Below are 44,835 nucleotides of genomic sequence, written 5' to 3'. Positions count from 1 at the left end.
CCGTAGGCCTCTTGGCCCTGGTCCGGGTGGCTGTAGCCCTCGCGGTCTGCGGCCTCGCGGCCCCCGTAGACCTCTTGGTCCGGGGCGGTCTGGTCGTAGTGGTCGTGGTTCGCCGCGTCGCGGCCGCCGTAGGCCTCTTGGCCTGGGGCGGTCTGGTCGTAGTGGTCGTGGTTCGCCGCGTCGCGGCCGCCGTAGACCTCCTGGCCCTGGTCGGGCTGGCTGAAGCCCGCCGGTTCGCGCCCATCGGCGCCCACGGCCTCGTGGCCCGCGTCGCGGCGACCCCCGCCGAAGGTCTCCTGGTCCGGCGCGTCCGCGAACGCGGGCTGCTCAGCCTCGAACTGACCGCCCGCCGCGGGCCCGCGACCCGGTGCGCCCTCGGGGTCCTCGTACCGCTCGCCCGCGAACGCCTGGCGGTCCGCGGCGGGGTCGTGCTCGTCGTGGACGTTGTCGAACTGCCCCGCCCGGTGGTCCTGGGCGGGGGTGAACAGCGGCCCGTCCTCCTCGTCGTCGTCCACGTGGACGGCGTGCGTGGCGGGCTCGCCGACGTCGGCGGGCTCGGGGGCGGGGGAGAGCAGGACCTTGCCGACCAGGAACGCGCCCGCGTCGGCGGGGTCGGTGAAGACGGCGGGGACGGCGAAGCCACCGTCGAACCAGCCGACCTGCCAGCCCTCGTCGGTCTGGGTCACGGCCCAACCCGGGTGCGCCGGGACGCCGATGGTGTAGTGCTCGGCGGGCACGCCCAGGTCGGTCAGCCGATCGCGGACCAGGCCGAACACCTCCGGCTCGGTCTGCTCCGGCTCGACCGACTCCACCGTCGGCGAGGGCTGGTCGGGGTGGGTGAACAGCTCGACCGACTCCTCGGCGGGCGGCTGCGTGAAGCCCGAGTAGGCCTCCTCGGCCGCCGGGGCGGTGTGGTCCGCCTCCCGGTGGAAGTCGTCTGCCTGGCGGAACGGGTCCGCTGGACCGGCCGAGAAGGCCTCCTCGGCGGGCTCGTCGAACCGCTCCCGCTCGGTGTGCTGCTCGCCTGCGGCGGCGTCCGGGTCCTCGACTGGGCCCGCGGGCTCGAAGTGCTCGTCGGCCGCGGCGTAGCGGTCGTCCGCGCGCTCCGGCTCCTCCTCGCGCAGCGCGCGGCGCCCCGACTCGGGGGCGCCCGGCTCGAACAGGCCGTTGGGGGCCCACTCGCCCTCGGCCGCGCCCGGCAGGCCGCCCGGGGTCGGGCGGCCGGGGCGCACGGCGGCGTCGGCCGAGCCGGGCAGGCCCTCCGACCAGGTCGCGGGTGCGCTCTCGACCTCCTCGGCCAGCGGGCGGTCCCACGGCGCGGGGGCGTCGTCGGCGGACCGCACGGCGAACGCGTCGAACTTCTCCTGCGGCGCGGGCGGCTCCGGCCGCTCGTCGACCACCCGCGCCGCGGCGGGCGCCTCCTCCTGCTCCGGCTCGGGCTGCTCCTGGGCGGGCTGCTCGCGGTCCGCCTGCTCCACCGGGGCGGCGACGGGCTGCTCGGCCCCCTGCGGCGGTCCGGGCGGGCCCGGCCGCCGCGCCTGGCCCCGGCTCAGGAACGCCCCAGCGGCGCCCAGCGCCTGCTCGGGCACCTCGGGCACGGTGAACTCGGCGCGGCGGATGTGCTCGACCAGGTCGGGCTCGGGCGGCACGCCGTGCGTGCGCAGGTAGTAGTTGACCGCCGCCGCCCAGATCCACACGCCGTCGGTGTGGAAGGCGACCGGGACGGCCTGGCGGCGCTCCTCGTCGAGCAGGTCGGTGTCGAGGCCCCGGGCGGGCAGCGGCAGCGGCGCGGAGTCCAGGTAGCGCAGCACGGCCTCGCGGTCGGCGTCGTCGACCGGCGGGCGGTTGACCGTGGGGCGGCCGTCCGGGCCGGGCGCGTCGAACAGCCTGGCCACCCGGAACGGCGGCTTGAGCGCGGCCATCCGCCTGGTCAGCCACTCCGGCACGTTCTCCTCGTCGCGGGGGAACGTGCGCAGGTCGTCGGCGTAGGCGGGTGGGGGCGGGGGTTGCAGCCACTGCGGCTCGTCGCGGTCGTACTCGAGGTTGTACGCGGAGGGCTGGTCGAGCTGGTAGCGGGCGTTGTACCAGGTCCCGCGCCCCTCCCGGTACATCCCGGCGCGCAGGCGGCCGAACAGGCCCGCGGTTTCCGGGGAGATCTGGATCGGCTCGGTGTTCTCGTCGGCGAACGCCACCCGGCCGACGACCTCGGTGTACCGGCCCAGCGCCCGGTACTCGACCTGGATGGTCTGCCAGTTCTCGGGCGCGGAGCGCAGCAACGCGAGCCCGATCTGCTTGACCAGGGCGTCCTGTTCGGTCGGGTTCAGTTGCGTCGGTTGTGCCACGGTGACATCTTCTCCTGCCGGTGTGCGCTCGGCACACGGTGTTCCTGGCCTGAGCTGCCTGCCTGCGCCGATGACACAGGGTCAGCACAGCCGCCCTGGTCACAGGTCGGTTACGGTGCTGACGGTATCTCGAAACCCGGGTCGCTCGCTTCCCCCGCCCTCCGGCGCCACCCACCTGTGACGATCACCGCACGTCTCTCACCCGACCGGACGGCACCCTTCGCGGATTGTGCCGGTGGCACAGGTGTGCCAACCTTCGGCCCGTGTCCGACGGCGACCTCACGCCCCACCTGGCCAAGCTCGGCCTGCCCGCCGACCAGATCGGCGTCTACCGCTTCCTGCTGCGCACCGGCCCGAGCACGGTGGAGCAGATCGCCGAGGGGTGCGGCAGCGCGGTCATTCGCACGAAAGAGTGTGTTCGAGGACTCCTCAACGCGGGCCTGGTCGGCGCGGACGGCCCGGACGGCTCCGCGATCACCCCCGTCCCGCCCGGCTCCGGCCTCCAGATCCTCAGCCGCAGGCGGGAGTCGGAGCTGGAGCAGGCCAGGGTGGCCACGCTCAACGCCTACGACACCTTCCGCCGGGCGATCTCCCCGCAGCGCACCGACGACCTGATCGAGGTGGTCACCGGCACCGCGATCGCCCAGCGCATCCAGCAGATGGAGCTGAGCGCGCGCACCGAGGTCCGCAGGCTGGACTCGCCGCCGTACTTCACCGCGGGCCACGTCAACAACGCCGAGCTCGAGCAGCTCGGCCGCGGCGAGGTCGCCTACCGGGTCGTCTACGCCCGCGCCTCGATCGAGGACCCCGGCCGCTACGCGCAGAACATCCAGCCGTGCGTGGCGGCGGGGGAGCAGGCGCGGGTGCTGCCCGAGGTGCCGGTGAAGCTGACCATCGTCGACCAGCAGTTCGCCACCGTGTCGCTGCCGGTCGCCGAAGCCGACGTCAACCGGCAGTTGCTCGTCGTGCGCCCGAGCAGCCTGCTCAGCGCCCTGGTCGGCCTGTTCGAGGCGTCCTGGCGGCTGGCCGTGCCGCTGACCGCGGGCGCGCAGGCCACCAGCCCGGTCCAGCCCATCGAGCAGCGCCTGCTCGGACTGCTCGCCGCGGGCGCCAACGACGACTCCATCGCCCGCCAGCTCGGCGTCAGCCGCCGCACGGTGTTCCGCCACCTGCAACGCCTCATGGACCACGCGGGCGCCACCTCGCGCTTCCAGCTAGCCGCCCATGCCGTACGTCACCGCTGGATCTAGGAATCCACGGACCACCCCTGTGGTTCAGACCAGCGTGAAGACCCCATCACCAGCGCTGTACGGCGTGGTCGCCGCCCTGCTCGGCGGCGTCGCCCTGGCCGTGCAGAGCAGGCTCAACGGCGAGCTCGGCCGCCAGCTCGGCGACGGCGTCGCCGCCGCCCTCATCTCCTTCGGCGGCGGGCTGGTCGTGCTGCTGACGGCCACCTTCGCGACGCGGACCGGGCGTGCCTCGGCCGCGCGGTTCCGGGACGCGGTGCGCGGCAGGCGGCTCAAGGCCTGGCAGTGCGTCGGCGGCGTGCTCGGCGCGTTCTTCGTCCTCTCGCAGGGGTTGGCCGCCGCGGCGCTGGGCGTCGCCCTGTTCACCGTCGCCGGGGTCGCGGGCCAGGTGGTCAGCGGGCTGCTGGTCGACCGGGCCGGCTTCGGGCCGGGCGACCCGCGGCCGGTCACGACCCCGCGCGCGGTCGGCGCCCTGCTGACCGTCGCCGCCGTCGGCGTCGCCGTCGCCGACCGGCTCGGCGCGCCGGGGCACCTGTGGCTGATCCTGCTGCCGCTGCTGGCCGGGGCGGGCCTGGGCGTGCAGCAGGGGCTCAACGGGCACGTCGGCAAGCACTCCGGCGGCGTCCTGTTCGCCACGACCCTGAACTTCGGCGTCGGCACGGTCGCGCTGGTGGTCGCCGAGGTCGTCGTCGTCGCCGTGCGCGGCCTGCCCAACCCGCCGCCGTCGGACTGGCGCCTCTACGTCGGCGGGCTGCTCGGCATCGTCGCCATCTCCTCGACGGTCTACGCCGTGCGCGTCATCGGGGTGCTCATGCTCGGCCTGTCCGCGGTGGCGGGCCAGTTGATCGGGGCCGTGTTCCTGGACCTGACCTCCGGGCAGCTCGCCACCGGGACCGTCATCGGCGTCGCGCTCACCCTGGTGGCCGCGGCCGTGGCGGGCGTCCCCCGCCGCCCGGCCCCGACCGGGTGAGAGGATGCCCGCTGTGACCGGAGCCCCACAGCGCGGCGGGAAGCACCCCGCCCTGGTGCACCTGCCCTTCGGCCTGGTGATGGCCGTGGTGGTCGTCGGGCTGGTGCGGATCATCATGTACTCCTGGCGCGAGGGCACCGTCTGGATCGGACTCGCGCTCCTGCTCGCCGCGGGCCTGCGCGCCCTGCTGCGCGACGAGCAGGCGGGGCTGATCGCCGTGCGCAGCAGGGTCGTCGACGGGTTCCTCTACAGCGGCTTCGGGCTCATGGTGATCGCCGTGGCCATCACCATCGAGGGCGGCCCGCTCAGCCGCTGAGCCCGGCGATCGCCTTCTCGATCAGCGCCGCCGACGCCCGCTCGTCCAGCGCCGCGCTGAGCAGCTCCACCACCGCCCGGTCGTAGTGCTTGACCTCCCCCGGGTCCTCCAGGTAGACGGCGGCCGCCCGGCTCTCCAGCAGCACCACCGCCCGGCCCCGGTCGAACTGCATCCGCTGGAACGGCCCGTCGAGCGCCGGGTGCCCGTGCTCCAGGCCGGACACCACCCGGATCGTCACGTTCGGCCGCGCCCCCGCCTCCAGCAGGTAGCGGAGCTGCCCGCGCATCACCTGCTGCCCGCCCACGACCGAGCTCAGCGCCGCCTCGGTGAGGATGGCGAAGAACCGCGGCGGCTCCTCGCGGCGCAGCACGGCCTGCCGGTGGATGCGGCCAGCGGTGTAGTCCTCCACCTTGGGCTCGTCGAGCAGGTAGACCTCCCGCATCACCGCCTGCGCGTAGGGCACCGTCTGCAGCAGCGCGGGCACCAGCGCGGGCGCGACGTCGACCAGCATCGCGGCCTTGGCCTCCAGCACCCGCAGCGCGGCGAACCGGCCCGCGACCTGCTCCGGGCGCACCGGGGCCGCCGCCGCGCCCCTGGCCAGCGCCAGCAGCTCGTCGCGCCGCCCGCCGGGCACCCGGTAGGCGCCCAGCAGCGCCATGAGGTCATCGATCCGCTGGGGCCTGCGCCCGTTCTCCATCCGGCTCAGCTTCGACGTGCTGATGCCCACCAGTTCGGTCACCCCGGCCAGGCTCAGGCCCGCCCGCTCCCGGTGCGTCCGCAGTTCCTCGCCCAGCAGCTCCAGCCGGACGGTCGAGTCCGGTTCCCGCAACCCCATCGGCCCCCGCCCGTATCGATCACCCCTCGACCGCTGATGATCAGGGCAGCGGGGAGCCGGTCGGCGCAGGTCGGGGGTCTGTCGGAGCAGAATCACCCGAAGGAGCGGCCGAGCGCGCCGCCGAGACCCTGCTCACCGGGTGGGTCCGCGACCGCGTCGCCTTGGTAGCCTCGCCGCTGCCGGGCGACGCCGCCGTCAGGGCGAGCGCGAGCCCCCCGTGGTCGGCCCCCCGACGCATCATCCGCCATGCCATCGGGAGGATCTGCCAAGTGGCACCCGTCACAGTCACCGTCACCGGCGCGGCCGGCCAGATCGGCTACGCCCTGCTTTTCCGCATCGCCTCCGGCGCTCTGCTGGGCCCCGACACCAAGGTCAACCTGCGCCTGCTGGAGATCCCGCAGGCGGTCAAGGCCGCCGAGGGCACCGCGATGGAGCTCAACGACGGCGCGTTCCCGCTGCTGTCGGGCATCGAGGTGACCGACGACGCCAAGAAGGCCTTCGACGGCGCCAACGTCGCGCTGCTCGTGGGCGCCCGCCCCCGCACCAAGGGCATGGAGCGCGGCGACCTGCTCGAGGCCAACGGCGGCATCTTCAAGCCGCAGGGCGAGGCCATCAACGCGGGCGCGGCCGACGACATCAAGGTCCTGGTGGTCGGCAACCCGGCCAACACCAACGCCCTGATCGCCCAGCAGCACGCCCCGGACGTCCCGGCGAGCCGCTTCACCGCGATGACCCGCCTGGACCACAACCGCGCGCTGTCGCAGTTGTCGGCCAAGCTCGGCGTCGGCGTGGCCGAGATCAAGAAGCTGACCATCTGGGGCAACCACTCGGCGACGCAGTACCCGGACATCTTCCACGCCGAGGTGGGTGGCAAGAACGCCGCCGAGCTGGTCAACGACCAGGAGTGGCTGGCCGACACCTTCATCCCGACCGTGGCCAAGCGCGGCGCGGCGATCATCGAGGCCCGGGGCGCGTCCTCGGCCGCCTCGGCCGCCAGCGCCGCCATCGACCACGTGCACGACTGGGTGCTGGGCACCGCGCCGGGCGACTGGACCTCGATGGCCGTGCCGTCGGACGGCTCCTACGGCGTGCCCGAGGGCCTCATCTCGTCGTTCCCGGTCACCACGGCCGACGGCGAGTACTCGATCGTCCAGGGCCTGGAGATCTCCGAGTTCTCCCGCGGCAAGATCGACGCCTCGGTGGCCGAGCTGGCCGAGGAGCGCGACGCGGTCAAGGCGCTCGGCCTGATCTGAGCCGCCGAACCCGCGGACCGACACCGCGAGGGCCCCGTCCGGACACCCGGCCGGGGCCCTCGCGCGTGACGCGACCGATCACGGAATCCACTCAGGATCCCTCCACCATCGTGTCTGCGTGCCCCGAAAGCGTGAATATAAAGCTCTCGCCATCACAAACCGCTTCCCCCGGCGTTTCCCAGGCGGAAGGTTCGCAGAAACCGATTCGCGAACAGCGGACAGGAGGTCCACGAGATGACCGAGGACACACAGCACTCCGAGCAGCTCATCTCGCTTTACTCGGGCGCCACCCCCGTGCGCTCCCGCTGGACCTACCGGGCGGACGAGCCGTTCACCGTGGTGGCGGCTTTCGAGGCCGACGGCGACAAGTGGGTCGAGTGGATCTTCGGCCGGGACCTGCTCGTCGAGGGCCTGCTCGGCCCGGTCGGCGAGGGCGACGTGCGGATCGGCCCCGACGTCTCCGCGGGCCGCGACGTGCTGGTCCTGGAGATCGAGTCCCCGGACGGCTACGCCGTGCTCGAGATGGACTTCGCCGCCGTGGAGAGCTTCGTCGCGGCCACCGCGGCCCTGGTACCGCTGGGCGCGGAGAGTGACTTCTTCGACGTCGATCGCCTGATCGAGGAAATCACCAACGTCTGACCAAACGAGAGAACCGCCCACCGGTCTCGCTGGTGGGCGGTTCTCGCTTCACGTCCCGGTCAGGCGCAGGCCTGCACCAACGTGTTCAACGACTCGACCTTGTCCGAGGTCCAGCTCAGCACGGACGACGCACTGAGGTTGCCGACGTCAAGCTCGGAAACCTTGTCCGACATCCCCGTCAGAGCGTCCCGCAACGTGGTGTCCGCCGCCCGATCGGCCAGCGCCCGCAACTCGTCGGCCCGCCGCCGCGCGTCACTCGCGGTCTGCTCGACGTCCTGCTCGTTCGGCGTGAAGTTCGCCAACTGCAGCGCCTTGACGCAGATGCTCGCCTTGTCGGTGGCGTTGACCGCGGCGTTGGTCGCCTGCTGAACGGAGTCGCAGGCCGAGAGCCCGCCGACCAGTGCCGCCGCACACAGGGCGGTCGCCAGTCGAGATCGCATCTGTTCTCCCTGGGGAAATGAGGAGTGTCCAGCCAAGGCTACCGCCCGGTCAAGGCACTCCCGTCCGGTTCGCCCCCTTCCGGCACCACCAGCCGCACCCCCACCGTCAACCCACCTGACAGTGCCCGTTCAACCATCGCCTCGATCGGGCCCGTTGGTCGCCGCTTCCATCGCGATCTGCTGGTCCAGCAACATCCCTAAATCAGTGCGAGCGGGTTCTCTTGTAGGAGTGCGTCGGCCTCTGGGGTCTGTGCGAGGCGCAGCTCAGGCGTCATGGGTGTCATGGTGACGCGGATGCTGGCTTGGAGCGCTGGTGCCTTGTTGCGAGGTAAGCGTCGACCCAGTTCTTGTTGCTGAGCCAGTGGCCATCGTCGTCCTTGATGGCCTTGAGGCGGTTGCGGGTGGCGGCAATGCGGAGGGCGCCTTCGGTGAGATCCGGGGTGGCCAGGGCGGCTAGTGGGACCAGTTTGGCCGGGCCTGCGACTGCGGGCATGACGAACTTGTAGAGATTGGCTGTGACACTGCGGGCGATGAGTTCGCCGAGGGGGCCGTAGTCATCCCTGTCTGCCTTTCGCATTGCCTGCAGGTAGCGATCTCGCTCTCGCTTGAAGATGATCGCCGGGGGATATCCGAGGCGTCCCAGGAGCAGGTTCAGGAGCAGGCGACCGGTTCTGCCGTTGCCGTCGAGGAACGGGTGGATGCGTTCGAACTGGTTGTGGATGCGGGCGAGTTCTTCGGGCAAAGGCACGATGGGGTTGCGAAGCGCGCTGACATCGCTGACCCAGTCGCGCATGAGGGCGTCGACCTCCGGCCACGTCGGGGGCTTCATCCCGCCTGGGAACCGGGCGATCTCATGCTGGCGGAAGGCCCCGGGACCCTCGTGATCGGTAGCGTGCGGGTGAGGTGCGACCGTCCAGACCGGTGTCATGCAAACGTGGTGGATGTGGCGGACCTCCTGCAGGGTGATCAGGCCATCTCCGGCCCATTCGCCAGGATTGACGGCCTGGCCATACACCCACTTCGCGGCGTCGCCGTAGCCTTGCACTTCGAGGTAGTCCCTGAGCGGCTTCGCACCGACGGTCTGTCCCTCGTCGAGCAGTCGTTCGACCTCGCTCAGAACCAGTGTGTTGCCTTCGATGGCTGTGCTGTTGTGAGCCTCTTGGTGCCAGATGCCTGACCAGATGTCGTCGGCCTCCGCTGGGGCGGGAAGGCCACCAAGACGCTTGCGGAGATCGGCTACTGCTTCGTCCAGCCGCTGGTAGACGGCCGCTCGGCTCGGTCGCCCAGCCATCGGATCCCCTAGTTGTACGCTCTGCGGTCAGGCAATAGTACCGTACAAGTAGGAAGTTGTACGGTACGGGGCGAGCTAACTGGACCGTACAACTTTGGTTGATGTTCCGTGGTTGCCGAAGCAGGCTCGGCTGATCGAGGCGTGTTTGGCAGGCGTTGGCGCCGGGCGACTGTCATACATCAAGACGCCTGCTGGTCCAGCAACATTCCCAAGACCAGAGCCAACGGGTTGTCGGCGAGCAGAGCATCAGCCTCCGGGTTCTGGGCGATGCAAAGCTTGGGCGTCATAGGTGGCATGGTGACATGTCCCGCGTGATTGCTGGCCTTGACACCTCTCGGTACCCAGGTAGTATTGACTACCAGGAGGTGTGTCATGGCTGGAGCTTCGGTACCGGTGAAGATCGATCAAGAGACGCACTCGCTTCTCGCGCATGCGGCTACAGCGCTGCGTACGACGCAGAAGGATCTGCTGGAGGCGGCTGTCCGGGAATATCTCAGTGCTCGTCGCGAGAAAATCAGCGCGTCTCTTCGTCGGACGATGCAATTGATCGACGGAAGCGACGCCAGTCGGGTTGCGGTTTTGACGGGGTTGTCGCCGGAGCGCCTTGACGAGCTTGGTGGGGTCAGCGAGTCCTGATGTCTGTTCGTCCGACCCTGCGCTGTCTGCGTGAAGAACTGGGTCTCGAAGTTCCGCCGGTCAATGAGCCCTTGAACGAGCTTGACCACCCGCTGATCAGCAAGGCGAACGATCAGTTCGCTGCGCCGACGGGTCCGCGTGAGCGGATCGGGGCTGTGGACGACGCGATCATGTTCAAGGTCAAGGTACAGCGTTGGCGCGGCGCGGTTGTCGAGAGCGGTGAACCGAGTTGGATGGTCGCCGCCGGGGTTCGAGAGGACGGAAGTCGAGACGACTTCTACGAAGTCCTTGCCACGGCGATGAAGGCGGCCCGCACCCGGTACAACGTCGAGCACTCCCCGCCTCTCGCGACTCGGACTCACAGCAGTGAGTGGCTTCCGGGCGAAGACGATCATGACCGTTACCGCGCCGAAGCGGGGATCCGCCTTCTGCGTGAACTTCGCGCCGCAGTGCACCGTGTGGTCTGTGCGTCCCTGCTCGATGGACGCGAGCACGTCGCTGACATCGGTGGGGCCGAACTCGGTGTCGTGGTCCAAGGAACAGAGGATCACGCGACGTACGTGGCACTCCGCATCGTCGGGTCTGTGCCGGGCGATCTCGTGGCCGTGGTTCTGAGCCTGGTTCCAGGATGCGACCGGGACAGTTGGTACCCGGAGTTCGCGATGCCAGAGCGCCCACTCCGCGCAGGAGAACAGGTCTACTCGAACCTCATGGACCCCGTCGCAGCTGCCCGCCTGCTTGATGGGTTCGACGGCGCGTAGTCATACATCAAGACATTTGCTGGTCGAACAGCATTCCGATTCGCTTGCTTGTCCAGCGGTGGCGCGGGCGAGTTCACGCCCACGGTGCCAACGGGATGTCCGACAACGCGGGCACCACCCCTGTCCGCTGCAACGCGATCGCCGACATCCACACCGCGATCACCGTCAGCACCGGTCCCACAATCGCCATCTCGACCCGGCCCCCGGTCCGCATCCGCATCAGCTTCGGCGGCGCCACCGGGTACCACGTCTTCCACATGATCGGCACCGGCCACAGGATCGGGCACCCCTGTTCCGTGATCGCGTCCCCCAGGTAGTGCGCGATGCACCCGATCCCCACCGCCACCCCGCAAGCGGCGGCGTTCGCGTCAGTCTGATCCGTCCACCGCAAGCACGCGTAGGTCAGCAGTAAAGCCGTTCCCGCGATCCACAGGGCGTCGTGCTTCGCCGACCACTTGTGCATGATCCCCCGCACCGCCAGGCCGCAGAAGAACAGCATCAGCAACGGCAGAGCCCAAGACTGGCTCGTCTGCACGATCGACGTCGTCACCACCGCGGCGAAGGCGGCGAACACCAGGGTGTGGGTCAGGCCGCGGTGGCCGCCGTCGCGGTTGGAGTCCCGGTTGGTCCGGGTCGCCCGGTAGGTGCCGTGGCTGATGGCGTTGATGAGCTTCGACGCGCCTTGGGTCAGGGGGCCGAAGGTGGTTGAGACGGTGGATTCGGGGTGGTCCAGGTCTGGCAGGAGTGCTGCCCCGGTGGCGAGGATGGCGCCGACCAGCCAGCCCTTGGCGGAGAGGGTGCCCAGGGCGGTGCCTTCGGCCAGTGCCGTGGTGGCGGCCCAGGCGGCTAGGCCGCTCATGGCGTGGGTGGGGCCGGTGGACACCGGGAAACCTCCTTGGGGTTGGCGGGCCTCGATCTTAGGATCGGCGGTATGGCGCCCATCGAGTTTCCGATCAAGACCCGCCGGTTGGTTTTGCGGCCCTACGCGCCGGGGGACCTGGACTTCCTCGTCGACCTGCACGGGCGGGCGGATGTCGTGGAGTACCTGCTGTTCGACGTGCGGGATCGGGACGAGGTGGCTGAGGCGCTCAGGCAGCGGTTGGGTCAGACCTCGATCGAGGGGGGCAAGGTGACGCTCGCCATCACCGTGGACGGGACGGTGGTGGGGGATGTCGTCCTGATGCACGCGAGTGTCGAGCACCGGACCGCGGAGGTTGGGTGGGTGCTGCACCCCGACCACCACGGGCACGGGTACGCGACCGAGGCGGCGACGGCGCTGGTCGACCTCGCGTTCGAGGACCTGGGGATGCACCGGGTCATCGCGCGGCTGGACGCCGAGAACACCGCGTCGGTGGCGGTGTGCGAGCGGCTCGGGCTGCGGAGGGAGGCGCACTTCCGGCAGAGCGAGTTCATCAAGGGCCGGTGGGCCGACGAAGTGGTCTACGCGGTGCTCGCCGACGAGTGGGTCACTCGATAGCGCGGAAGCGCTCGTGGGCCGCCTGGCGGCTGACGCCCAGGGCGGCGCCGACGTCGGCCCAGGTGGAGCCCTGGGCGCGGGCGGCGGTGACGGCCTCCTCGGCGAGGGGGCCGGTCCAGCGGTCGATCTCGGCGAGGAGCTTGAGCGCGACCTCGGGCCGGCTGGTGATCATCTCCCGCACCTGGTCACGCAGCACGTCGGACTTGGTCAGCAGCCACATCGGCGGCTCGGTGTCGATGGCGCCGAGCGCGTGCTTCCACCAGCGCCCGGTGGGGTCGGAACCGGGTTGGTCGAGCCAGCCGCAGTCGCATCGGGGGGCGTTGTCGACGATGGCGCCGCGGTGTCCCGGCGCTTCGAGGGTGTCCACGCCTGTCAAGGTACCTTGACAGGCAAGGGGCCCGCCTAAGCTCGGTCGCGGTGAGCGTGCACACAAGCACGTGCCGCGCGCGGAGGCAGCAGTACGCTTGTACCGTTTGCGCGACAGTCTGTGAAGGGCGAGAGGAGCACCGCGGCTCATGGCCAAGATCAAGGTCCAGGGGAAGGTCGTCGAACTCGACGGCGACGAGATGACCCGCATCATCTGGCAGTTCATCAAGGACAAGCTGATCCACCCGTACCTGGACGTCGACCTGGAGTACTACGACCTGGGCATCGAGCACCGGGACGCGACCGACGACCAGGTCACCATCGACTCCGCCAACGCCATCAAGAAGCACGGCGTCGGCGTCAAGTGCGCCACCATCACCCCCGACGAGGCGCGCGTCGAGGAGTTCGGCCTCAAGAAGATGTGGGTCTCGCCCAACGGCACGATCCGCAACATCCTCGGCGGCGTGGTGTTCCGCGAGCCGATCATCATCTCCAACATCCCGCGGCTGGTGCCGGGCTGGACCAAGCCGATCATCATCGGCCGCCACGCCCACGGCGACCAGTACAAGGCCACCAACTTCAAGGTGCCCGGCGCGGGCGAGCTGACCATCACCTTCACGCCGGAGGACGGCTCCGAGCCGGTCAAGCACGTGGTGGCCAACTACGGCCCCGACGGCGGCGTGGCCATGGGCATGTACAACTTCACCAAGTCCATCGAGGACTTCGCCAGGGCCTCGTTCTCCTACGGCCTGCAGCGCGACTACCCGGTGTACATGTCCACCAAGAACACCATCCTCAAGGCCTACGACGGCGCCTTCAAGGACATCTTCCAGAAGATCTTCGAGGAGGAGTTCAAGGCCGACTTCGACGCCAAGGGGCTCACCTACGAGCACCGCCTCATCGACGACATGGTCGCCGCGGCCATGAAGTGGGAGGGCGGCTACGTCTGGGCGTGCAAGAACTACGACGGTGACGTGCAGTCCGACACCGTGGCGCAGGGCTTCGGCTCGCTGGGCCTGATGACGTCGGTGCTCTCGACCCCGGACGGCAAGACCGTCGAGGCCGAGGCCGCGCACGGCACCGTCACCCGGCACTACCGCCAGCACCAGCAGGGCAAGCCGACCTCGACCAACCCCATCGCGTCCATCTACGCCTGGACCCGGGGCCTGGCCCACCGCGGCAAGCTGGACTCGACCCCCGAGGTCACCGGCTTCGCCGAGGCGCTGGAGAAGGTCGTCATCGAGACCGTCGAGAGCGGCAAGATGACCAAGGACCTGGCGCTGCTGGTCGGCCCGGACCAGCAGTGGCAGACCACTGAGGAGTTCCTCGCCACGCTCGACGAGAACCTGCGGCAGAACCAGGCCCGCTGACCAGCGGTCCAAGCAGGTAGAAGGCCCTCGACGGTGTTCCGTCGGGGGCCTTCACGCAACGTGGCCCCGATTGGCGCGAGCGGGTGGTTCGTCCGCTCGGGTCTGGCGCGCGGCCCGCCGGTGCGCCACGGTGGGCGGGACCGGGTGATCGAAGTGCCGTGCGGGAGCGTGCGACGTGTTGGTTCCGAAGAAGGCGTTGCTGATCGGCGGGGGCGCCGTCGTGGTGGCCGTCCTCTACACCTCCAACCAGCCTGCGCCGGGCAGTTCCGCGCAGACCGAGGCGACCTGCCGCGTCGAGGTCACCGCCGACGTGCTCAACGTGCGCAGCGCGCCGGAGGGCGGTGCCGAGATCGTCGGGAAGTTCAACCAGGGTGCGGAGACCGACGCGGACAAGGATGTGCGGAACGGCTACCGCAAGCTCGGTGCGGACCGGTGGGCTTCCGCGGAGTTCCTCAAACCCCTGACGGGCCACGACTGCGGCTGAGCGGGACCGGGGTCCGGGCTCCCGTTAGGGTGCTCGCGTGACCACGGTCTCCTCCGTCAACGTGAACGGGTTGCGCGCCGCCGCCAAGAAGGGCTTCAGCGAGTGGCTGGCGACGACCCCGGCCGACATCGTGTGCCTGCAGGAGGTCCGCGCCGACCCGGCCGACCTCGCTGAGCTGGCCAACCCCGAGGGCTGGCACACCGTCCACGCGGACTCCCGGCTGCTCAAGGGCCGCGCGGGGGTGGCGATCTACTCGCGCGCCGAGCCGACGGCCACCCGCGTCGGGTTCGGCGTGGCGGAGTTCGAGGCCAGCGGGCGCTACGTCGAGGCCTGGTTCCCGGGGCTGGTGGTGGGCAGCCTCTACCTGCCCAGCGGCGAGGTGGGAACGCTGCGCCAGGAGCAGAAGGAGCGCTTCATGGCGACCTTCCTGCCGTACCTGGTCGAGCTGCGGGACAAGGCCGCGGCAAGCGCTTGCGACGTGTTGGTCTGCGGTGACTGGAACATCGCGCACCAGGAGATCGACCTCAAGGCGTGGAAGGCCAACCGGAAGAACTCCGGGTTCACCCCCGGCGAGCGCGCCTGGATGAGCCGGGTGTTCGACGAGGCGGGCTACCGCGACGTGCACCGCGGGCTGGTGCCGGAGGGCCCTGGTCCGTACACGTGGTGGTCTTACCGCGGCAAGGCCTACGACAACGACTCCGGCTGGCGCATCGACTACCAGGTCGCGACTCCCGGGCTGGCCGTGCGCGCCCGGGAGGTCGTCGTCGAGCGGGCCGCCAGCTACGACGAGCGCTGGTCGGACCACGCACCGGTGACGGTCGTCTACGCCTAGGGTTCGTATGACCTGGCTCACCACGCAGAAAAGCGATGCCGTTTCACGATCGCTTTCGGTGATCGTCTTTCCGTTTGCCCTGCTCGCCACCTGGCTGTTGTCGCACTCGGTAGTCGATCACGCACGCGTAGTGCGATTGCGGACACCCCGGATGGATTGGGCCATTCGGCGGGGGTTAGTGTCGCGTCACGTCCGATTGTGGGACTTCAGCCCCGGCTGAGCGCCACGATCGGTAGTTTCTCTCTGGCTTGTCATGGGGTTCTCACCCAATCGAGGGACGGATCGGTAGTGGCTGGTTCACGCAAGAGCTTCGGCACGCGGGCGGTGTGCGCCTTGATCACGACCGGGGCCACGGCCGTGCTGCTCGTGCTGGGCGCTCGGGTCGCCGTGGCCGCGGACTCCGCGCCGCTGCAGAGCTCGGTCGGGATGCCGTTCGGCACCGTGGGCATCGCTGCCGTCGTCGTCGGCGTCGGCGGGATCATCTTCGGCCTGCTGCGGCGCAAGAAGCCCGCCGCCACCGCCGCCAACACCAGGATCGAGCCGGTGGTCATCCCGCTCCAGGTCCCCACGCCCCGCCCGGTCGCCGAGCCCGCCGACCGCTGACCCCGGGCCCGCCTGGGAGGATTGCCCCGTGTCGACCGAGCAGCAGGCCGAAGCGCCCGCCCAGCCCCAGCGCAAGCCCCGCGTCCTGTCCGGCATCCAGCCGACCGCGGACTCCTTCCACCTGGGCAACTACCTCGGCGCGATCCGCCAGTGGGTCTCCCTGCAGGAAGACCACGAGCCGTTCTACTTCATCGCCGACCTGCACGCGATCACCGTCGAGCACAACCCGAAGCTGCTGCGCAAGCGCACCCGGGTCTCAGCGGCCCAGGTGCTGGCGCTGGGCCTCGACGTCGAGCGCAGCACGCTGTTCGCGCAGAGCCAGGTCCCCGAGCACGCCGAGCTGGGCTGGGTCATGCAGTGCCTGACCGGGCTCGGCGAGGCCAGCCGGATGACCCAGTTCAAGGACAAGTCGGCCAAGAACGACACGGTCAGCGTCGGCCTGCTGACCTACCCGATCCTGCAGGCGGCCGACATCTTGCTGTACCGCCCGCAGTTCGTGCCCGTCGGCGAGGACCAGCGCCAGCACCTCGAGCTGACCCGCGACCTCGCGCAGCGGTTCAACAGCCGCTTCGGCAAGACCTTCCAGCCGCCGGAGCCCTACATCCTCAAGGACACGGCGAAGATCTTCGACCTGCAGGAGCCGGGCGCGAAGATGAGCAAGTCGGCCTCGGCGCCGAACGGGATCATCGAACTGCTCGACGACCCGAAGGTCTCGGCGAAGAAGATCCGCTCGGCGGTGACCGACACCGGCCGCGAGGTCGTCTACGACGCGGAGAACAAGCCGGGCGTGTCGAACCTGCTCGGCATCTACTCCGCGCTGACCGGCCGCACGCTCGAGGACTTGCAGGACTCCTTCGAGGGCAGGGGTTACGGCGACCTCAAGAAGGAGCTGGGCGAGGTCGTCGCCGACTTCGTGACCCCGGTGCGCGCCCGCGTGCAGGAGTACCTGGACGACCCGGCGGAGCTCGACGCCATCCTCGCCCGGGGCGCCGAACGCGCCCGCGAGGTGGCCCGGGGCACCCTCGCCCGGGTCTACGACAAGGTCGGGTTCCTGGCCGCCCCGTAGAGGTGGCGGCATGGAACTGAGATCATCTCGCGTTGCGGCTGATCGATTCTGCCAATAAATTCCAGTGGTGACCGAGAGCGCGGGGACGACCACGGACGACAAGCCCGACGAGCCGGAGTCGAAGCTCGCGCGGTTGCGCAAGCGGCCGGGGATCGATCACCTCGTCCGCGCCTACAAGGCGTTCACCGAGCGCTACGGCAACCACTTCGCCGCGTCGATCACCTACTTCAGCGTGTTGTCGCTGTTCCCGTTGCTGCTGGTCGGTTTCGCCGTGCTCGGCTTCGTGCTCAGCGGGCAGCCGGACACCCTGCAGAGCTTGCGCGAGGGCATCGCCGAGGCCGTGCCCGGCAGCCTCGGCGGCCTGGTCAACGACCTGGTCGACGCGGCCATCGAGGAACGCGGCAAGGTCGGGGTGATCGGCCTGCTGACGGCCGCCTACACCGGACTCGGCTGGATGGGCAACCTGCGCGACGCGCTGACCGCGCAGTGGGGGCACAAGCTGGACTCGCCGCCGTTCCTGCGCGGGCTGCTCACCGACCTGCTGTCGCTGCTGGGGCTCGGGTTGGCGCTGGTGGTGTCCTTCGGGCTCAGCGCCGCCGGCAGCGGGCTCTCGGAGTCGTTGCTGCGGCTGGTCGGCCTCGAGGGATCGGTCGTCGCCAAGGTGATGCTGTTCATCATCGCCACCGCGCTGTCGCTTGCCGCGAACTGGCTGGTGTTCCTCTGGGTGATCTCGCGCCTGCCCCGGCAGCCGGTCAGCTCCAAGAGCGCCATGCGCGGCGCGCTGATGGCCGCCGTGGGCTTCGAGGTGCTCAAGATCGTCGGGACCGTCTACCTCACCAGCGTGATCGGCGGCCCGCTGGGCAGCCTGGTCGGGCCGATCGTGGGTCTGCTGGTGTTCGCCAACCTGGTGTCGCGGTTCCTGCTGTTCGTGACGGCGTGGACGGCGACCGCCAAGGAGAACGTCGTGCCCGAGCCGGTGCCGCCGCCCGCGCCCGCGGTCATCCGCCCGCAGGTCGAGGTCGCCAACCGGCCGGGGACCGGGCAGGCGCTGGGGTTGATGGGCATCGGCGCCGGGATCGCGCTGCTCGTCCGCAGGCGCAGGTAGACGGTCTACTCAGGACTTTCGAGCACGACCTGCCTGCGGCACAGCCGCGCGCTGAGCTCCAGCAGCTCGGCCAGCTCGGCCCACGGGCAGTCCGCGGGGCCCTCGGTGGTGGCGATCAGGACCAGCTCGCTGATCTTGTTGCGCAGCCGCACCAGGGCGATCACCAGGTCGGTCTGGTCCAGCGACAGCGGCTCAGGCACGACCGCTGCTCCTGGCCCAGGTGTCGGCCAGCGAGCGCAGCAGGTCGGCGTCGGACCACTCGCCCCGCGGCGCCGGGATGGCGTCGACCAGCGGCTGCGGGCCCTCCAGCACCGGCGGGCTCAGCGTCTCGCGGATGATCAGGACCCGGCGCTGCTCGACGCACGTCCCGCGCATCACCGCGACGTACCGGTCGCCCTTGGCCCAGCGGAAGGTGTGCCCGTGCAGGTAGACCCGCGTGCAGGCGGTGCTGCCGTCGTACGGGTGGGTCAGCCCCCTGAAGCTCATGGCGCAACTGTGCCAACAGGACAGTCATATCGGATACGGATACAACTGCGCCCATCGCGCAGAGCTGCACCGGTGAGCTGTAGCCGGCCGCCGCGGCCACGGGCGCGGGTGCGCAGCCCCTGCCAGCAGCAGATTTATTGTCTCGTTGCCGGAAACTGTTCACTGCTCGTCCACGGCGAACGGCCGCCGCCGCGCGGTCGCGGCGCGGCAGGCGGGGGCGAAACCGGAAACGCGGTCACGGACGGTGGTCGGATCAGGCCTCGGTCACGTCGAACCGGATGCCCGCCTTGATCAGCCGCTCGGTCAGCGCGTCGCCCATCGCCACCGCGGTGGTCACCTGGCCCGAGGACGCGGGCAGCGAGTCGAAGGCCAGGCACAGCGCCGACTCGGCCAGCATCTTCGCGGTCTCCTCGTAGCCGGGGTCGCCGCCGGATACCTCGGTCAGCACGCGCTTGCCGCCGCCCACGCCGATGAACCGGGCCCGGAACCACGACCGCTCCCGCTTCTCGGCCGACGGGCCGTCGCCGGGGGAGACGCGGCCGAGTAGCCAGTCGCGCACCGGCGGCAGTTGCGCCATCGCGAACAGCGCGCCCACCCCGCCCGCCAGGCCGACCATCGCGGGCAGGCGCTTGAAGCCGATGTAGTGGCCGTAGGTGAACTCCGGGCCGTACCGCTCCAGCGCGCGCGCCGAGCGCAGCACGACCTGCGGGTCGACCGTCGGCGCGGGCAGCCCCCACAGCCCCAGCGAGTCCTCGCGGGTCGGGCGCATCGGCACGCCGCGCACCTTGCGCCCGCTCGGCCGCGACTCCTCCTTGCGCCGCCGCGCGGCCAGCCGCGCCGCCGAGCGCATCCGGCCGAAGGCGGTGATCGCGGAGTGGAAGGTGCCGCCGGAGAACGTGCCCCCGGCCTGCACGAAGCCCTCGACCTTGATCGGCGCGCCCTCGGGCAGGTGCTGCACGGTGAGGTGGACGCCCAGGTCGTAGGGGATGGAGTCGAAGCCGCAGCAGTGCACCAGGCGGGCCCCGGACTCGACCGCGCGGCTGTGGTGGCGCAGCCAGGTCTGGTCGACGAACTCGGGCTCGCCGGTCAGGTCCACGTAGTCGGTGCCCGCCGCCGCGCAGGCGCCCACCAGGGCGTCGCCGTAGGTGATGTACGGACCGACGGTGGTCACCACGACCCGGGTGGCCTCGGCCACCGCCCGCACCGAGTCCTCGTCGTTCACGTCGGCGATCAGCAGGTCCATCTCCGCCAGCACCGGGTCGATCGCCGCCAGCCGCAGGCGCACGGCCTCCAGCTTGTCCCGGTTGCGCCCCGCCAGCGCCCAGCGCAACCGCGCGGGCGCGTTGCGGGCCAGGTACTGCGCGGTCAGCTCCCCGGTGAATCCGGTAGCCCCGAACACCACAACGTCATAGTCCCGACCCGTCGGCATGCGCGAGACATTACCCGTCGGTAACCCGGGGGGCTACCAGAACACGGCCAGGCCGACGTTCAGCACCACCAGACCGCCCAGGGCGGGGGTCAGCCACCCCGGGTTGGCGCGGCGGGCGGTGAAGACCATGGCCAGGGCGCCGATGACCACCAGGACCAGCAGCTTCGTGCCCAGCTTGATGTGGTCGTACTCGGCGCCGGTGGCCGGGGCGAGGGCCATCAGGGCGATGCCGGTGATCAACTGCAGCGCGCCGCCGTGCAGCCAGCCCTTGTTGACCTCGGCGGCCTTGGCCCGCAGCGCGATGAGGAAGGTGCCGACCAGGGTGCCCATGCCGAGCAGGTGCAGGAAGACCAGCAGGTCGCGGACGAACTCCACGGTGATCAGCCCTTCCCGGCCCGTCGGGCGGCGGCGAGGCCGCGCCAGCCCAGGAGGCCGATGATCGTTCCGAACAGCAGGGACGCGGCCGTGAGCACGGCGTGGACGACGAAGAACGGCGCGGGGCCGCCGGAAGGGGCCCAGGAGCGCTCGTCGGCCCAGATGTTGCTGAGGAAGGTCGGCCAGATGACCCACGACCACACACCGAAGGCCAGCAGGAACAGTGCGGCACGGCGGCTCAGCGTCACCCGGCCATCTTCACACCTGCCCTGTCCAGCGCCGACACCGCCTCGTCCCGCGCGGGCGACGGGTCGGATCGTGGGCTGCTGGCGCGAGGCCTTAATCTGCGTGTGTGCGCCCCGCAGCCCGCAGGTCCGTCCCCGCCCTCCTCGTGTCGCTGTGCGCCCTGGTGATGGTGGCGCTGCTGGCGACCCCCGGGGCAGCCGAGTCCGCTCGAGCCGCCCGCAAGGCGCAGCCGGTCACGACCGACCAGGAAGCGCCGACGCAGAGCTCCGCGCAGTGCTCCAACCACGACCGCCCACCGCCCCCGATCGACACCTCGGAGGAGCCCAAGCCGGGGGAGACCAGCCCGGCGCCGCTGCCCGTGCCCGAGGAGCCCGTCGGCGGCACCCGCATGGGCGAGTGCGGCCTGGTGCTCCCGCGCGCCGCCGGGGTCGAGCTGCCCGGCGACGTCACCGCCGCGAGCTGGGTCCTCGCCGACCTGGACACCGGCGCCGTGGTCGCGGCCAAGGACCCGCACGCCCGCGAGCGGCCCGCGTCGCTGATCAAGACGCTGCTGGCCATCGCGGTGATCCGCAGCCTCGGCCTCGACGAGCAGGTCATCGGCACCCAGGCCGACGCCAACCAGGAGGGCACCAAGGTCGGCATCGGCCCCGGCGGCGAGTACACCGTCGAGCAGCTCATGCAGGTCCTGGTCATGCGCTCGGGCAACGACGCCGCGCACGCCCTGGCCGTCAAGCTGGGGGGCGTCGACGAGGCGCTGGGCAAGATGAACTCCCTGGCCGCCGAGCTGGGCGCCCTGGACACCCGCGCCGCCACCCCGTCCGGCCTCGACGGCCCCGGGATGAGCACCTCGGCCTACGACCTGAGCCTGATCTTCCGCGCCGCGATGAAGCACGAGGAGTTCGCCGACGCGATCGCCACCCGCTCGGTGACCTTCCCCGGCCACAGCGGCAAGTCCGCCTTCCGGGTCACCAACGACAACAAGCTCCTGGGCAGGTACCAGGGCTTCATCGGCGGCAAGACCGGCTTCACCGACGACGCCCGCCACACCTACCTCGGCGCCGCCGAGCGCGGCGGCCACCGCCTCGCCGTGGTCCTGCTGCGCGGCGAGCTGAACCCCAACCCGCTCTCGAGCCAGGCAGCCGACCTGCTGGACTACGGTTTCGACCTGATCGAGGCCAAGACCCAGCCGGTCGGCCAGCTCGTCGACCGCGCCCCGGAGGCCCAGCCCAAGCAGGAAGAGGGCTTGGAGACCGACACCAGCCCCGCGGGCGCGGACGCCAACGCCGCCCCGGCAGGCACCGCCGACGCGGACCGCTCGGCGTTCGGCAACTACGGCATGCCGCTGGTCGCGGTGGCCGGGGTCGCCGTGGTGCTCGCCTTCGCCCTGTGGCTGCGCAAGAAGCGCGCCCGCGCCGCCGCCCTGGCCCGCCGCGCGGCGGCCCGGGGCTGACCTAGGCGGAACCCGGCGGCGCCACCGCGCATCTGACGCCGCGTGAACCCGCCACTGCCCCACGCCGCGTTCGCGGCCTTCGACGCCACCAGGCAGCGCAGGCTGAAGGTCTTCGGCGTCGCGGCGCTCGCGTTCGTCGCCTGCCTCGGGGCCTTCGTGTGGATGCTGGTCGACCAGCGCGCCTATGACGGGCGCAAGCAGCTCACCACGGCCACGGTCACCGGCCGCCAGGGCGCCAAGGGCGGCACCGTGTTCGACCTGGCGCTGCAGGTCGACGGCAGGCGGTACGAGACCTCGGTCAAGGGCCTCGACGGCCGCACGGGGGACGTCGCCCAGGTTGAGTACGACCCGCAGGACCCGACCGTGGTCACAGCGCTCGACGCGTCGCTGCACGGCGTGCTGCCGATCTACACCGGCATCGGCGCCCTGCTGACGGGCTTCGTCACCTTGGCGGGCGTCGTGGGCCACCGCCACACCCGCAGCATCAAGGACAAGCCCTGGTCGCACGGCACGGCGGCGGTTGTCGGGGATCGGGTTCTGCGGGTGGACCTGCCTGACGGGCCGGTGCGGCTCCGGACCGGCCAGCCGCTGCCGGACGGGTTCGCCAGCGGGGAGGTGGCCGTCCAGCGGTTGTGGGGGCGCAAGTGGGGATACGTCCTGGGCGCTGATCCTGAGCACCTCTCCGTCGCGGTTGAGCTGCCCGCATAGCCCGCGTGTTCACAGCCGAGCCGCCGCCTCGACCGCGGCCTGGTAGGCCGGGCCCGGGGCGCCGCTGACCACGGCGCCCTCCGCGATCACCAGGGTGTCGCCGTCCACACGGGAGCGGAAGGGGACGCCGGTGAAGCGGACGCCCTGGGACTTGAGCAGGGACCAGCCCAGCGGGGCGATGCTGCCGGTGCCGTCTCTGTCGATCTTGCGCTTGAGCGGGGCCACGTCGGACCTGGCGCGCATGCGGACCCAGGAGACCGAGACGACGAAGGTGGCGCCGTTCGGGTCGGCCAGGGTGATCAGGGTGCGGTCGAGGGAGCGGCAGGGGTTCCGCAGGAAGAAGTCGGTGATCGTGCCGTAGGAGTTGGCCGCGCAGTCGACGGCGTTCTCCACGGCCTGCTTGACCGTGCGCAGGCGCAGGCGCTTCCACTCCTTGTCGGACTTGGTCTTGCGGGCGCTGTTGCGGGCCGCCACCGACACCGGGTTGGCCGCCCCCGCCGCCTCCCCCGCAGTCGCCGCGGTGGTGCCCGCTGTGCCCCCGCCGCTGAACGCGACCGCGACCCCAGTGACCCCTGCGGCGGCGCCCATCTTGTACTTCGTGAAGCGGCCCTTGTCGTCGCGCGGTGGATTGAAGCTCCCCATCGTCCCCCCTGTTGTCGAACTCGGCTCGATATTGGCAGAGGGGTCGGACAGTTCGTAAGCGTCAACCGAGAGTTGACATGTTTCTGTCTGTCAACCTATGGTTGACGACATGAGCGAACCAGTGCAAGCCTCGATCCGGTTGGACGAGCTGATCCAGGGCATCAAGAAGGTGCACCCCGACGCGGTGCTGGAGCAGTTGACCAGCGCGGTCATCGCCGCCGACCACCTCGGCGACGTCGCCGACCACCTCATCGGCCACTTCGTCGACCAGGCCCGCCGCTCCGGCGCGTCCTGGACCGACATCGGCAAGTCCATGGGCGTGACCAGGCAGGCCGCCCAGAAGCGCTTCGTCCCCAAGGACGACGCGGCGGGCATGGACCCCAACGAGGGCTTCGCCCGCTTCACCACCCGCGCCCGCAACGTGGTCGTGGTGTCGCAAACAACCGCGCAGGAGCACAGGAACGACCAGATCGGCCCCGCACACCTCGTGCTCGGCCTCACCGCCGAACCCCAGGGCCTGGCGGTGAAGGCCATCGAGGCCCAGGGCGTCACCCCCGACCAGGTCAAGGACGCCGCTGTCGCCGCCCTGCCCGCCCCCACGGGCGCCCCCGGCGAACTGGTCCCCTTCGACGCCGCCGCCAAGAAGATCCTCGAGCTGACCTTCCGCGAGGCGCTCAAACTCGGCCACAACTACATCGGCACCGAGCACATCCTGCTGGCCCTGCTCGAACACGAGGCGGGCACGGGCGTCCTCTCCGGCCTGGGTATCACCAAGGAGCAGGTCGAGGCGTTCATCACCAAGGCGCTCGCCCAGATCATCGAGGAGAACAAGAAGCGCCCCGTCTGACCAGACCACCAACACCAGCCGTGACGAGGACCCTCGTCACGGCTGGTCCGCGTCGCCGAGCGGTACCGCGTCATCCCCGACGAGGTCACGGGAGCTTGGGTTCCACCAGTTCAGCAAGCCGCGTAGCCCGCTCCCACATCTGCTCGACCGGATTGCGACCCGCTCCGCCGTTGAACTGAACATCCAATCGTGCGGTGGGGGTGACCTCGAGAGAAATGGCATAGACATCGCCAGCGCCACGTATCGAGGTGACGGCGCGGCGGCCGTTGATGGTGATTTCCTTCTTCTCGTTGCGGGAAACAACCTCGTCCACTCCCAGCTTCGCAAAGATCGCGTAGCCGAAGGCGAAGCGCCCGGTCATGCCCGGTGGGGTGCCGTTCCACTTGCAGCTCCGTGACGAGGGGAACTCTTGAAAGTTGGCGTCGGAATCGACGCCGAACTCGGCGTGGACCTCGGGCGTGATCAGCTCGCAGGGGTCTAGCGCGACGAGCGCCCTTTCCTTGTCGGTGCCGTCGCCGTCTGCGGTCGACCGGTTGGTCTCGCTGCCTGTCTGGGGCGGTTCGGCGACGGGTGCGCCGGGGGTGGTCGTGGAGCAGGCTGTGAGCGCCGTGAGGAGTGCGACGATGGCGATGGCTCGCTTCATCCCTGTGGGCCCCTCTCAATGAAGCCGCTTGCTGCGGTGCTATCGGTCTGCTGGTAGTTGCTCATCGCTGTCTGGATAGCTTCTCGGGCAACGGTCAGGCTTTCCTTCAGCGCGCGAAGTTGAGTGAGAAACCCTTGATGATCGATAGCGACGTTCTGCATGTACGGCTTCATGACCTGGGCGGCGTGGCTACTGCCTAGCGGTGGTTCCTGCTCAAGCAAGCCCAGGTCGAATGACTTGTTTTCGAGCCAGTCGAGCATCCTGTCGATGGCGCTGATGAGTGCTTGGCCCCCCGACTCGTTGACGGCGAACTGGCCCGCGTTGGCTGCCTGTGCGAACTTAGCCATCGAGTCGCCGATGCTACCGAACGTGAAGTCGTCACTGCTTGTGATCGGCATGGTGGTTCCCCCGGAAGCGCTTGCCCTACCAAGGGTGACCCTAACTCGACTTGCGGTCGCACGTACCGGGTTCTGAAACATGCCACCGGAAAGCGCTGATGCCGTGCCCCCGCAGCGGGGGCACGGCATCAGCGTGAACGGCAGACCAGCGTCAGCGGCGGAACAGCAGTGCGCGCTTCACTTCCTGGATGGCCTTGGTGACCTGAATGCCACGCGGGCAGGCGTCAGTGCAGTTGAACGTCGTGCGGCAGCGCCACACGCCCTCAGCGTCGTTCAGGATGTCCAACCGCTCCTCGGCTCCCTCGTCGCGGGAGTCGAAGATGAAGCGGTGGGCGTTGACGATGGCGGCGGGGCCGAAGTAGCTGCCCTCGTTCCAGAAGACCGGGCACGAGGTGGTGCAGCAGGCGCACAGGATGCACTTGGTGGTGTCGTCGAAGCGTTCGCGGTCGGCGGCCGACTGGACGCGTTCGCGGGTGGGCTCGTTCCCGTAGGTGATGAGGAACGGCTTCACCGCCTTGAACGCCTCCATGAACGGCTCCATGTCCACCAGGAGGTCCTTGTTCACCGGGAGGCCCTTGATCGGGGCGATGGTGATGCTGGTGGGCTTGTCGCCCTTGGCCATCAGGTCCTTGACCAGGACCTTGCACGCCAACCGGTTGACGCCGTTGACCTGCATGGCGTCCGAGCCGCAGATGCCGTGGGCGCAGGAGCGGCGGAAGGTCAGGGTGCCGTCGATGTACCACTTGACGTAGTGCAGCAGGTTGAGCACGCGGTCGGTGGGCAGCGCGGGGACGTTGAAGGTCTCCCAGCGGGGCTCGGAGTCGACCTCCGGGTTGAAGCGCAGGACCTTCAGGGCCACCGTCACGGCGCCGTCGGGGACCGGGGGCAGGTCGCCGCGGGAGCCCGCCTTCTCGGAAACAGTCGCAGTCATCAGTACTTGCGCTCCATCGGCTTGTACCGGGTGAAGGTGACGGGCTTGTAGTCGAGCCGGATCTCGCCCTTGAGCTCGTCGCCCTGCTTGTAGAACATGCTGTGCCGCATGTAGTTCGTGTCGTCGCGGTTCGGGTAGTCCTCGCGGGCGTGGCCGCCGCGGGACTCCTTGCGCTCGATGGCGCCGACGACGAGGACCTCGGCCAGTTCGAGCAGGAAGCCCAGCTCGACGGCCTCGAGCAGGTCGGTGTTGAACCGCTTGCCCTTGTCCTGCACCTGGATGTGGGCGTAGCGGTCCTTGAGCGCCTGGACGTCGTGCAGCGCCTGCTTGAGGGTCTCCTCGGTGCGGTACACCGACGCGTTGGCGTCCATCGTGGCCTGCAGCTCGGTGCGGATGTCGGCCACCCGCTCCTTGCCGTGCTCGCTGAGCAGCAGCTCCAACTGGTCGTTGACGACCTTGGTCGGGTTCTCCGGCAGCTCGACGTGCTCGCGGCCCTGGGCGTACTCGGCCGCGGCGATGCCCGCGCGGCGGCCGAAGACGTTGATGTCCAGCAGCGAGTTGGTGCCCAGCCGGTTGGCGCCGTGCACGGACACGCACGCGCACTCGCCCGCGGCGTAGAGGCCGGGGACGACGTTGTCGTTGTCCCGCAGGGCCTCGCCGTGGACGTTGGTCGGGATGCCGCCCATCGCGTAGTGCGCGGTGGGGTACACCGGGACCGGCTCGGTCACCGGGTCGACCGCGAGGTAGGTGCGGGCGAACTCGGTGATGTCGGGGAGCTTGGTCTCCAGGACCTCCGCGCCCAGGTGCGTGCAGTCGAGCAGCACGTAGTCCTTGTTCGGGCCCGCGCCGCGGCCCTCGAGCACCTCCAGGGCCATCGAGCGGGCGACGATGTCGCGCGGCGCGAGGTCCTTGATGGTGGGGGCGTAGCGCTCCATGAACCGCTCGCCGGAGGCGTTGCGCAGGATCGCGCCCTCGCCGCGGGCGCCCTCGGTCAGCAGGATGCCCAGGCCTGCCAGGCCTGTGGGGTGGAACTGGTAGAACTCCATGTCCTCCAGCGGCAGGCCCTTGCGGAACACGATGCCCATGCCGTCGCCGGTCAGGGTGTGCGCGTTCGAGGTGGTCTTGAAGACCTTGCCGAAGCCGCCGGTCGCGAACACGACCGCCTTGGCCTGGAACACGTGGATCTCGCCGGTGGCCAGCTCGTAGGCGACCGCGCCGGTGCAGACCGGGCCGTTGTCCGTCTCGGTCATGCAGATGTCGAGGACGTAGAACTCGTTGAAGAACTCGATGCCCTGCTTGACGCAGTTCTGGTACAGCGTCTGCAGGATCATGTGGCCGGTGCGGTCCGCGGCGTAGCAGGCGCGGCGCACGGCGGCCTCGCCGTGGTTGCGGGTGTGCCCGCCGAAGCGGCGCTGGTCGATGCGGCCCTCGGGCGTCCGGTTGAACGGCAGGCCCATCTTCTCCAGGTCGAGGACGGCGTCGATGGCCTCCTTCGCCATGATCTCCGCGGCGTCCTGGTCGACCAGGTAGTCACCGCCCTTGATCGTGTCGAAGGTGTGCCACTCCCAGTTGTCCTCCTCGACGTTGGCCAGCGCGGCGCACATGCCGCCCTGGGCCGCGCCGGTGTGCGACCGGGTCGGGTACAGCTTGGTGAGCACGGCGGTGCGGGCGCGCGAGCCCGACTCGATCGCCGCGCGCATGCCCGCGCCCCCGGCGCCGACGATCACCACGTCGTACTTGTGGAATTGCATATCGGAAACCGCTTCCCTGCTGGAGTTCAGACAGTGGCTGGTGGCCTGGGTGGTGGTGGCGTCAGTTCGCGGGGATGGTCGCGTCGAACGTGAAGATGACGTACGAGCCGAGGAACAGGATCAGCACCATCGACACGTAGAGCATCACCTTGAGCCAGAACCGGGTGGTGTCCTTGCGCGCGTAGTCGTTGATGACCGTGCGCAGGCCGTTGCCACCGTGGATCTCGGCGAGCCAGAGCATCGCCAGGTCCCACATCTGCCAGAACGGGCTGGACCAGCGGCCCGCCACGAAGGCGAAGTTGATGCGGTGCACGCCGCCGTCGAGGATGTTCATGATGAACAGGTGGCCCAGCACCAGCACGATCAGCGCGATGCCGGAGATCCGCATGAACAACCAGCTCGCGAGCTCGAAGTTCGACCGGCGCGCGGCGGGGCGGCGCGGGGAGCGGGGCTTGTCCAGAGCGAGCGTCATGATCAGTGGCCCCCGAACATCTCGGTCACGGTGCGGACCATCATGAAGTAGGCGCCGGGGATCATCACCAGCACCCAGATGCCCAGGACGGTCCACAGCATGGGCTTCTGGTACTTCGGCCCCTTGGCCCAGAAGTCGACCAGCATGACCCGCAGCCCGTTGAGCGCGTGGTAGAGCACCGCGCCGACCAGGCCGACCTCGAGCAGGTTCACGAGGGGGGTCTTGTAGGTCTCGATGACCTCGTCGTACGCGTTGGGCGACACCCGCACGAGGGCGGTGTCGAGCACGTGCGCGAAGAGGAAGAAGAAGGTGAGCACACCGGTGATCCGGTGGGCCACCCAGGACCACATGCCGGGGTCCCCCCGGTAGAGCGTCCCGGTGATCCGGGACCCGCGCGCCGCTACCTGCTCGGTAGCAATGGCCGAGTCGGACACGGTAGACGGCCTCCAACGTCGCTGATGGACAAAGGGCCCGTGCCTGCGACACACGCGTGAAACGGACCTTGACCCTCGGATGCTAGCCCCGCGCGGTGGCGCCCACCCAACCCGCCATTGCCTCGTGTGACGGACGAGACACGCAGGCTGGCGGGCATATCGGGTGGACCCCAGTCGGGATTCTAGTGGTATCCGATTCGCGGCGCGCTGAACGCCGAAACCGATTTGTGACCGACCCATTACTCGACCGGGTAACGCTGAATCGGTCACGAAAGTCCCTACTGATCGGTAATGTTCACGGGTGTCCAACCAGGACCACTGGCTTGTCCACTATGGATGGTCGCGTTGTCGCCGCCCGCACTTTCGTCGTCAGTCATTCGGGGGATCAGCGGACGTGTGGCAGGCGGGCCCGGGGGCTCGTAGGGGCTGCCCGTCGGCGCGCGCGTGGTTACGCTGCGGCTCACGCTCGCGGCGCGGAGCCGGGACCGCCACCCGGGACCCAACGATTGGGTCACGGCGGGGCGCTCGGATCGCGTGCGCGGGGAGCGCGGAGTATACGGTTCCGCGAACCATCGGCCCGTGACCCGGCCACCGCCTGGTGCGAGCCACATCCGGAGGGAGATAAGCCTTGCGTCGAATGCGAGGAACTCGACTCGCGGCCGCGGCGTTGGCGCTGGGGCTCGGGCTGGCCGCGTGCGGCGGGTCGTCGGACTCCGGCGACGCCGGCAGCGGCTCGACCGGCGACGGCGCCCAGCTCAAGGTGGGCCTCGCCTACGACATCGGCGGCCGCGGCGACCAGTCGTTCAACGACTCCGCCGCGCGCGGCATCGACCGGGCCAAGCAGGAGTTCGGGCTCGACATCAAGGAGCTCGAGGCGGGCGCGGGCGAGAGCGAGGCCATCAAGGAGGACCGGCTGCGCCAGCTCGCCGAGGGCGGCTACACCACGGTCATCGCCGTCGGCTACGCCTACGCCACCTCGCTGGCCAAGGTCGCCCCCGACTACACCGACGTGCAGTTCGCGCTCGTCGACAGCGAGGACGCCACCGGCGACAACATCGCCAACATCGTCTTCGCCGAGGAGCAGGGCTCCTTCCTCGTCGGCGTGGCCGCGGCCCTGAAGTCGACCACCGACAAGGTGGGCTTCATCGGCGGCGTCAACACCCCGCTGATCCAGAAGTTCGAGGTCGGCTTCACCGCGGGCGTCAAGCAGGTCAAGCCGGACGCCGAGGTCCAGGTCAAGTACCTGACCGAGCCGCCGGACTTCACCGGCTTCAACGACCCGGCCAAGGGCGAGACCGCGGCCAACGGCATGTTCGACGCGGGCGTCGACATCGTCTACGCCGCGGCGGGCGGCTCCGGCAACGGCGTGTTCAAGGCCGCCAAGGCCAAGGGCAAGCTGGGCATCGGCGTCGACTCCGACCAGTACAACCTGCCGGGCCTGGCCGAGGTCAAGGACGTCATCCTGACCTCGATGATCAAGAAGGTGGACGTCGGCGTCTACGACTTCATCAGCTCGGTCAAGGACGGCGAGTTCGCCAAGGGCGTCAAGGTCTACGACCTGGAGCAGGGCGGGGTCGACTACGCCACCAGCGGTGGCAAGGTCGACGACATCAAGGCCCAGCTCGACGACTTCAAGAAGCAGATCGTCGACGGGACGATCAAGGTCCCCGCGCAGAAGTAGGGGACCCGACGGGTTCGCGACGGACGGACCCGGGCGGCTGCCCGGGTCCGTCCGTCGCGTTTCCGGCCACCGAGGTCCCCCGAGCCCACTGGAAGAGGAACACCCCGTGCCAACCGAGCCAGCAGGCGGCGAACCCGCCCCGGCCGTCGAGCTCACCGGGATCACCAAGCGCTTCCCGGGAGTCGTGGCGAACTCCGACGTCAACATCACCGTCCGGCCGGGCACCGTGCACGCCCTCGTCGGTGAGAACGGCGCGGGCAAGTCCACCCTGATGAAGATTCTCTACGGGATGCAGCAGCCGGACGAGGGCGTCATCGCCGTGCACGGTGCCCCCGTGGTGTTCGCCTCCCCCGCCGACGCGATCGGGGCGGGCATCGGCATGGTGCACCAGCACTTCATGCTCGCCGACAACCTGACCGTGCTGGAGAACGTCGTGCTCGGCAGCGAGCCCGGCTCCGCGGTAGCGCTGGACTTCGCCGCCGCGCGCAGGCGGATCAGGGACATCTCCGACTCCTACGGCCTCAACGTCGACCCCGACCGGCTCGTCGACGAGCTCGGCGTCGGCGAGCGCCAGCGGGTGGAGATCCTCAAGGTGCTCTACCGCGGCGCGCGCACGCTGATCCTCGACGAACCCACCGCGGTCCTGGTGCCCCAGGAGGTCGACGAGCTGTTCGGCAACCTGCGCGAGCTCAAGGCCGAGGGCCTGACCATCCTGTTCATCTCGCACAAGCTCGACGAGGTGCTCTCGGTCGCCGACGACATCACCGTCATCCGGCGCGGCACCACCGTGGCCAGCGTGTCGCCCAAGGAGGTGACCGCGCGCAAGCTCGCCGAGCTGATGGTCGGCACCGCGCTGCCGGTCCCCGAGCTGCGCGAGTCCACGGTCACCGACCGGCCCGTGCTCACCGTCACCGGCCTGACCGTCACCGGCGCCGACGGCCGCAGGGTCCTCGACGACGTGTCGTTCACCATCCACGCGGGCGAGGTCCTGGGCATCGCGGGCGTCGAGGGCAACGGCCAGGCCGAGCTCGTCGAGGCCCTGATGGGCATTCGCGCCCCGGCGGCGGGCCGCATCGCGCTCGGCGGGCGCGACATCACCCGGTTGCCGACCAGGCGCAGGCGCGAGGCGGGCATGGGCTACATCCCCGAGGACCGCCACCGCCAGGGCGTCGTGCTCGAGTCGACCCTGTGGGAGAACCGGGTGCTGGGCCACCAGACCCGCAAGCCGTCCAGCCGCGGTCCGCTGATCGACATCCGCGCCGCCAAGGCCGACACCGAGCGGATCGTGCGCGACTACGACGTGCGCACGCCGAACATCGACGTCCACGCCTCCGCGCTCTCCGGCGGCAACCAGCAGAAGCTCATCGTCGGCCGCGAGATGAGCGCCGACCCGGTGCTGCTGATCGCCTCGCACCCGACCCGCGGCGTCGACGTCGGCGCGCAGGCCGCGATCTGGGACCACATCCGCCGCGCCCGCGCCGAGCACCTGGCGGTGCTGCTGATCTCCGCCGACCTCGACGAGCTGATCGGCATGTCCGACTCGCTGTCGGTGATCCTGCGCGGCAGGCTCGTCGCCGACCACGACCCGGCGACGGTCACCCCCGAACAGCTCGGGTCGGCGATGACCGGAGCGGAGGGGGAAGACTGATGCGCAGGTTCGCTCCGCGCGCCGTCCTGCTGGGCCTGGCCGCCCCGGTCGGCGCGCTCGTGTTCGCCGTGCTGGTCTGCGCCGTCGTGCTGGCCGCGACCGGGCACTCGCTGTTCGACACCATCGACGCGATGGTCACCGCGGCGCAGCGCCCGCGCACCTTCGTCAACTCGCTCAACAGCGCCACCCAGTACTACCTGGCGGCCATCGCGGTGGCGATCGGCTTCCGGATGAAGCTGTTCAACATCGGCGTCGACGGCCAGTACCGGCTCGCGGCGATGCTGTCGGCCGCGCTGGCGGGCGCCACCTGGATGGAGGGCCTGCCCTCGGTCCTGCGGATCACGATGACCATCGTCGCGGCGATGCTGGTCGGCGCGGCCTGGGCGGGCGTCGCGGCGCTGCTCAAGGTCACCCGCGGCATCAGCGAGGTGATCTCGACGATCATGCTCAACGCGATCGCCACCTACCTGGTGTCCTACCTGCTCAACCCGGCCAGGCTGGCCGAGGAGCGGCCGGGCTCGAACAACATCGGCACCCGGCCGATCACCGAGGGCGGCCAGGTCGGCGGCATCCCGGTCTCCGGGTCCTCCTCCGACCTGTTCGGGCTGGTGTTCCTCGCCGCCGCCGTCGGCTTCGCCTACTGGTTCGTGCTCTCCCGCACCCGCTTCGGCTTCGAGCTCAAGGCCACCGGCCTGTCGGAGTCCGCGGCGGTGGCCTCCGGCATCAGCGTCAAGAAGATGGTGCTGCTGTCGATGCTGCTCTCCGGCGCGGTGGCGGGCTTGGTCGGGCTGCCGCAGCTCCTCGGGTCCTCGCACGAGTACTCGCTGGACTTCCCGCCCGGCATCGGGTTCATCGGCATCGCGGTCGCGCTGCTCGGGCGCAACCACCCGATCGGCATGGCCTTGGCCGCGGTGCTGTGGGGGCTGCTGGACAACTCGGCCAACGCCCTCGACCTCGCCGGGGTGCCGCGCGAGATCGTCGGCATCATGCAGGGCGTCATCGTGCTCTCGGTGGTCATCGCCTACGAGCTGGTGCGCCGCTACCGCGTGCGCACCGAGCAGCGCGAGGTCGGCAAGGCGCTGGGCAGCACCAGGGACCCGGCCGCCGACGGCCCCAAGGACGACAACCGCGAGGAGGCGTCGGCATGACCGCCGGACTGAGCGTGCGGGCCGGGAGCACACCCCCCGCGCGCGGCAAGCGCAAGCTGCCCGCGCTGGCCTGGGTGGGCGCCATCGCGGCCGTGCTGCTGGTGCTCTCCGCGGTGCGGGTGTTCGCGGGCGCCACCGACCTGACCTCCAGCGGCACCGTGCAGGCCGCGCTGACCGCCGCAGTCCCGCTGGCCATGGCCGCGCTGGCGGGCATGTGGGCCGAGCGCGCCGGCGTGATCAACATCGGCCTCGAGGGCATGATGGTGCTGGGCACCTTCGGCGCCGGGTTCGCCGGTTACCAGTGGGGTCCGTGGGCGGGCGTGGTGTTCGGCCTGCTGCTCGGCGCCATCGGCGGGCTGCTGCACGCGGTGGCCACGGTGACCTTCGGCGTGGACCACATCATCTCCGGTGTGGCGATCAACCTGCTCGCCCCCGGCCTGGCGCTGTTCCTGTCCAAGCTGTACTTCTCCGACGCCCCCGGCGGCGGCCAGAAGCAGTCGCCGCGCATCGACGACGCCCAGAAGATCACCATTCCCGGGCTGTCGGACGTGCTGGGCGCCGTGGAGGACAAGCGCTGGTTCTTCGTCTCCGACGTCGCGGGGATGCTGCGCGGCCTGGTCACCCAGGTGTCGCTGCTGACCGTGCTGGCCGCGCTGCTCATCGCCGGGTCGGTGTGGCTGCTCTGGCACACCCCGTTCGGCCTGCGGCTGCGCTCCTGCGGCGAGGCCCCGGTCGCGGCGGAGTCGCTGGGCGTCAACGTCTACAAGTACAAGTACCTCGCCGTCACCGCCTCCGGCGCCTTCGCAGGCCTGGGCGGGGCGTTCCTGGCGGTCAGCTCCGGGCAGTTCCGCGACGGGCAGACCAGCGGCCGCGGGTTCATCGGCCTGGCGGCGATGATCTTCGGCAACTGGCGGCCCGGCGGGCTGGCCGCGGGCGCGTCGCTGTTCGGCTACACCGACGCGATGGCGCTGCGCGGCTCGGCCGCCGTGCACGCGCTGCTCCTGCTGCTGGGCATCGCGCTGGTCGTGGTGGCCGTGCTGCAACTGCGCTCGGGGCACCACGTGCTCTCGTCGGTGGCAGGCTTCCTGGGCGTGCTGTTCGGGTTCTGGTACTTCTCCAGCGACGCCGTCCCGGCCGAGCTGGTGGGCGCGGCGCCGTACGTGGTGACGCTGCTGGTGCTGGGCCTGGCCTCGCAGCGGCTGCGACCACCCAAGTTCATCGGCGCGCCCTACCTGCGGGGGCAGGGCAAGTGACCCCCGCCGTCGACTGGGACGACCTGCGCGTCCGCGCGACCGCCGCGGCGGCGCTGGCCTACTGCCCGTACTCGGGGCTGCGGGTCGGCGCGGCGGCCCTGGTCGACGACGGCCGGGTCATCACCGGCTGCAACGTCGAGAACGCCGCCTACGGCGTCGGCCTGTGCGCCGAGTGCGCCCTCGCCGGACAGCTCGCGCTGACCGGCGGGGGCAGGCTCGTCGCCCTGGCCTGCCGCAGCGGCGCCGGGGACCTGCTGATGCCCTGCGGCCGGTGCAGGCAGATCATCAACGAGCTCGGCGGGCCCTCCTGCCTGGTCGACACGGCCGTCGGGCCGCTGCCGATGTCGGAGGTCCTGCCCCACGCGTTCGGCCCGGAGGCACTCCCGTGAGGCAGTTCAACGCCGTCGACGTCATCCGCGCCAAGCGCGACCGCCAGGCCCTGGGCGTCGACCAGATCGACTGGGTCGTCGACGCCTACACCCGGGGCGAGGTCGCCGAGGAGCAGATGTCGGCGCTGGCCATGGCCATCTACCTCAACGGCATGACCGGCGACGAGATCGCCGCCTGGACCGCCGCCATGATCCGCTCCGGCGAGACGCTGTCGCTGGCCTCGACCCGCCCCACCGTCGACAAGCACTCGACCGGCGGGGTGGGCGACAAGATCACGCTGCCGCTGGCGCCGCTGGTCGCCGCCTGTGGTGCGGCCGTGCCCCAGTTGTCGGGACGCGGGCTGGGCCACACCGGTGGGACGCTGGACAAGCTGGAGGCGATCCCCGGCTGGCGGGCGGCGCTGTCCACCGACGAGATCCGGGCGCAGTTGGATTCCGTCGGCGCGGTCGTCTGCGCGGCGACGGCGGGACTGGCCCCGGCGGACAAGAAGCTGTACGCGCTGCGGGACGTGACGGGGACGGTCGAGTCGATCCCGCTGATCGCCAGCTCCATCATGTCCAAGAAGATCGCCGAGGGCGCGGACGCCCTGGTGCTGGACGTGAAGTTCGGGTCGGGCGCCTTCATGAAGACGGTGGCCGACGCCCGCGACCTCGCGTCGGCGCTGGTGTCGATCGGCGTCGCGCACGGGGTGCGCACCTCGGCGCTGCTGACCGACATGTCGGTGCCGCTGGGGCGCGCGGTGGGCAACGCGGTCGAGGTCGCCGAGTCCGTCGAGGTGCTCCGCGGCGGCGGCCCGGCCGATGTCGTCGAGCTGACGGTGGCGCTGGCGCGCGAGATGCTGTCGCTGGCCGGTCTGTCCGATGTGGACCCGGCGGCGGTGCTCTCCTCCGGGCGGGCCTACGAGACCTGGGCCAGGATGATCCGCGCCCAGGGCGGCGACCCGGACGCGCCCCTGCCCCGCCCGACCCACGTCCACGTCGTCCCCGCCCCGGCCTCGGGCGCCCTCACCCGCCTCGACGCCTACGCCGTGGGCGTCGCCGCGTGGCGGCTGGGCGCGGGCCGCGCGCGCAAGGAGGACGCGGTGCAGGCGGCGGCCGGGGTGCTGTGCCTGGCGAAGCCGGGGGAGCCGGTGGTCGAGGGGGAACCGTTGTTGGAGCTGCACACCGACACCCCGGACGCGGTCGCGGGCGCGCTGGCGGCACTGGCGGGTGCCTTCGAGGTGGGTGACTCGGCGCCCGAGCGCACCTTGGTCTTGGAGACCGTCCGCGGCTGAGCCCTCGTCTGCCAGAGTTCCCGCGCTCCGCCCGCGGGGTGCAACCGCGTGGCACTGGGACTGACGTTGGTGGCCACGGTCCGCCCGCTCTGACCGCCAGCCGCACGCGGGAGGCGCGTGCAGGGGCCGGACGCCGAGCAGGGAAACAGCCGCTTGCCGTGACCTCGAGTCAGCGGGCTCCGCGGGTTGTGGTCGCCAGGGCGGGCGCGGTGGTCACCGGACGGCAGCGGCCCCGCACCGAACCGGTGCGGGGCCGCGCTGTGGAGCAGGTCCGTCAGGCGCCTGCGGCGATGTCGGAGTCCTCGTTGTTCTCGGGCTTGTCCGCGGACTTGACGTTCTTGCCGTTGGTGCGGCGGCGGGTGCCCTGGCGGGGGAGGGTGGTGGGCGGGGGCGGGGTGGGCTGGCCGCCGCCGAGCATGAGTTCGGCGAAGGTGGCCATGGCCTCGTCGAGGTGGCCGCCGATGCGGCGGACGGACTCGTCGTTGCTGCGGCGGACCAGGGTCTCCACCGAGTCGGAGTCGGGGCGGTGCGAGAGGGTGCCCTCGACCTTGCTCAGGCTGCGCTCGATGGTGCCGCCGAGGTCGCCCAGCTTGACGGCGAAGCCGTCCTCGACCGCGTCCAGGCGGGTGGTCATGGTGTCGAGGCGCGAGGTGACCTTCTCCAGGCGCTGGGCGAGCTGCTCGAGGCGCTCGCTGGCGTCGACGGTCTCGCGGGTCTCCTGCAGCGCGTCGCGCAGGGCGCCGGTGGCCTCGTCGAGCTTGCCCGTGACGGCGTCGCGGGAGTCGCCGACCGAACCGGCCAGCGTCTCGCGGGTCGCGTCGAGCGAACCGGCGAGCGCCTCGCGCGAGGACTCGACCGAGCCCGCCAGCGACTCGCGGGCCGACTCGACCGAACCGGCCACCGCGTCGCGGGCCGTCTCGACCGAGCCCAGGACGGTGTCGAGCTTGCCGTGCACCGAGTCCGAGGTCTCGGTGAAGCGGCCGTGCAGCGCGTTGGTGGAGTCGGTGACCTTGCCCTGCACCCCGTCGACCTTGCCCGCGACGGCCTCGACCTTGCCGGTCAGCGCCTCGCCCGCCTCGGTGAGCTGGCGGGCCAGCACGTCCTTGGTGCCGTCGAGGTGCTCGTGCACGCCCTCGTCGACCTCGTCGATGCGGCCGCGCAGCGCGGTCTCGAGGATCTCGACCCGCTCGCGGACCGGGCCGAGCACCAGGCCGGGCACCTGGTCGACCTTGGCGTCCTGCTTGTCCAGGTGGTGGTCGAGCTCGTCGATGCGGCGGTGGATGCTGGTGAGCTTGTCCTCCAGGCCGTCCATCCGACCCGCGACACCCTCGAACCGGCCCGCCACGCCGTCGAGCCGACCGTCGAGCTGGGCGAACGGGGTCGCCAGCTTGTCGACGATGCTCTCCACGGCCCGCCCGATCGCGGCGATCGCCGTGTCCTGCGCCTCGAGCTTGCCCATCGCCTCGTCGAGCCGCTCGGCCAGCACGCTGACCTCGGTCCGGTCGGGCATCTCCGACAGCCGCTTGCGCACCGACCCGATGGACTCCAGCGGCGACAGCCTGGCGTGGATCTCGTCCAGGGCGTCGAAGATCTGCTGTTGTTCACTCTCACGGATCTCGGCCGCGCGCGTGAGCATGTTGCGCATCCGGTCGAACGACACCGCGGGGCTGTTTTCGTTCACGGAGGTGACCTTCGTCCTGGGGGATGGGTGTTGGGGGCGCGCCTGCTGTGGAGACACCGAGGAGGAGCCTAGCCACTCCCAGAAGGCGTCCATACACCACCTGTTGCTTGTCATCGGTCCAGACACGCAGGTTTGAACCATTCGGCCGACATCCTGCCAGCGGTTGCTGGAGTCGCGGCGTACCTTACGTGACGGTTTGGTTACTCGGACGGGTGACTCCTCGGCGAGTACCGTACGGACATGTCGACGTCCATTGACCAGCGGCCCGTCGTCCCGGTGACCCCGGACGCGTTGCTGCGCGCACCCAAGGTGCTCCTGCACGACCACCTCGACGGCGGTTTGCGCCCCGCCACGGTCCTCGAACTCGCCGAGTCCGCAGGCTACCGCGACCTCCCCGCCACCGACGCCACCGCGCTCGGGACCTGGTTCCGCGAGGCGGCCGACTCCGGCTCGCTGGTGCGGTACCTGGAGACCTTCGCCCACACCTGCGGCGTGCTGCAGGACGAGGCCGCGCTCGTGCGGGTGGCCGCCGAGTGCGCCGAGGACCTCGCCGACGACGGGGTCGTCTACGCCGAGGTCCGCTACGCCCCCGAGCTGTTCACCGAGAAGGACCTGGGCCTCGACACCATCGTGCGCGCGGTGCAGGCCGGGTTCCGCGAGGGCGAGGCGCGCGCCGCGGCCAAGGGCAAGACCATCCGCGTGGGCACGCTGCTGTGCGCGATGCGCCAGAACGCCCGGTCGCTGGAGATCGCGGAGCTGGCGGTGCGCCACCGCGACGCCGGGGTGGTCGGCTTCGACATCGCCGGGCCGGAGGCGGGCTTCCCGCCCACCCGCAACCTCGACGCCTTCGAGTACCTGCGCCAGCAGAACGCGCACTTCACCATCCACGCGGGCGAGGCGTTCGGGCTGCCCTCGATCTGGGAGGCCATCCAGCACTGCGGCGCCGAGCGGCTCGGGCACGGCGTGCGGATCGTCGACGACATCGAGGTCGACCCGGACGGGACCGCGCGCCTGGGCAGGCTGGCCGGCTACGTGCGGGACCGCCGCATCCCGCTGGAGATGTGCCCGTCGTCCAACGTGCAGACCGGGGCGGCGCCGTCGATCGGCGAGCACCCCATCGGGCTGCTGGCGCGGTTGCGGTTCCGGGTCACGGTCAACACCGACAACCGGCTGATGAGCGGCTGCTCGATGACCTCGGAGATGCAGGCGCTCGTGGACGCGTTCGGCTTCGGCTGGACCGACCTGCAGCGGTTCACCGTCAACGCCATGAAGTCGGCGTTCATCGGCTTCGACGAGCGGCTGGCGGTCATCGAGGACGTCATCAAGCCCGGCTACGCCGCGATCCAGGCGGGCTGAGCACGACAGCGCCGGGTGGCCCGCGGGGGGACCACCCGGCGCTCACGCCGTCACCGCTTCGGGGTCAGTGCACCGACAGGCGGTTCTCGAAGGCCTGCACCAGCTTCCGCCACGCCTCGGCCTCGCTGTCGAACGGCGCGCTCGGCGCCATCCGGGTGGGGTCCGGCGACAGGATGTAGCTGACCAGCCAGCCCAGGCTCTCCGACTGGCCCAGCGCCTCGCCGACCGACTCGTCGTCGGCCCAGTCGGCGGCGTCGGTCAGCAGCTCGACGGCCAGGTCGAGCTGCACCGGGTCGACCGCGTCGACGCCCTCGCCCAGGTCCTCGCCGAGTCCGGCCAGCACGTAGGTGTTGTCGGCGTCCGGCTCCAGGTCCAGGCTGCCGTCGGTCGCCTTGGCCGCGACCTCGTCCCAGGTGGAGACGTCGGTCAGGTCGTTGTCGGACAGGTCCTCGGTGGCCAGGAACTTGGCCAGCGCGCGCGGCGAGCGGGCGACGTCGATCTTGCCGTCGGCGCCGAGGAAGACCGGCTCGTCGTCGAGGTAGCAGCGCAGCGTGTAGTACTCCACGCCATCGGCGATGATCTTGATCGGGTCGATGCCGACCTCGGCCCAGAAGCCCACCGGGCCGGCCTCGGCCTCGGCGTCCTCATCATCGGTGCCCGCGACGGTGACGATCTCGATGTCCTCGGACTCGTCATCGATCTCGGCGGCCTCGGCCTGGAACTCGGCCAGCTCCGCGCTGGACTTCTCCAGCGCGGCCTCGTCGACCTCGGGCACGGTGACCACGTCGTCGAGGGCGTCGAGGACCTCGTCCCAGCGCTCGGAGATGGTCTCGGCCAGGTCGGTCCACAGCTTCTCGCCGTCGCGGCCGGTGAACGGGAAGGTGCCCTGGTCCAGCACGGAGAACCCGGCGGCGGAGTCCAGGACGGTGTGCACCTCGTCGAGCTCGCACACGTCGGCCAGCGAGCGCACGATGTTGACGATGTCGGCCAGCTCGCCGACGGTCCAGGTGTCGGGGTCCTCGGCCACCAGCTCCGGCACGCCGACCAGGTCGTACTGGTGGGCGTCGGCGGGCATCAGCTCGGCCACCGACAGCGCGGGCACCAGGTGCCACGCCGGGTGGTCGGACAGGTCGTGCTCCTCGGTGGTCCGCACGAATGCGGCCAGGTGCGCCGCGTCCGGGAACGCGAAGAGGTCGTCCTCGTGCCCGAGGAACGCCTCCCACTCCTCGCCGTCCTCCCGCCAGCGCGGAGCCCACAGCGTGACGACGTCACCCTGCGGCAGACGCAGCTCGATCGGGACGATGTCCTGGGCCATTGGAGGTCCTCCTGGTCGCACAGCCATCAGCCTGCGTGCCCGCGCGCACGCCGGTCGGCAGCCTACGGGGTCTGGATCTCCGCGCCGAACCCCCGGGGGGATTTCCGCTGGTTCCCCCCGCGGGGGGCACCCCGGGTCACCGCCGTCACCGGTCCGAGCGCAGCGATGAGATGTCGAAGGCCAGCGGGTCGTCGGGGTCCCAGTCGTCGTCGGCGGCCTGGCCGCGGCTGGACGCGGAGCCGTCGGCGCGGCGCAGCCGCTCCTCGCGCCTGCGCATGAACTCCTCTGCGGTGATGCCGCCGCTGTCGCGCCTGGCCGGGGCCGGGCGGCCGGAGAGCTGCTCGATGGCGTAGGTCATCCCGTCGCCGAGCAGCGGGGCCAGCCGGTTGTAGGCGGCCTGGGTGGCCTGGGCCATCGCCGCCTCGGCGACCAGCACGATCAGCCTGCCGAGCTGGTCGGCGCCCCAGCGCACGGCGTCCTGGCGCAGCCACAGCTCGACCAGCCTTCCCCGGCCGTCGACGGTGACCCGGACGCTCTGGTGGTTGTCGGTCGCGGTGCCGCGCACCTGCCCCAGGACCGCGTCGACGCCCTCGAGCGCCTTCTGCCGCTCCAGGCCGTCGGCGATGACCTGGGCCGTGCTGCGCTCGACGACCTCGCGCTCGCTCACGGCCCCCTCCGCCGCTCACGCGGGCCCAGCGGGCTGTCGTAGACGGTGTCCTGGGCGATCTCGTCCTCGTCGAGCGGCTGGTAGCCCAGCGACGCCAGGTGCTTCTCGCCCTCGGGCCCCAGCACGGGGGCCAGGGTGGCGTGCATGGTCGCGCCCGCGCGCCGGGTGGCGGCCCCGGCCAGCGCGGTGATCTGCGCGGCCAGCGCCTCGGCGCCCATCCGCAGCGCCCCCGGGGTCAGCGCGACCTCCGAGAGCAGCCCGCCCGGCCGCACGGTGACGCTCACCCCGCCGTCGCCGCTGACCGCCTGCCCGGTGACCGGGCCGACGACCCTGGCCCGCGCGTGCTCCTCGGTCTGCCGCACGCGGCTGGCCACCGCGTCCAGCTCCCGGTTGATGTCGATCTCCACGTGCTGCCCGTCCCTCAGCCGGTCGGTCGGTAGAAGCCGACGAAGGGCATGCCCGAGTTCGTCGTGCGCAGCGGCCCGACCTGCACCGGGTCGCCCGCCTCGACGATCTGCCCGTTGCCGATGTACATCGCCACGTGCCCCTCCCAGCACACCAGGTCGCCGGGGAGCAACTGGTCGGCGCTGGGCACCTCGGCCCCGATGTCCTGCTCGCGGGAGGTGCGCGGGATCTCCAGGCCGCCCTCGCCGTAGGCGTACTGGGTCAGGCCGGAGCAGTCCAGGCCGGACCCGGGCGCGGTGCCGCCCCAGACGTAGGGCACGCCGAGCTGGCTCAGCGCCGCGCGCACGGCCTTGGCCGCGGTCTCGTTGGGCGCCATGACGGTGCTGCCGTCGGGCAGGTTGACCGCCACCCCCGTGCCCGGCTGCGGCGGGATGGCCACCGGAAGCCTGCGCTTGGTGACCGCGCCCCCACCGCCGCCGCCACCCCCGCTGTAGCCGCCACCGCCGCCACCGCCTCCGCCCCCGCCGCTCTGGCGGGAGTTGTAGGCGGCGGGCGCGGGTGGGGCCGCGGTCGCGGACTGGGGCGAGGTCGAACCGCCGCCGCCACCGTTGATCTGGTCGACGACGCCGGTCAGCTTGCCCATGACGTCCTGCAGGTTCAGCGACGTGTCGCCGGTCAGCCTGGAGGCGTGGGTGGCCAACTCGGTGAGCTTCTGCTGCGCGCCCGCGGTGTCGCCCGCCTGGCGCAGCGCCGCCGCGGCCTGCAGCAGCTCTGCGGCCTTGCGGTTGAACGCGTCGATCTGGTCCTGGTTGACCTTCTGGCCGACCTTGAGGATCTCACCCGCCCGCTGGACCGCCTGCTGGACCTGGGCGCTGTACTCGCCGAGCTGCTTGCCGGTCACCTGCTGCGCGCTGGTGTCCTGGTCGTAGCGGGTCGCGCCCTGCCCGGTCCAGCCCGAGCGCAGACTGCCGGCCTGCCTGCCCGCGTCCTCGCCGACGGTGCTCAGCGTGCTGGCGAACCCGTTGTGCGCCCGGCCGACCTGGTCGATCGCCGCGTCGTCGGTGGCCAGGTGCCGCTGCGCGGTGGCCGCGGGCTGGATCATCGGCTCCAGCAGCTGCTGCACGGGCGCGCTCACGTGTGATCACCCGCCGCCCGGCGCAGGGACAGCCCGGCGTCCTCCTCGGTGCCCTGGATGTTGGTCCAGGTGTTGCGCACCGCGTCGACCGTCCCGCCCAGCGAGTCGGCCAGGCCGCGCACCCGCTCCTGCTGGCCCACCGTCGCGTTGCGGATGGCCTGGCTCAGCCCGACCTCACTGCCGATCTTGGAGAAGGCGTGCTCGGCGAAGTCCGTCCGCCCGTGCGTGTCCGCCGCGGTGTGCAACTGGTCGGCCAGCGGGCGCACGGCGGAGGTGTACGCGGCGAACGCGTCCTCCTCGCCGTGGTACCCGCCGACGTCGGAGACCCCCGGAGGTGGTGTTCCTGGTGTGCTCATGGCTGTCCCCCATTCCTTGCTCGCCGAGTGTGACGCCCCCCGGCGCCATTCGGCTCCCTTTCGCTCGGATCGGTCCGGTCAGACACCCGTCGGGTGCCACACGGTCTTGGTCTCCAGCACCGCCCGCAGCCTGCCGATGTCCGGCCGCTCGGCCCAGTCGGGCTCCTCCAGCGGCGTGCGCAGCACCCGCTTCACCGTGCCCGCCGCCGCCTCCTCGAGCCCCTTGCGCTGCTCGGCGTGCGCCCCGGTCAGGTCGAGGGCGTTGACGTCGGCGTGCGAGGCCAGCCACGGGGCCAGCTCCGCGGTGTGCCCGGTCAGCAGGTTCACCACGCCGCCGGGCACGTCCGAGGTCGCCAGCACCTCCGACAGGGTGATCGCGGGCAGCGGCCGGTCCTGGCTGCCGACCACGACCGCGGTCGACCCGGTCGCCAGCACCGGGGCCAGCACGCTGACCAGGCCGAGCAGGCTCGACCGCTGCGGGGCGAGCACCCCGACGACCCCGGTCGGCTCCGGCACGGAGAACGAGAAGTACGGCCCGGCCACCGGGTTCGCCGCGCCGAGCACGGTGGCGAGCTTGTCGGTCCAGCCCGCGTACCAGACCCACCGGTCGATGGCGGTGTCGACGAGCGCCTGCGCCCGCTTGGCCGCGACGCCCTCGGACGCGGCGACCTCGGCGATGAACTGCTCGCGCCGCCCCTCCAGGACCTCGGCGACCCGGTAGAGCACCTGGCCGCGGTTGTACGCGGTGGCCCCGGACCACTTCTTGAACGCCCCGCGCGCGGCGACGACGGCCTCGCGCAGGTCCTTGCGGGAGGCCTGCGCGGCGTTGGCGAGGAACTTGCCCTTGGCGTCGGCGACCGGGTAGGTGCGGCCCGACTCCGAGCGGGGGAAGGCCCCGCCCAGGTAGAGCTTGTACGTCTTGGCGACGGAGATGCGGTCAGACATCGAGGTAGGCCTCCAAGCCCGCGCGGCCGCCCTCGCGGCCGAACCCGGACTCCTGGTAGCCGCCGAAGGGGGCGGTCGGGTCGAAGCGGTTGAAGGTGTTGGCCCAGACCACGCCCGCGCGCAGCTTGTCGGCCATCCACAGGATGCGCGAGCCCTTCTCGGTCCAGATGCCCGCCGACAGGCCGTAGGGGGTGTTGTTGGCCTTGGCCACGGCCTCGTCCGGGGTGCGGAAGGTCAGCACCGACAGCACCGGGCCGAAGATCTCCTCGCGGGCGATGCGCATGGCCTGGCTGACGTCGGCGAAGACGGTGGGGGCGAAGAAGAACCCCTTGTCCGGCACCGGGCACGGGCTGGTCCAGCGCTTGGCGCCCTCGGCCTCGCCGGAGGCCACCAGCTCCTGGATCTTGGTGAGCTGCGCGCGCGAGTTGATCGCGCCGACGTCGGTGTTCTTGTCCAGCGGGTCGCCCACGCGCAGCGTCGCCACCCGCTTGTGCAGCTTGTCCAGCAGCTCCTCGGCCACCGACTCCTGCACCAGCAGTCGCGAGCCCGCGCAGCACACGTGGCCCTGGTTGAAGAAGATCCCGTTGACGATGCCCTCGACGGCCTGGTCGAGCGGGGCGTCGTCGAAGACGATGTTGGCCGCCTTGCCGCCCAGCTCCAGGGTCAGCTTCTTGCCGGTGCCCGCCAGCGAGCGCTGGATGGACTTGCCGACGTCGGTCGAGCCGGTGAAGGCCACC

At 70.9% G+C, this 44,835-nt stretch carries 50 protein-coding genes (1 of these 50 running past the window's edge); 24 read left to right on the top strand and 26 right to left on the bottom strand.

Annotated features, from left to right (window positions below; translation table 11 throughout):
* A partial coding sequence (locus GCL84_RS04660; protein ID WP_156754084.1) for a hypothetical protein occupies nucleotides 1–2,342 on the bottom strand: 2,342 nt, incomplete at its 3' end.
* Between the two features lie 263 nt (nucleotides 2,343–2,605).
* On the opposite strand from GCL84_RS04660, the gene GCL84_RS04655 reads away from it, so the two are divergent.
* The 3 genes from GCL84_RS04655 to GCL84_RS04645 are packed head-to-tail and all read left to right on the top strand — an operon-like array spanning nucleotide 2,606 to nucleotide 4,875.
* Nucleotides 2,606–3,592 (top strand): helix-turn-helix transcriptional regulator, encoded by a 987-nt coding sequence (locus GCL84_RS04655; protein ID WP_156754083.1) that lies wholly within the window; start codon nucleotides 2,606–2,608, stop codon nucleotides 3,590–3,592.
* Nucleotides 3,593–3,626: 34 nt separating this feature from the next.
* Nucleotides 3,627–4,559: a DMT family transporter gene (locus tag GCL84_RS04650; RefSeq protein WP_235925991.1), complete on the top strand. Its 933-nt coding sequence runs from the start codon at nucleotides 3,627–3,629 to the stop codon at nucleotides 4,557–4,559.
* Between the two features lie 13 nt (nucleotides 4,560–4,572).
* Nucleotides 4,573–4,875, top strand: a complete 303-nt coding sequence (locus tag GCL84_RS04645) for a DUF3017 domain-containing protein (protein ID WP_407924364.1) — start codon at nucleotides 4,573–4,575, stop codon at nucleotides 4,873–4,875.
* On the opposite strand, the gene GCL84_RS04640 is transcribed toward GCL84_RS04645, so the two are convergent.
* A complete protein-coding gene (locus tag GCL84_RS04640) occupies nucleotides 4,865–5,710 on the bottom strand; it encodes a helix-turn-helix domain-containing protein (protein WP_156754080.1) in 846 nt (281 codons plus the stop codon). The two genes, GCL84_RS04645 and GCL84_RS04640, sit on opposite strands and share 11 nt — an antisense overlap.
* Nucleotides 5,711–5,979: 269 nt before the next feature.
* Between GCL84_RS04640 and GCL84_RS04635 the strand changes: the two genes are divergently transcribed.
* Together GCL84_RS04635 and GCL84_RS04630 are read left to right on the top strand one after the other, a co-directional pair.
* On the top strand, nucleotides 5,980–6,963 hold the full coding sequence (locus GCL84_RS04635; RefSeq protein ID WP_156754079.1) for a malate dehydrogenase: 984 nt from the start codon (nucleotides 5,980–5,982) through the stop codon (nucleotides 6,961–6,963).
* A gap of 234 nt (nucleotides 6,964–7,197) precedes the next feature.
* Complete coding sequence (locus GCL84_RS04630; protein ID WP_156754078.1) at nucleotides 7,198–7,602, top strand: SsgA family sporulation/cell division regulator; 405 nt, start codon at nucleotides 7,198–7,200, stop codon at nucleotides 7,600–7,602.
* A 59-nt stretch (nucleotides 7,603–7,661) separates the two neighbouring features.
* On the opposite strand, the gene GCL84_RS04625 is transcribed toward GCL84_RS04630, so the two are convergent.
* The gene (locus GCL84_RS04625; protein WP_156754077.1) at nucleotides 7,662–8,042 is read right to left on the bottom strand and encodes a bacteriophage spanin2 family protein; all 381 of its coding nucleotides are present in this window, start codon (nucleotides 8,040–8,042) and stop codon (nucleotides 7,662–7,664) included.
* A gap of 280 nt (nucleotides 8,043–8,322) precedes the next feature.
* On the bottom strand, nucleotides 8,323–9,333 hold the full coding sequence (locus GCL84_RS04620; RefSeq protein ID WP_156754076.1) for a Fic family protein: 1,011 nt from the start codon (nucleotides 9,331–9,333) through the stop codon (nucleotides 8,323–8,325).
* A 372-nt stretch (nucleotides 9,334–9,705) separates the two neighbouring features.
* On the opposite strand from GCL84_RS04620, the gene GCL84_RS04610 reads away from it, so the two are divergent.
* Both GCL84_RS04610 and GCL84_RS04605 read left to right on the top strand, forming a co-directional pair.
* Nucleotides 9,706–9,969 carry a hypothetical protein gene (locus GCL84_RS04610; RefSeq protein WP_197523020.1) on the top strand — a complete coding sequence of 88 codons (264 nt, stop codon included), beginning with the start codon at nucleotides 9,706–9,708 and terminating at the stop codon, nucleotides 9,967–9,969.
* Entirely contained in the window at nucleotides 9,969–10,730 is a 762-nt protein-coding gene (locus tag GCL84_RS04605; RefSeq protein WP_197523019.1) for a hypothetical protein, read from the top strand. Before GCL84_RS04610 ends, GCL84_RS04605 begins: the two co-directional genes overlap by 1 nt.
* Before the next feature lie 73 nt (nucleotides 10,731–10,803).
* Here GCL84_RS04605 and GCL84_RS04600 read toward each other — a convergent pair whose 3' ends face one another.
* Nucleotides 10,804–11,613 (bottom strand): metal-dependent hydrolase, encoded by an 810-nt coding sequence (locus tag GCL84_RS04600; protein WP_197523018.1) that lies wholly within the window; start codon nucleotides 11,611–11,613, stop codon nucleotides 10,804–10,806.
* A 48-nt stretch (nucleotides 11,614–11,661) separates the two neighbouring features.
* Here GCL84_RS04600 and GCL84_RS04595 point away from each other — a divergent pair, with 48 nt between their 5' ends.
* A complete protein-coding gene (locus GCL84_RS04595) occupies nucleotides 11,662–12,207 on the top strand; it encodes a GNAT family N-acetyltransferase (RefSeq protein WP_156754074.1) in 546 nt (181 codons plus the stop codon).
* On the opposite strand, the gene GCL84_RS04590 is transcribed toward GCL84_RS04595, so the two are convergent.
* Nucleotides 12,197–12,574, bottom strand: a complete 378-nt coding sequence (locus GCL84_RS04590) for a hypothetical protein (RefSeq protein WP_156754073.1) — start codon at nucleotides 12,572–12,574, stop codon at nucleotides 12,197–12,199. The genes GCL84_RS04595 and GCL84_RS04590 overlap by 11 nt on opposite strands.
* A 148-nt stretch (nucleotides 12,575–12,722) precedes the next feature.
* Between GCL84_RS04590 and GCL84_RS04585 the strand changes: the two genes are divergently transcribed.
* The 6 genes from GCL84_RS04585 (at nucleotide 12,723) to yhjD (ending at nucleotide 18,033) form a co-directional block, all read left to right on the top strand.
* Nucleotides 12,723–13,943 carry an NADP-dependent isocitrate dehydrogenase gene (locus tag GCL84_RS04585; protein WP_156754072.1) on the top strand — a complete coding sequence of 407 codons (1,221 nt, stop codon included), beginning with the start codon at nucleotides 12,723–12,725 and terminating at the stop codon, nucleotides 13,941–13,943.
* Nucleotides 13,944–14,118: 175 nt separating this feature from the next.
* On the top strand, nucleotides 14,119–14,427 hold the full coding sequence (locus tag GCL84_RS04580) for an SH3 domain-containing protein (RefSeq protein ID WP_235925990.1): 309 nt from the start codon (nucleotides 14,119–14,121) through the stop codon (nucleotides 14,425–14,427).
* Nucleotides 14,428–14,464: 37 nt separating this feature from the next.
* Complete coding sequence (gene xth, locus GCL84_RS04575; protein ID WP_156754071.1) at nucleotides 14,465–15,259, top strand: exodeoxyribonuclease III; 795 nt, start codon at nucleotides 14,465–14,467, stop codon at nucleotides 15,257–15,259.
* Nucleotides 15,260–15,547: 288 nt separating this feature from the next.
* Nucleotides 15,548–15,862, top strand: a complete 315-nt coding sequence (locus GCL84_RS04570) for a hypothetical protein (RefSeq protein ID WP_156754070.1) — start codon at nucleotides 15,548–15,550, stop codon at nucleotides 15,860–15,862.
* Between the two features lie 28 nt (nucleotides 15,863–15,890).
* Nucleotides 15,891–16,928 carry a tryptophan--tRNA ligase gene (gene trpS, locus GCL84_RS04565; RefSeq protein ID WP_156754069.1) on the top strand — a complete coding sequence of 346 codons (1,038 nt, stop codon included), beginning with the start codon at nucleotides 15,891–15,893 and terminating at the stop codon, nucleotides 16,926–16,928.
* A gap of 67 nt (nucleotides 16,929–16,995) precedes the next feature.
* Complete coding sequence (gene yhjD / locus GCL84_RS04560) at nucleotides 16,996–18,033, top strand: inner membrane protein YhjD (RefSeq protein ID WP_156754068.1); 1,038 nt, start codon at nucleotides 16,996–16,998, stop codon at nucleotides 18,031–18,033.
* A gap of 5 nt (nucleotides 18,034–18,038) precedes the next feature.
* Here the strand turns inward: yhjD and GCL84_RS04555 are convergent, their stop codons facing one another.
* The 5 genes from GCL84_RS04555 to GCL84_RS04535 all read right to left on the bottom strand — a co-directional run bounded on the left by GCL84_RS04555 (nucleotide 18,039) and on the right by GCL84_RS04535 (nucleotide 20,571).
* Nucleotides 18,039–18,233, bottom strand: coding sequence for a hypothetical protein (locus GCL84_RS04555; RefSeq protein WP_156754067.1), 195 nt, complete (start codon nucleotides 18,231–18,233; stop codon nucleotides 18,039–18,041).
* Complete coding sequence (locus GCL84_RS04550) at nucleotides 18,226–18,519, bottom strand: hypothetical protein (RefSeq protein WP_156754066.1); 294 nt, start codon at nucleotides 18,517–18,519, stop codon at nucleotides 18,226–18,228. The genes GCL84_RS04555 and GCL84_RS04550 overlap by 8 nt, the downstream gene beginning before the upstream one ends.
* Before the next feature lie 253 nt (nucleotides 18,520–18,772).
* Nucleotides 18,773–19,948: a saccharopine dehydrogenase family protein gene (locus tag GCL84_RS04545; protein WP_156754065.1), complete on the bottom strand. Its 1,176-nt coding sequence runs from the start codon at nucleotides 19,946–19,948 to the stop codon at nucleotides 18,773–18,775.
* Nucleotides 19,949–19,981: 33 nt separating this feature from the next.
* Complete coding sequence (locus GCL84_RS04540; RefSeq protein ID WP_156754064.1) at nucleotides 19,982–20,323, bottom strand: hypothetical protein; 342 nt, start codon at nucleotides 20,321–20,323, stop codon at nucleotides 19,982–19,984.
* Between the two features lie 5 nt (nucleotides 20,324–20,328).
* Nucleotides 20,329–20,571: an SCO4848 family membrane protein gene (locus tag GCL84_RS04535; protein ID WP_156754063.1), complete on the bottom strand. Its 243-nt coding sequence runs from the start codon at nucleotides 20,569–20,571 to the stop codon at nucleotides 20,329–20,331.
* A gap of 104 nt (nucleotides 20,572–20,675) precedes the next feature.
* On the opposite strand from GCL84_RS04535, the gene GCL84_RS04530 reads away from it, so the two are divergent.
* Nucleotides 20,676–22,019: a D-alanyl-D-alanine carboxypeptidase family protein gene (locus tag GCL84_RS04530; RefSeq protein ID WP_235925989.1), complete on the top strand. Its 1,344-nt coding sequence runs from the start codon at nucleotides 20,676–20,678 to the stop codon at nucleotides 22,017–22,019.
* A 42-nt stretch (nucleotides 22,020–22,061) separates the two neighbouring features.
* The gene (locus GCL84_RS04525; RefSeq protein WP_156754062.1) at nucleotides 22,062–22,727 is read left to right on the top strand and encodes a hypothetical protein; all 666 of its coding nucleotides are present in this window, start codon (nucleotides 22,062–22,064) and stop codon (nucleotides 22,725–22,727) included.
* 9 nt (nucleotides 22,728–22,736) lie between these two features.
* Here the strand turns inward: GCL84_RS04525 and GCL84_RS04520 are convergent, their stop codons facing one another.
* Nucleotides 22,737–23,369, bottom strand: a complete 633-nt coding sequence (locus GCL84_RS04520) for a hypothetical protein (protein ID WP_156754061.1) — start codon at nucleotides 23,367–23,369, stop codon at nucleotides 22,737–22,739.
* Between the two features lie 109 nt (nucleotides 23,370–23,478).
* Between GCL84_RS04520 and GCL84_RS04515 the strand changes: the two genes are divergently transcribed.
* Entirely contained in the window at nucleotides 23,479–24,216 is a 738-nt protein-coding gene (locus GCL84_RS04515; RefSeq protein ID WP_156754060.1) for a Clp protease N-terminal domain-containing protein, read from the top strand.
* Nucleotides 24,217–24,301: 85 nt separating this feature from the next.
* Here the strand turns inward: GCL84_RS04515 and GCL84_RS04510 are convergent, their stop codons facing one another.
* The 6 genes from GCL84_RS04510 to sdhC form a co-directional block, all read right to left on the bottom strand.
* Nucleotides 24,302–24,859 (bottom strand): DUF3558 domain-containing protein, encoded by a 558-nt coding sequence (locus GCL84_RS04510; RefSeq protein ID WP_156754059.1) that lies wholly within the window; start codon nucleotides 24,857–24,859, stop codon nucleotides 24,302–24,304.
* Nucleotides 24,856–25,257 (bottom strand): hypothetical protein, encoded by a 402-nt coding sequence (locus GCL84_RS04505; RefSeq protein WP_156754058.1) that lies wholly within the window; start codon nucleotides 25,255–25,257, stop codon nucleotides 24,856–24,858. The genes GCL84_RS04510 and GCL84_RS04505 overlap by 4 nt, the downstream gene beginning before the upstream one ends.
* 151 nt (nucleotides 25,258–25,408) lie before the next feature.
* Nucleotides 25,409–26,188 (bottom strand): succinate dehydrogenase iron-sulfur subunit, encoded by a 780-nt coding sequence (locus GCL84_RS04500; RefSeq protein WP_156754057.1) that lies wholly within the window; start codon nucleotides 26,186–26,188, stop codon nucleotides 25,409–25,411.
* Nucleotides 26,188–27,939, bottom strand: a complete 1,752-nt coding sequence (gene sdhA, locus GCL84_RS04495) for a succinate dehydrogenase flavoprotein subunit (RefSeq protein WP_156754056.1) — start codon at nucleotides 27,937–27,939, stop codon at nucleotides 26,188–26,190. The genes GCL84_RS04500 and sdhA overlap by 1 nt, the downstream gene beginning before the upstream one ends.
* A 61-nt stretch (nucleotides 27,940–28,000) precedes the next feature.
* Nucleotides 28,001–28,411 carry a succinate dehydrogenase hydrophobic membrane anchor subunit gene (locus GCL84_RS04490; protein WP_197523017.1) on the bottom strand — a complete coding sequence of 137 codons (411 nt, stop codon included), beginning with the start codon at nucleotides 28,409–28,411 and terminating at the stop codon, nucleotides 28,001–28,003.
* Between the two features lie 2 nt (nucleotides 28,412–28,413).
* Nucleotides 28,414–28,845 (bottom strand): succinate dehydrogenase, cytochrome b556 subunit, encoded by a 432-nt coding sequence (gene sdhC, locus GCL84_RS04485; RefSeq protein ID WP_156754055.1) that lies wholly within the window; start codon nucleotides 28,843–28,845, stop codon nucleotides 28,414–28,416.
* A 637-nt stretch (nucleotides 28,846–29,482) separates the two neighbouring features.
* Between sdhC and GCL84_RS04480 the strand changes: the two genes are divergently transcribed.
* The 6 genes from GCL84_RS04480 (at nucleotide 29,483) to GCL84_RS04455 (ending at nucleotide 36,238) form a co-directional block, all read left to right on the top strand.
* On the top strand, nucleotides 29,483–30,526 hold the full coding sequence (locus GCL84_RS04480) for a BMP family lipoprotein (RefSeq protein ID WP_197523016.1): 1,044 nt from the start codon (nucleotides 29,483–29,485) through the stop codon (nucleotides 30,524–30,526).
* A 106-nt stretch (nucleotides 30,527–30,632) separates the two neighbouring features.
* Complete coding sequence (locus GCL84_RS04475; RefSeq protein ID WP_197523015.1) at nucleotides 30,633–32,174, top strand: ABC transporter ATP-binding protein; 1,542 nt, start codon at nucleotides 30,633–30,635, stop codon at nucleotides 32,172–32,174.
* Nucleotides 32,174–33,322, top strand: a complete 1,149-nt coding sequence (locus tag GCL84_RS04470; protein ID WP_156754053.1) for an ABC transporter permease — start codon at nucleotides 32,174–32,176, stop codon at nucleotides 33,320–33,322. Before GCL84_RS04475 ends, GCL84_RS04470 begins: the two co-directional genes overlap by 1 nt.
* A complete protein-coding gene (locus GCL84_RS04465) occupies nucleotides 33,319–34,575 on the top strand; it encodes an ABC transporter permease (RefSeq protein WP_156754052.1) in 1,257 nt (418 codons plus the stop codon). The genes GCL84_RS04470 and GCL84_RS04465 overlap by 4 nt, the downstream gene beginning before the upstream one ends.
* Nucleotides 34,572–34,964, top strand: coding sequence for a cytidine deaminase (locus tag GCL84_RS04460; RefSeq protein WP_156754051.1), 393 nt, complete (start codon nucleotides 34,572–34,574; stop codon nucleotides 34,962–34,964). The genes GCL84_RS04465 and GCL84_RS04460 overlap by 4 nt, the downstream gene beginning before the upstream one ends.
* Nucleotides 34,961–36,238, top strand: coding sequence for a thymidine phosphorylase (locus tag GCL84_RS04455; RefSeq protein ID WP_156754050.1), 1,278 nt, complete (start codon nucleotides 34,961–34,963; stop codon nucleotides 36,236–36,238). The genes GCL84_RS04460 and GCL84_RS04455 overlap by 4 nt, the downstream gene beginning before the upstream one ends.
* Before the next feature lie 274 nt (nucleotides 36,239–36,512).
* Here the strand turns inward: GCL84_RS04455 and GCL84_RS04450 are convergent, their stop codons facing one another.
* On the bottom strand, nucleotides 36,513–37,919 hold the full coding sequence (locus GCL84_RS04450) for an apolipoprotein A1/A4/E domain-containing protein (protein ID WP_156754049.1): 1,407 nt from the start codon (nucleotides 37,917–37,919) through the stop codon (nucleotides 36,513–36,515).
* A gap of 240 nt (nucleotides 37,920–38,159) precedes the next feature.
* On the opposite strand from GCL84_RS04450, the gene GCL84_RS04445 reads away from it, so the two are divergent.
* Complete coding sequence (locus GCL84_RS04445) at nucleotides 38,160–39,275, top strand: adenosine deaminase (protein WP_156754048.1); 1,116 nt, start codon at nucleotides 38,160–38,162, stop codon at nucleotides 39,273–39,275.
* A 64-nt stretch (nucleotides 39,276–39,339) separates the two neighbouring features.
* Here the strand turns inward: GCL84_RS04445 and GCL84_RS04440 are convergent, their stop codons facing one another.
* From GCL84_RS04440 to GCL84_RS04410, 7 genes are all read right to left on the bottom strand, one after another.
* Nucleotides 39,340–40,590, bottom strand: coding sequence for a primosomal protein (locus tag GCL84_RS04440; RefSeq protein WP_156754047.1), 1,251 nt, complete (start codon nucleotides 40,588–40,590; stop codon nucleotides 39,340–39,342).
* A 145-nt stretch (nucleotides 40,591–40,735) separates the two neighbouring features.
* Complete coding sequence (locus GCL84_RS04435; protein WP_156754046.1) at nucleotides 40,736–41,257, bottom strand: YbaB/EbfC family nucleoid-associated protein; 522 nt, start codon at nucleotides 41,255–41,257, stop codon at nucleotides 40,736–40,738.
* Nucleotides 41,254–41,664 (bottom strand): YbaB/EbfC family DNA-binding protein, encoded by a 411-nt coding sequence (locus tag GCL84_RS04430; RefSeq protein ID WP_156754045.1) that lies wholly within the window; start codon nucleotides 41,662–41,664, stop codon nucleotides 41,254–41,256. Before GCL84_RS04430 ends, GCL84_RS04435 begins: the two co-directional genes overlap by 4 nt.
* A gap of 14 nt (nucleotides 41,665–41,678) precedes the next feature.
* On the bottom strand, nucleotides 41,679–42,797 hold the full coding sequence (locus GCL84_RS04425; protein ID WP_235925988.1) for a bifunctional WXG100 family type VII secretion target/C40 family peptidase: 1,119 nt from the start codon (nucleotides 42,795–42,797) through the stop codon (nucleotides 41,679–41,681).
* Nucleotides 42,794–43,153 carry a hypothetical protein gene (locus tag GCL84_RS04420; protein ID WP_156754044.1) on the bottom strand — a complete coding sequence of 120 codons (360 nt, stop codon included), beginning with the start codon at nucleotides 43,151–43,153 and terminating at the stop codon, nucleotides 42,794–42,796. The genes GCL84_RS04425 and GCL84_RS04420 overlap by 4 nt, the downstream gene beginning before the upstream one ends.
* A 78-nt stretch (nucleotides 43,154–43,231) precedes the next feature.
* Nucleotides 43,232–44,098 carry an aldehyde dehydrogenase family protein gene (locus GCL84_RS04415; RefSeq protein WP_156754043.1) on the bottom strand — a complete coding sequence of 289 codons (867 nt, stop codon included), beginning with the start codon at nucleotides 44,096–44,098 and terminating at the stop codon, nucleotides 43,232–43,234.
* Nucleotides 44,091–44,835, bottom strand: the 3' portion of a protein-coding gene (locus GCL84_RS04410; protein ID WP_156754042.1) for an aldehyde dehydrogenase family protein. It continues 689 nt past the right edge of the window; the window shows 745 of its 1,434 coding nt (coding positions 690–1,434); the start codon falls outside the window, past its right edge — the gene reads right to left on this strand; its stop codon occupies nucleotides 44,091–44,093. The genes GCL84_RS04415 and GCL84_RS04410 overlap by 8 nt, the downstream gene beginning before the upstream one ends.

It is taken from the genome of Actinokineospora pegani (genome assembly GCF_009745975.1).
Classification (GTDB): domain Bacteria; phylum Actinomycetota; class Actinomycetes; order Mycobacteriales; family Pseudonocardiaceae; genus Actinokineospora; species Actinokineospora pegani.
The sequence above is the reverse complement of the archived record's forward strand: the minus strand, read 5'-3'. Positions and strand labels throughout refer to the sequence as shown.

Bases quoted from the DNA above. Each gene is read 5' to 3' on its own strand.
- GCL84_RS04505 (WP_156754058.1), bottom strand. From the start codon at position 25,257: ATGCCGATCACAAGCAGTGACGACTTCACGTTCGGTAGCATCGGCGAC.
- GCL84_RS04585 (WP_156754072.1), top strand. From the start codon at position 12,723: ATGGCCAAGATCAAGGTCCAGGGGAAGGTCGTCGAACTCGACGGCGAC.
- GCL84_RS04465 (WP_156754052.1), top strand. From the start codon at position 33,319: ATGACCGCCGGACTGAGCGTGCGGGCCGGGAGCACACCCCCCGCGCGC.
- GCL84_RS04420 (WP_156754044.1), bottom strand. From the start codon at position 43,153: ATGAGCACACCAGGAACACCACCTCCGGGGGTCTCCGACGTCGGCGGG.
- GCL84_RS04520 (WP_156754061.1), bottom strand. From the start codon at position 23,369: ATGGGGAGCTTCAATCCACCGCGCGACGACAAGGGCCGCTTCACGAAG.
- GCL84_RS04440 (WP_156754047.1), bottom strand. From the start codon at position 40,590: ATGGCCCAGGACATCGTCCCGATCGAGCTGCGTCTGCCGCAGGGTGAC.
- GCL84_RS04470 (WP_156754053.1), top strand. From the start codon at position 32,174: ATGCGCAGGTTCGCTCCGCGCGCCGTCCTGCTGGGCCTGGCCGCCCCG.
- GCL84_RS04625 (WP_156754077.1), bottom strand. From the start codon at position 8,042: ATGCGATCTCGACTGGCGACCGCCCTGTGTGCGGCGGCACTGGTCGGC.
- GCL84_RS04500 (WP_156754057.1), bottom strand. From the start codon at position 26,188: ATGACTGCGACTGTTTCCGAGAAGGCGGGCTCCCGCGGCGACCTGCCC.
- GCL84_RS04415 (WP_156754043.1), bottom strand. From the start codon at position 44,098: ATGTCTGACCGCATCTCCGTCGCCAAGACGTACAAGCTCTACCTGGGC.
- GCL84_RS04620 (WP_156754076.1), bottom strand. From the start codon at position 9,333: ATGGCTGGGCGACCGAGCCGAGCGGCCGTCTACCAGCGGCTGGACGAA.
- GCL84_RS04510 (WP_156754059.1), bottom strand. From the start codon at position 24,859: ATGAAGCGAGCCATCGCCATCGTCGCACTCCTCACGGCGCTCACAGCC.
- GCL84_RS04480 (WP_197523016.1), top strand. From the start codon at position 29,483: ATGCGAGGAACTCGACTCGCGGCCGCGGCGTTGGCGCTGGGGCTCGGG.
- GCL84_RS04490 (WP_197523017.1), bottom strand. From the start codon at position 28,411: ATGACGCTCGCTCTGGACAAGCCCCGCTCCCCGCGCCGCCCCGCCGCG.
- GCL84_RS04605 (WP_197523019.1), top strand. From the start codon at position 9,969: ATGTCTGTTCGTCCGACCCTGCGCTGTCTGCGTGAAGAACTGGGTCTC.
- GCL84_RS04545 (WP_156754065.1), bottom strand. From the start codon at position 19,948: ATGCCGACGGGTCGGGACTATGACGTTGTGGTGTTCGGGGCTACCGGA.
- GCL84_RS04550 (WP_156754066.1), bottom strand. From the start codon at position 18,519: ATGAGCTTCAGGGGGCTGACCCACCCGTACGACGGCAGCACCGCCTGC.
- GCL84_RS04630 (WP_156754078.1), top strand. From the start codon at position 7,198: ATGACCGAGGACACACAGCACTCCGAGCAGCTCATCTCGCTTTACTCG.
- GCL84_RS04515 (WP_156754060.1), top strand. From the start codon at position 23,479: ATGAGCGAACCAGTGCAAGCCTCGATCCGGTTGGACGAGCTGATCCAG.
- GCL84_RS04445 (WP_156754048.1), top strand. From the start codon at position 38,160: ATGTCGACGTCCATTGACCAGCGGCCCGTCGTCCCGGTGACCCCGGAC.
- GCL84_RS04640 (WP_156754080.1), bottom strand. From the start codon at position 5,710: ATGGGGTTGCGGGAACCGGACTCGACCGTCCGGCTGGAGCTGCTGGGC.
- sdhA (WP_156754056.1), bottom strand. From the start codon at position 27,939: ATGCAATTCCACAAGTACGACGTGGTGATCGTCGGCGCCGGGGGCGCG.
- GCL84_RS04610 (WP_197523020.1), top strand. From the start codon at position 9,706: ATGGCTGGAGCTTCGGTACCGGTGAAGATCGATCAAGAGACGCACTCG.
- GCL84_RS04595 (WP_156754074.1), top strand. From the start codon at position 11,662: ATGGCGCCCATCGAGTTTCCGATCAAGACCCGCCGGTTGGTTTTGCGG.